Annotated in this window: 51 protein-coding genes, 1 tRNA gene and 1 pseudogene (2 of these 53 only partly in view); 27 read left to right on the top strand and 26 right to left on the bottom strand. The window is 68.3% G+C overall.

Translation table 11 applies throughout. The features are described from left to right. The 4 genes in view from ACFTE1_RS11880 to ACFTE1_RS11865 are tightly spaced (at most 10 nt apart) and all read right to left on the bottom strand, a layout consistent with a single transcriptional unit that may run on beyond the window. Positions 1-226, bottom strand: partial view of a helix-turn-helix transcriptional regulator gene (locus tag ACFTE1_RS11880; protein ID WP_380762726.1) — the 5' portion only. It extends 557 nt beyond the left edge of the window; only the first 226 of its 783 coding nucleotides appear in the window; its start codon is at positions 224-226; its stop codon lies off the left edge, out of view. Then, on the bottom strand, positions 114-2,153 hold the full coding sequence (locus ACFTE1_RS11875) for an AAA family ATPase (protein WP_380762723.1): 2,040 nt from the start codon (positions 2,151-2,153) through the stop codon (positions 114-116). Before ACFTE1_RS11875 ends, ACFTE1_RS11880 begins: the two co-directional genes overlap by 113 nt. 10 nt (positions 2,154-2,163) lie before the next feature. Next, the gene (locus ACFTE1_RS11870) at positions 2,164-3,156 is read right to left on the bottom strand and encodes a zinc-binding dehydrogenase (RefSeq protein ID WP_380623028.1); all 993 of its coding nucleotides are present in this window, start codon (positions 3,154-3,156) and stop codon (positions 2,164-2,166) included. A gap of 10 nt (positions 3,157-3,166) precedes the next feature. Continuing rightward, the gene (locus ACFTE1_RS11865; protein ID WP_380623030.1) at positions 3,167-3,739 is read right to left on the bottom strand and encodes an NADPH-dependent FMN reductase; all 573 of its coding nucleotides are present in this window, start codon (positions 3,737-3,739) and stop codon (positions 3,167-3,169) included. Positions 3,740-3,915: 176 nt separating this feature from the next. On the opposite strand from ACFTE1_RS11865, the gene ACFTE1_RS11860 reads away from it, so the two are divergent. Together ACFTE1_RS11860 and ACFTE1_RS11855 are read left to right on the top strand one after the other, a co-directional pair. Further along, entirely contained in the window at positions 3,916-5,289 is a 1,374-nt protein-coding gene (locus ACFTE1_RS11860) for an MFS transporter (protein ID WP_380623032.1), read from the top strand. Between the two features lie 119 nt (positions 5,290-5,408). Beyond that, positions 5,409-6,296 carry an arylamine N-acetyltransferase family protein gene (locus tag ACFTE1_RS11855; RefSeq protein WP_380623034.1) on the top strand — a complete coding sequence of 296 codons (888 nt, stop codon included), beginning with the start codon at positions 5,409-5,411 and terminating at the stop codon, positions 6,294-6,296. 27 nt (positions 6,297-6,323) lie between these two features. Here ACFTE1_RS11855 and ACFTE1_RS11850 read toward each other — a convergent pair whose 3' ends face one another. From ACFTE1_RS11850 to ACFTE1_RS11815, 8 genes are all read right to left on the bottom strand, one after another. Beyond that, positions 6,324-6,920: a hypothetical protein gene (locus ACFTE1_RS11850; RefSeq protein WP_380623036.1), complete on the bottom strand. Its 597-nt coding sequence runs from the start codon at positions 6,918-6,920 to the stop codon at positions 6,324-6,326. A gap of 37 nt (positions 6,921-6,957) precedes the next feature. Beyond that, positions 6,958-7,317, bottom strand: a complete 360-nt coding sequence (locus ACFTE1_RS11845; RefSeq protein WP_380623038.1) for a hypothetical protein — start codon at positions 7,315-7,317, stop codon at positions 6,958-6,960. A 96-nt stretch (positions 7,318-7,413) separates the two neighbouring features. Further along, entirely contained in the window at positions 7,414-8,427 is a 1,014-nt protein-coding gene (locus ACFTE1_RS11840; protein WP_380623040.1) for a 3-hydroxyisobutyryl-CoA hydrolase, read from the bottom strand. 98 nt (positions 8,428-8,525) lie between these two features. Further along, entirely contained in the window at positions 8,526-9,320 is a 795-nt protein-coding gene (locus tag ACFTE1_RS11835; RefSeq protein ID WP_380623042.1) for a LamG domain-containing protein, read from the bottom strand. A gap of 120 nt (positions 9,321-9,440) precedes the next feature. After that, positions 9,441-9,974: an orotate phosphoribosyltransferase gene (pyrE, locus tag ACFTE1_RS11830; RefSeq protein ID WP_380623044.1), complete on the bottom strand. Its 534-nt coding sequence runs from the start codon at positions 9,972-9,974 to the stop codon at positions 9,441-9,443. Between the two features lie 58 nt (positions 9,975-10,032). Then, entirely contained in the window at positions 10,033-11,766 is a 1,734-nt protein-coding gene (locus tag ACFTE1_RS11825; RefSeq protein WP_380623046.1) for a serine/threonine protein kinase, read from the bottom strand. A 292-nt stretch (positions 11,767-12,058) separates the two neighbouring features. After that, the gene (locus ACFTE1_RS11820; RefSeq protein ID WP_380623048.1) at positions 12,059-12,529 is read right to left on the bottom strand and encodes a ribose-5-phosphate isomerase; all 471 of its coding nucleotides are present in this window, start codon (positions 12,527-12,529) and stop codon (positions 12,059-12,061) included. Between the two features lie 5 nt (positions 12,530-12,534). Further along, a complete protein-coding gene (locus ACFTE1_RS11815; RefSeq protein WP_380623050.1) occupies positions 12,535-13,716 on the bottom strand; it encodes a DUF1015 family protein in 1,182 nt (393 codons plus the stop codon). Positions 13,717-13,823: 107 nt separating this feature from the next. Between ACFTE1_RS11815 and pepN the strand changes: the two genes are divergently transcribed. The 3 genes from pepN (at position 13,824) to ACFTE1_RS11800 (ending at position 18,746) form a co-directional block, all read left to right on the top strand. After that, positions 13,824-16,358: an aminopeptidase N gene (gene pepN / locus ACFTE1_RS11810; protein ID WP_380623052.1), complete on the top strand. Its 2,535-nt coding sequence runs from the start codon at positions 13,824-13,826 to the stop codon at positions 16,356-16,358. 112 nt (positions 16,359-16,470) lie between these two features. Beyond that, positions 16,471-17,445, top strand: coding sequence for a hypothetical protein (locus ACFTE1_RS11805; protein WP_380623054.1), 975 nt, complete (start codon positions 16,471-16,473; stop codon positions 17,443-17,445). Positions 17,446-17,462: 17 nt separating this feature from the next. Continuing rightward, entirely contained in the window at positions 17,463-18,746 is a 1,284-nt protein-coding gene (locus tag ACFTE1_RS11800; RefSeq protein WP_380623056.1) for a metallophosphoesterase, read from the top strand. On the opposite strand, the gene ACFTE1_RS11795 is transcribed toward ACFTE1_RS11800, so the two are convergent. Beyond that, positions 18,721-20,871, bottom strand: a complete 2,151-nt coding sequence (locus ACFTE1_RS11795) for a heavy metal translocating P-type ATPase (RefSeq protein WP_380623058.1) — start codon at positions 20,869-20,871, stop codon at positions 18,721-18,723. The genes ACFTE1_RS11800 and ACFTE1_RS11795 overlap by 26 nt on opposite strands. A gap of 172 nt (positions 20,872-21,043) precedes the next feature. On the opposite strand from ACFTE1_RS11795, the gene ACFTE1_RS11790 reads away from it, so the two are divergent. Then, the gene (locus tag ACFTE1_RS11790) at positions 21,044-22,279 is read left to right on the top strand and encodes an ornithine cyclodeaminase (RefSeq protein WP_380623060.1); all 1,236 of its coding nucleotides are present in this window, start codon (positions 21,044-21,046) and stop codon (positions 22,277-22,279) included. Positions 22,280-22,340: 61 nt separating this feature from the next. Here ACFTE1_RS11790 and ACFTE1_RS11785 read toward each other — a convergent pair whose 3' ends face one another. After that, positions 22,341-23,291: an ROK family protein gene (locus ACFTE1_RS11785; protein WP_380623062.1), complete on the bottom strand. Its 951-nt coding sequence runs from the start codon at positions 23,289-23,291 to the stop codon at positions 22,341-22,343. Between the two features lie 359 nt (positions 23,292-23,650). On the opposite strand from ACFTE1_RS11785, the gene ACFTE1_RS11780 reads away from it, so the two are divergent. The 3 genes from ACFTE1_RS11780 (at position 23,651) to ACFTE1_RS11770 (ending at position 27,973) form a co-directional block, all read left to right on the top strand. Beyond that, positions 23,651-25,456 (top strand): AMP-dependent synthetase/ligase, encoded by a 1,806-nt coding sequence (locus ACFTE1_RS11780; RefSeq protein ID WP_380623064.1) that lies wholly within the window; start codon positions 23,651-23,653, stop codon positions 25,454-25,456. 105 nt (positions 25,457-25,561) lie between these two features. Beyond that, positions 25,562-27,232, top strand: coding sequence for a sensor histidine kinase (locus ACFTE1_RS11775; RefSeq protein ID WP_380762719.1), 1,671 nt, complete (start codon positions 25,562-25,564; stop codon positions 27,230-27,232). 66 nt (positions 27,233-27,298) lie between these two features. Then, on the top strand, positions 27,299-27,973 hold the full coding sequence (locus tag ACFTE1_RS11770) for a response regulator transcription factor (RefSeq protein WP_380623130.1): 675 nt from the start codon (positions 27,299-27,301) through the stop codon (positions 27,971-27,973). A gap of 45 nt (positions 27,974-28,018) precedes the next feature. Here ACFTE1_RS11770 and ACFTE1_RS11765 read toward each other — a convergent pair whose 3' ends face one another. Continuing rightward, positions 28,019-29,176: a glycosyltransferase family 4 protein gene (locus tag ACFTE1_RS11765; RefSeq protein WP_380623069.1), complete on the bottom strand. Its 1,158-nt coding sequence runs from the start codon at positions 29,174-29,176 to the stop codon at positions 28,019-28,021. A 221-nt stretch (positions 29,177-29,397) separates the two neighbouring features. Between ACFTE1_RS11765 and ACFTE1_RS11760 the strand changes: the two genes are divergently transcribed. Further along, positions 29,398-30,708 (top strand): NYN domain-containing protein, encoded by a 1,311-nt coding sequence (locus tag ACFTE1_RS11760; protein WP_380623071.1) that lies wholly within the window; start codon positions 29,398-29,400, stop codon positions 30,706-30,708. Between the two features lie 12 nt (positions 30,709-30,720). Here ACFTE1_RS11760 and ACFTE1_RS11755 read toward each other — a convergent pair whose 3' ends face one another. After that, positions 30,721-31,143, bottom strand: coding sequence for an RDD family protein (locus tag ACFTE1_RS11755; protein WP_380623073.1), 423 nt, complete (start codon positions 31,141-31,143; stop codon positions 30,721-30,723). A 188-nt stretch (positions 31,144-31,331) separates the two neighbouring features. Here ACFTE1_RS11755 and glnA point away from each other — a divergent pair, with 188 nt between their 5' ends. The 4 genes from glnA (at position 31,332) to ACFTE1_RS11735 (ending at position 34,807) form a co-directional block, all read left to right on the top strand. Then, positions 31,332-32,756, top strand: a complete 1,425-nt coding sequence (gene glnA, locus ACFTE1_RS11750) for a type I glutamate--ammonia ligase (RefSeq protein ID WP_380623075.1) — start codon at positions 31,332-31,334, stop codon at positions 32,754-32,756. 119 nt (positions 32,757-32,875) lie between these two features. Continuing rightward, a complete protein-coding gene (locus ACFTE1_RS11745) occupies positions 32,876-33,562 on the top strand; it encodes an AzlC family ABC transporter permease (RefSeq protein ID WP_380623077.1) in 687 nt (228 codons plus the stop codon). Further along, positions 33,559-33,864, top strand: a complete 306-nt coding sequence (locus tag ACFTE1_RS11740) for an AzlD domain-containing protein (RefSeq protein ID WP_380623079.1) — start codon at positions 33,559-33,561, stop codon at positions 33,862-33,864. The genes ACFTE1_RS11745 and ACFTE1_RS11740 overlap by 4 nt, the downstream gene beginning before the upstream one ends. Before the next feature lie 19 nt (positions 33,865-33,883). Next, complete coding sequence (locus ACFTE1_RS11735; RefSeq protein WP_380623081.1) at positions 33,884-34,807, top strand: MBL fold metallo-hydrolase; 924 nt, start codon at positions 33,884-33,886, stop codon at positions 34,805-34,807. 10 nt (positions 34,808-34,817) lie between these two features. On the opposite strand, the gene ACFTE1_RS11730 is transcribed toward ACFTE1_RS11735, so the two are convergent. Then, complete coding sequence (locus tag ACFTE1_RS11730; RefSeq protein WP_380623084.1) at positions 34,818-35,726, bottom strand: SDR family oxidoreductase; 909 nt, start codon at positions 35,724-35,726, stop codon at positions 34,818-34,820. Between the two features lie 52 nt (positions 35,727-35,778). On the opposite strand from ACFTE1_RS11730, the gene ACFTE1_RS11725 reads away from it, so the two are divergent. Then, positions 35,779-36,369 (top strand): TetR/AcrR family transcriptional regulator, encoded by a 591-nt coding sequence (locus tag ACFTE1_RS11725; RefSeq protein ID WP_380623086.1) that lies wholly within the window; start codon positions 35,779-35,781, stop codon positions 36,367-36,369. A gap of 92 nt (positions 36,370-36,461) precedes the next feature. Here the strand turns inward: ACFTE1_RS11725 and ACFTE1_RS11720 are convergent, their stop codons facing one another. The 3 genes from ACFTE1_RS11720 to ACFTE1_RS11710 all read right to left on the bottom strand — a co-directional run bounded on the left by ACFTE1_RS11720 (position 36,462) and on the right by ACFTE1_RS11710 (position 38,305). Continuing rightward, on the bottom strand, positions 36,462-36,827 hold the full coding sequence (locus ACFTE1_RS11720) for an ASCH domain-containing protein (RefSeq protein WP_380623088.1): 366 nt from the start codon (positions 36,825-36,827) through the stop codon (positions 36,462-36,464). 193 nt (positions 36,828-37,020) lie between these two features. Then, positions 37,021-37,833, bottom strand: coding sequence for a hypothetical protein (locus ACFTE1_RS11715; protein ID WP_380623090.1), 813 nt, complete (start codon positions 37,831-37,833; stop codon positions 37,021-37,023). 100 nt (positions 37,834-37,933) lie between these two features. Next, positions 37,934-38,305, bottom strand: coding sequence for a hypothetical protein (locus ACFTE1_RS11710; RefSeq protein ID WP_380623092.1), 372 nt, complete (start codon positions 38,303-38,305; stop codon positions 37,934-37,936). Between the two features lie 189 nt (positions 38,306-38,494). Here ACFTE1_RS11710 and ACFTE1_RS11705 point away from each other — a divergent pair, with 189 nt between their 5' ends. The 3 genes from ACFTE1_RS11705 to ACFTE1_RS11695 all read left to right on the top strand — a co-directional run bounded on the left by ACFTE1_RS11705 (position 38,495) and on the right by ACFTE1_RS11695 (position 41,089). Beyond that, on the top strand, positions 38,495-39,055 hold the full coding sequence (locus ACFTE1_RS11705) for a GNAT family N-acetyltransferase (protein WP_380623094.1): 561 nt from the start codon (positions 38,495-38,497) through the stop codon (positions 39,053-39,055). A gap of 360 nt (positions 39,056-39,415) precedes the next feature. After that, positions 39,416-40,054 carry an HD domain-containing protein gene (locus ACFTE1_RS11700; protein WP_380623096.1) on the top strand — a complete coding sequence of 213 codons (639 nt, stop codon included), beginning with the start codon at positions 39,416-39,418 and terminating at the stop codon, positions 40,052-40,054. Positions 40,055-40,129: 75 nt separating this feature from the next. Beyond that, the gene (locus ACFTE1_RS11695; RefSeq protein WP_380623098.1) at positions 40,130-41,089 is read left to right on the top strand and encodes a GlxA family transcriptional regulator; all 960 of its coding nucleotides are present in this window, start codon (positions 40,130-40,132) and stop codon (positions 41,087-41,089) included. Here ACFTE1_RS11695 and ACFTE1_RS11690 read toward each other — a convergent pair. Further along, entirely contained in the window at positions 41,065-41,901 is an 837-nt protein-coding gene (locus ACFTE1_RS11690; protein ID WP_380624886.1) for a transposase family protein, read from the bottom strand. The two genes, ACFTE1_RS11695 and ACFTE1_RS11690, sit on opposite strands and share 25 nt — an antisense overlap. 962 nt (positions 41,902-42,863) lie before the next feature. Between ACFTE1_RS11690 and ACFTE1_RS11685 the strand changes: the two genes are divergently transcribed. Further along, positions 42,864-43,169 (top strand): hypothetical protein, encoded by a 306-nt coding sequence (locus ACFTE1_RS11685; RefSeq protein ID WP_380624888.1) that lies wholly within the window; start codon positions 42,864-42,866, stop codon positions 43,167-43,169. A gap of 907 nt (positions 43,170-44,076) precedes the next feature. Here ACFTE1_RS11685 and ACFTE1_RS11680 read toward each other — a convergent pair. Further along, entirely contained in the window at positions 44,077-44,373 is a 297-nt protein-coding gene (locus tag ACFTE1_RS11680; protein WP_380624890.1) for a hypothetical protein, read from the bottom strand. Positions 44,374-44,685: 312 nt separating this feature from the next. On the opposite strand from ACFTE1_RS11680, the gene ACFTE1_RS11675 reads away from it, so the two are divergent. Then, complete coding sequence (locus ACFTE1_RS11675) at positions 44,686-45,033, top strand: plasmid stabilization protein (RefSeq protein WP_380624892.1); 348 nt, start codon at positions 44,686-44,688, stop codon at positions 45,031-45,033. Between the two features lie 76 nt (positions 45,034-45,109). On the opposite strand, the gene ACFTE1_RS11670 is transcribed toward ACFTE1_RS11675, so the two are convergent. Continuing rightward, the gene (locus ACFTE1_RS11670; protein ID WP_380624894.1) at positions 45,110-45,271 is read right to left on the bottom strand and encodes a hypothetical protein; all 162 of its coding nucleotides are present in this window, start codon (positions 45,269-45,271) and stop codon (positions 45,110-45,112) included. Here ACFTE1_RS11670 and ACFTE1_RS11665 point away from each other — a divergent pair. The 3 genes from ACFTE1_RS11665 (at position 45,264) to ACFTE1_RS11655 (ending at position 51,225) form a co-directional block, all read left to right on the top strand. After that, complete coding sequence (locus ACFTE1_RS11665; protein WP_380624896.1) at positions 45,264-45,791, top strand: DNA polymerase ligase N-terminal domain-containing protein; 528 nt, start codon at positions 45,264-45,266, stop codon at positions 45,789-45,791. The two genes, ACFTE1_RS11670 and ACFTE1_RS11665, sit on opposite strands and share 8 nt — an antisense overlap. 256 nt (positions 45,792-46,047) lie before the next feature. After that, on the top strand, positions 46,048-47,841 hold the full coding sequence (locus ACFTE1_RS11660) for a thiamine pyrophosphate-requiring protein (protein WP_380624898.1): 1,794 nt from the start codon (positions 46,048-46,050) through the stop codon (positions 47,839-47,841). Positions 47,842-48,090: 249 nt separating this feature from the next. Beyond that, entirely contained in the window at positions 48,091-51,225 is a 3,135-nt protein-coding gene (locus ACFTE1_RS11655; RefSeq protein ID WP_380624900.1) for an FAD-binding and (Fe-S)-binding domain-containing protein, read from the top strand. An 84-nt stretch (positions 51,226-51,309) separates the two neighbouring features. On the opposite strand, the pseudogene ACFTE1_RS11650 reads toward ACFTE1_RS11655, so the two are convergent. Then, positions 51,310-51,456: pseudogene (locus ACFTE1_RS11650) on the bottom strand (catalase); the annotation flags it as partial. Positions 51,457-51,699: 243 nt separating this feature from the next. On the opposite strand from ACFTE1_RS11650, the gene ACFTE1_RS11645 reads away from it, so the two are divergent. Further along, a complete protein-coding gene (locus ACFTE1_RS11645; protein WP_380624902.1) occupies positions 51,700-52,119 on the top strand; it encodes a CBS domain-containing protein in 420 nt (139 codons plus the stop codon). A 331-nt stretch (positions 52,120-52,450) separates the two neighbouring features. On the opposite strand, the gene ACFTE1_RS11640 is transcribed toward ACFTE1_RS11645, so the two are convergent. Together ACFTE1_RS11640 and ACFTE1_RS11635 are read right to left on the bottom strand one after the other, a co-directional pair. Beyond that, complete coding sequence (locus ACFTE1_RS11640; RefSeq protein WP_380625067.1) at positions 52,451-53,236, bottom strand: SigB/SigF/SigG family RNA polymerase sigma factor; 786 nt, start codon at positions 53,234-53,236, stop codon at positions 52,451-52,453. A gap of 815 nt (positions 53,237-54,051) precedes the next feature. Further along, positions 54,052-54,128 (bottom strand) — tRNA-Leu (locus ACFTE1_RS11635). Positions 54,129-54,471: 343 nt separating this feature from the next. Here ACFTE1_RS11635 and ACFTE1_RS11630 point away from each other — a divergent pair. The 3 genes from ACFTE1_RS11630 to ACFTE1_RS11620 form a co-directional block, all read left to right on the top strand. After that, on the top strand, positions 54,472-55,134 hold the full coding sequence (locus ACFTE1_RS11630; protein WP_380624905.1) for a TauD/TfdA family dioxygenase: 663 nt from the start codon (positions 54,472-54,474) through the stop codon (positions 55,132-55,134). Positions 55,135-55,293: 159 nt separating this feature from the next. After that, positions 55,294-55,596, top strand: coding sequence for a LuxR C-terminal-related transcriptional regulator (locus tag ACFTE1_RS11625; RefSeq protein ID WP_380624907.1), 303 nt, complete (start codon positions 55,294-55,296; stop codon positions 55,594-55,596). A gap of 268 nt (positions 55,597-55,864) precedes the next feature. After that, positions 55,865-56,527: the 5' portion of a Cmx/CmrA family chloramphenicol efflux MFS transporter gene (locus ACFTE1_RS11620; RefSeq protein ID WP_380624909.1), read on the top strand. The gene runs 519 nt beyond the window's last position; the window shows 663 of its 1,182 coding nt (coding positions 1-663); its start codon is at positions 55,865-55,867; the stop codon falls past the right edge of the window.

The raw sequence follows: 56,527 nt of genomic DNA, 5'->3' as shown, positions 1-56,527 counted from the left end.
TTCCGGTCCGGGCCGCCGCCTCGATGAGCGTGGGGAGGAAGTTGATCGCGTACATGGTCAAGTGCGAGCGGTGGACCTTGCTCAGGAGGGGCAGGGCCTCGTCCCAGCGCTGTTCACAGCCCAGGACGAAAGCCTCCACCGTCGCCGAGGCGTCGGCGGGGATCTCCTCCAGCAGCCTCCGCGCCTCGGCGAAGTCGCCTCTCAGCGCGGCGGTCTGGGTGAGCACGTTGACGGCGGTGCGCTGGAACCACAGTCCGTCGCTGACCTCGGCGGCGAGGACGGTGGCCTCCTGCGCGTGGGCCTCGGCCTCGGCGTAGTACGCGCAGTGGAACTCGATGGCCGCGCGGGTGGCGAGCGCCCAGGCGAGGTAGCCGTTGCCGCCGCTGTCGCGGCAGTCGGCCTCGACCTCCCGGACGTGGTCGTAGGCCCGGGAGGGGTCGCCCGTCAGGAAGCACCACCAGGCGTAGGTGAGCCGGGAATGGGCGGTCTGTTCGCGGGAGAGGGGCTCGTGCAGGCCCATCAGCTCGCGGACGGCGGACACCCCCCTCGGCGAGGGTGACGCCCCCGCTCCGGTTGAGTCCCAGTCCGCCGCGCAGCAGGAGGCGGACCCAGGGCGCGTGTTCCAGGCCGTGCTCCTCGCCCCGTTCGGTGGCGGAGCGGGCCAGCGCGAAGTCGCCGTGCTGGATGGCGGTCTCGACCACGTTGAACAGCGGATAACCGGCGGAGGCGGGGTCGTGCAGCATCTGCTGCTCGAAGGAGCGGAACCAGTGGCGGGCCGAGGCGTCCTTGTCGCCGTTCCAGTTGGCGATGACGGCCTGGACCTGGTGGGCGCGGTGGAGCATCGCGGGGTCGTTGGAGGAGTGGACGACGCTCTCGGAGAGCTTGAGGGCCTGGGCGGACTGGCCGGCCTTGTGGGCGGCCTCGGCGCCCAGGAGCAGTCGCTCCACCTTCGCGGCGGGGTCGGCGCTCAACTCGGCGGCCAGCTCGTAGGTGTCCGCTTCGGCGGCGTGCCCTCCGCGGACGGCGTCCTCGGCGGCCTTGCGCGCCAGGTCGGTCGCGATGGACTCGTCCGGGCCGGGCGCGGCGGAGGCGAGGTGGTAGACGCGGCGGCAGCCGGTCTCGGGGCCCCCGACGGAGTCGGCCAGCGCGCGGTGGGCCCGGGCCCGTTCCTTCAGCGGCGCACCGAAATAGGCGGCCGTCCGAATGAGCGGGTGGCTGAAGCCGATCTCGTCCCCGGAGGTCGAAATCAACTCTTTGGCCTCGGCGGGGGCGAGGTCCTCGAGGGTCGTTCCGAAGAGGGCGCCGGCCTTGAGCACGAGGGCGAGGTCTCCGGTGGTCTCGGCGGCGGCGAGGAGGAGGAGCCGCTTGGTGGCCTCGGGCAGGGCGTCGATCCGCTCGGAGAACGACTGCCGCAGGGAGGTGGCGGAATGGCGTGCGGCGGAGGTGAAACCGTCGACGCCGGCCCGTCCCTCCCTGTGGGCGGTGGCCAGTTCGAGCAGGGCGAGGGGGTTGCCGCCGGCGATGCGGACGATGTGGCGGCGCACCGATTCGTTGAGCCCGGGCGACGCGGCGGAGAGGAGTTCGAGGGCGCTCTCGTCGTCGACCGGCCCGACCGGCAGGTCGTCGATGCCGACGGTGGGGAACGGCCGGGCGTCGCCTTCGCGGACGCCCCAGAGGAAGACGACCCTCTCGGCGTACAACCGCCTGGAGGCGAACAGCAGAGCCTGGGCCGAGTCGTCGTCCATCCACTGTGCGTCGTCCACGACGCACAGGATCGGCCTCTCCTCCGACGCCTCGGCCAGCAGCTGGAGGACGGCCATGCCGATGTTGGCCGCCGACCCCGCCTCACCGCCGTCGAGGGCCAGAGCGCGGTGCAGACCCTTGGCCAACGGCTCGGGCAAGAGGTCGTCGATCCTCTTCATCAAGGGCCGCAGCAGGAGGTGGAGCCCGCCGAAGGGCCAGCGGGTCTCCGCCTCGATCCCGATGGCGCGCAGCACGAGGAAACCCTCGGCATGCTCGGACGCCCAGTCGAGCAGGGTGGTCTTCCCGATCCCGGCCGCGCCGCGGACGGACCGGACGGAGCTCTCTCCGTCTCGGGCCGCCCGCAGCAGGTCGTCGAGGACTGTGGTCTCGGGATTTCGGCCGAACAGCATGCCCTCAAGACTAGCTCTCGGCGCGTTCGAGGACTACCTTCCCCGCGGTGAGCCGTTCCTCCAGCGCACGATGGGCCTCGGCGGCGCCGTCCATGGGGAACCGCGAGACCAGAGGACGCCATTCCCCTTGGGCCAGACGGCGAAGCGCTTCCCTCTCCAGTTTCGGGAGGCCTCCGGCCGCGGCGACGGCATGGGGCCCCAGCGACGGGATGAAGCTGACGCCCCGGTCCATCAGGCGCTGAGCGTCGACGGGGACCGCGGAGCCGGACGACCACCCGAAGACGAGGACCCGTCCGCCCGGAACGATCTGCTCGAAGGCGGTGTCGGCCGCTTCGCCGCCGACACCGTCGAGCAGGACGGTCGCCTCCCGGCCCTCCAAGGCCCGCTCCAGACTCGCCGACCAGTCCTCGGCGCGGTAGTCGACGGCCGCGTCGGCGCCGGCGTCGAGGACGCGGCGCGCCTTCTCCGGCCCTCCGGCGAGCCCGACGGTGAAGGCCCCCACCCGCTTGGCCTCCTGGACCAACAGGTTGCCGATCCCTCCGGCCGCGGCGGTCACGATCACCGTGTCGTCGGCGCTCAGGCCGGCGTAGTGGAGCACGATGAGAGTGGTGCGGCCGGTGCCGATCACGGCGAGGGCCTGGGCGAAGCCGGCCCCCTCCGGAATCTCGTGGACGGCGGTCACCTCGCGGACGGCGGAGTCCGCGTATCCGCCGCTGGCGAACCCGAGGTGTGCCACGACCCTCTTGCCGACCCACGCGGGGTCGACGTCCTCGCCGACCGCGTCGACCACTCCGGCCGCCTCGCGGCCGGGCGTCATGGGCAGGTCCGGAAGGCCCCACGGGGTGTGCGCGATGTCGCCCTTGCGGATCGACGTGTCGACGAGGTGGACGCCGGAGGCCCGGACGTCGATGCGGACCTGGTCGGCGGCGGGGGAGAGGTCGGGGACCTCCTCCCACACCAGCTTCTCGGGGCCGCCGAACTCGTATTGGCGAATGGCGTGCACAGTGGTCTCCTCACCAGCGGTACGGGTCGACGGTACGGTTCTGCTTCAGGGGCCGCGCCCACCACTCGACCTGGTCCAGCAGGCGGGTCAGCGCCCCGGCGGTGCCCTCGGCGTCGACCGGCTGCCCCTGCTCGTCGAACTTCTCCCAGTAGTTGACGAAGGTCAGGGTGTCGCGGACGGTCAGCGCGGCCACCTCGGGGAAGACCTGGCGCAGGTGCTCTGCCGCGCGCTGCCCGCCGGCGTTGCCGCCGTAGGAGGCCAGCGCGACCGGCTTGCCGGCCCACTCGTCGCGGTAGAGGTCGATCGCGTTCTTCAACGAGGCGGGGTAGGAGTGGTTGAGCTCGGAGGTCACCACGATGAACGCGTCGGCCTCTTTGAGGCGGGCTCCCAGCTCGCCCACGTGCGGGTAGTTCTCCTCGTCGAAGTCCGAGGGGAGGTTCAGGTCGGCCAGGTCGATCCAGTCGATGCCGAAACGCCCGTCCTGCTTGGCCCGGTCCACGATCCACCGGCTGACCAACGGCCCGCCGGAGCGGCCCTTGCGGGTCGAGCCTGTGATGACCGCGAGTTTCAGGTCGTCGTTCATGGGATTCTCCGTTTCATATTGCCGTGTAACGACCTCAACGCTACGGACCGGTCGACAGGGGCCGCATCTGTCAAACGACCGTAGTCGCCCGGTACGGTCGTCCCCCTCCGGCTACGGTCACCGGACCGGTCTTTCGACAGATGCCCTCAGGCCCGCGGAGGCGGAGCGTGGAGGGCATGAACGCCGCAGACACGCAGCGGGCGCCGGCCCGCAAGACCCAATGGATCCCGCTCGCCGCCCTCGCCGCCGGGATGTTCGCCGTCACCAGCGAGACCACCATGATCTCGGTGGCCCTGCCCGAGATCGCCCGGGAGTTCGCCGTCTCCCCGACCACGGCCGCGTGGGCCCTCCTCGCCTACTCCCTCCCCGTCGGCGCCGTGGCGATCCCCGCCGGGCGCTGGGCCGACCAGTCGGACCCGAGGCGCGTCTTCACCCTGTCCATGGCCGGCATCGCCGCCACCACCGTCCTGGCCGGCCTGGCGCCGACCTGGGAGCTGCTCATCGCCGGACGCCTCCTCCAAGGCCTCACCGGGGGACTGGTCATGGCCGTCTACATGCCCATCGTCCTCGCCTCCTCCCGGCCCGAGACGCGCGCTCGCGTCATGGCCGGCATCACCACCGTCATGACCATCGGCGCCATGGCCGGAACCTCGTTGAGCGGAGGCATCGCCGACGCCTGGGGATGGCGTGCGGTCATCCTCTCCAAGCTCGTCATACTCGTGCCCGTCCTCCTCATGGGCTGGTTCGGCATACCCGGGAACGGAAAGGGCCTGGCGCTGCCCAAACCGGCCCTCCTCGTCGAGCTCGCCGTCCTCGGCGGCGCCCTGAGCCTGGGGATCCTCGGCTTCGGGGAGCTGGCCGAACTGCGGATCTCCTCCGCCTTCTACCTGGCCGGCGCCGTGGCGCTCGGAATCGCGTGGACCAGGCTGAAGGGCACCCGGCCGGTCGTCGCGCTGCTGTCGGTCCGCCAGATCGGCCACGGAACCCTAGCCCTGGCGCTGATGAGCACCATCGTCGGCGTCTCGGCGTTCCTGCTGCCCTACTTCATCGACGAGGTCGTGGGCGGCGGGCCCGCCCAGACCGGCATCGTGCTGCTGGCCTTCGTCGCCGGGATGGGAGTCATGACGCCCCTCGCCGGGACCCTCGCCGACAAGTTCGGGGCCGGCCCCGTGACCACGGTCGGAGCCTTCACCTCCCTGGCCTCCATGGCCGCCTTCTACATGCTCGGACCGGACGCCACCTCATTCGACATGATCGCCGCCCTGGGCCTGGTCGGTATCGGGTTCGGCGTCTTCTCCAGCCCCGTCATCACCGCCATCGTCCAGTCCGCGCCCGACGAGGCCGGCGGAACGGTCGGAGGGCTCAACGCCACCGCCCGGACCGTCGGATCCAACCTGGGACCCGCCCTCGCCGCCCTCGGATGGACCATCGGCGGCGCCGGCATGGCCGGATTCCAGGCCGGGCTGACGGTCATCACCGTCGTCATGGCGATCGGCGTGGCCCTGATCCTGGTCGGGCGGATGTGGGACGTCAAACGCGTCGCCGCGTGACCCGACGTCGGGGAGCCACGGCTCCCCGACCCGGACCGGAACCATTCCGGAACCTTTCCGTCACCGCCATCAGGAGACTGGAACCATCGACCCGGAACAACATCGCAAGGAGCGGACCCATGGGCACCAGCGCGCAGAACGACTTCGTCGACCACTACGGGTGGGACGGCGACCTCCTCGACCTCGAGGCCTACTTCGACCGGATCGACTACCGCGGGGGCACCGAGCCGACTCTCGACAACCTCGCCTCCCTCGCCGGGGCGCACCTGCGCGCCGTTCCGTTCGAGAACCTGGACGTCATGCACGGCAAAGAGATTCGCATCGACGTCCCCGGCCTGCAGGACAAGATCGTCCGGCGCCGCAGGGGAGGTTACTGCTATGAGGCCAACGGACTCCTCGGCTCCGTCCTCGAGCGCCTCGGCTACCGGGTCACCGGGCTCAACGCCCGCATCCTGGGCGGGTCGCCCGACCACGTGCTGCGGTCGGCGGCGCACACCGCCCTGCTCATCGACCTCGACGGACGGCGGTGGTTCCTGGACGTGGGCGTGGGGTCGTTCGGCATCGGCCGTCCGCTGGAACTGACCGACGGATTCGAGGCCGAGCAGTACGCGGGGCGCAGGGCCCGCCTGGACCGCACCGACCACGACATGTGGGTCTTCCGCGTCTTCGACGGGCGGGAATGGTCCAACGCGCACAAGTTCGACCTCTCCAGGGCCTACCGCGCCGACTACGTGGACGCCAACTACATCGCCCAGCACCACCCGCGCTCGCCCTTCCACAAGGGGTACGTCCTGAGCCGGCACAAGGAGGACGAGATCCGCGAGATCCAGGGGCTGAAGCTGAAGATCGCCCGCGCCGGCGCGGAGCCGGCGGAGAAGAGGCTCGAGCCCGAGGAGCTGCCGGGCGCGATCGAGGAGCACATCGAGATCGCCCTGACCGGTGAGGAGAGAGAGGCCGTGCTCGCCAAGGCGCGGGACCTCTCCGACGCGGAACTGACCGCCGACTGAGGGCCGCCGAGAGCTCGGGAGGGACGGTCAGACCTGCTGGTGAGCGTGTTTGAAGTTCACTGTGATCCGGCGGGACTTCAACCTCCCGACTATGTCGTTGAAGTCGCCACCGCGCTCCTCCCTTGAATAGCGCCGCAGGTCGATGTACAGGCGGCGCTCGCCTCGGCGCCATCGCGTCCCCGCCCTGCCGAGGCCGTCGAGTTCGGCTCGGTCCCGAAGAGCCACCTCCACGGCGGTGTTGAGCGCGGAGTTGTCCCACAGGAGCTGGACCTTGGCGTTGTTCTTGTACTGGATGACGACGACCTCGCGGATCGAGTCCCACGGAGTGAGCCGGCCGCCCCGGGTGCGGAGACCGTCGGGTTCGTAGACGACGTCGATCGCGTTCTCGCCTCTCCTCCGCGCTCCTCGGAAGCCTTGGACGAACCCGGTCAGTGCGAACAACGCCAGGAGAATGCCGAGGCAGAAGGGGACTGCCGCCACCTCGTCCGAGGGGTCCGCGAAACCCTCCAGGACGAGCCAGGAACCGGCGCCGGAGGCGGCGATGCCGCCGGCGAAGAGGAGCACGCTGCGCTGCAGGCGCGGGAGGTGGAGGTCGGGGGTGGTGGAGAATCGCATGTCGGACATGAGGGGCCTTTCGGCGCCCGCGACGGCGATTCTCCGTTCAGGGGCGCGGATTCGGATCGTTCAGGAAATCTACGGGGCGGGCGTCCTCGGCGATGGTGACTTTATCGATCTCGTCCTCGTCGACATCGACTTCGTCGATCTCATCGACCTCATCGATTTCGTCGTCGAGTGCGGTCTTACCGCGTTCCGCGCTTTGTTCCTCGTCAGGGACGGCGCTCCCCGAAGCGATGGCGATCAGGGCCGCGAGGATCCCCATGAGGCCGAACGCGGCGGGCTCGGAGCCCTCGAGGCTCCCCAGGGAGCCGCCATTGTCCAGGATCGATAGGAATAGAACGGCGAACGCGAAGATGGCGATGGCGACGAAGACGGTGTGGAGTGAACGGCGGATATTTTCCATGGTTCACACGTTAGCTGCGGCCTGCCTGCCGGTCCTCGGCCGAACCGGGCGGGGACCGGCTCCGCGCTCATGGCTTGTGCGGAAAGCGGTCGATCTCTAGGAGAACTGGGCGAGGACGGTCGCCCGGTCGACCTCTTTCAGGGACTTGTGCTGCCAGTGCGGGTCGTTGTCCTTGTCGACCAGCTTCGCCCGCACACCCTCGACGAAATCGGGGTTGGCGGTGAAGCTCTTGCCGAGGACCAGGTCCTGCTTGAGGACGTCGGCCAGGGACATGCCCTTCGCGCGGCGCACGGCCTCCAGCGCTACGGCGACCGACAGCGGCGCCCGGGACTCGACGACCTCGGCGGCGGCCTTCGCCTCTCCGCTCGGGTGACTCTGCAGGGCGGCCAGGATCGCGGCCGGATCGTCCCCGGCGAAGCACTCGTCTATCCACGACAGGTCCAACTCGGGGACGGGCTTCTTCGCCTCTTCAAGGATCGCGTCGGGGGACTCGCCGGCGGCGAGGCGGTCGATGATCGCCGGGATCTCGCCGTGATCGACGACCGCGTCGGCGAAACCCGCCGCCACCGCGGTCGGGCCGTCGACCGGCTCCCCGGTCAGGGCCATGTACGTGCCGAACTCGCCCGGGGCGCTCGACAGCAGCCGCATGCCGCCGACGTCCGGGCTGAACCCGATGGCCGTCTCCGGCATGGCGATGCGCGAGCGGTCCGTGGCGAAGCGGTGGGAGGCGTGGCCGGACACTCCGACGCCCCCGCCCATCGTCACGCCGTCCATGAACGCGACGACGGGCTTGGGGTATTCGCCGATCAGCAGGTTCATGGTGTACTCGTCGGCCCAGAAGTCGACGGCGTCGGCATTGCCGTCGAGGACGCTCTGGCGCATGAACCGGACGTCCCCGCCCGAGCACAGGCCCCGGCCGCCGGCGCCCTCGACGGACACCGCGGACACCGAGTCGTCCTCGGCCCACTCTTCCAGCTGCGCTTGGAGCGAGTGGATCATGTCGTGGGTGAGCGCGTTGATGCTGCGCGGCTTGTTCAGGACGATCCTCCCCAGCGGCCCCGTCCGGGCGTAGAGAACGTCTTCCGTTGCGCGGGAGAAGAAGTCGACCATGAAACCTTCCTTCGGGGCGGAAACCGGGATACCGGTGCGAAGGATACCACTCCAAAATCACCGGTCCCCTAGCTCCCGAACAGTGCCGATCCCCGGGTCTACCAGGGATCGTCCGGATCGCAGATCGAGCCGTCCGGATCCAGGGGCATGGTAGGCCTTCTGGACGAGAGCATCGTGATCGTTTCTTCCTCGACCACCCCCGAATAGGCGCGGGCGCTGTCGATATGCCCGGTTGTCGTCGCGGTGGCGTCTCCGGAGGATCCTATGACGAACGGCCCGGCAGAGAACTGCCGGTTCCCGGGAAGGACGGAGCTGGCAACAGGTGCTCCGTCCACGTACAGTCGAATTTCACGATTCTCGCGGTCGTATACGGCCGCGAGGTGGTACCAAACCTGTTCGTCGACGGGTTCGGGGGATACGGCGCGATGCCGATGAGCGTCGTCCCGGTCATTGTGCGGCATGGAGAAACTCCAGGCCCGGTCGGTAGCAGAGAACGAGAGGTCGAATAGGTCGGAGTCCGTTCCGGCCTGCGAGAGCACCGTTTGATCGGCGGCGGCGGAATCCAGTCGGACCCAGGTCATGGCCGTAAATGACTCGGTCGTATCGATGACGCTGTCCGCGGTCGACCCGTACGAGGTGCCATTCAGGCGATACGAGCCATCGCAGATGAGGAACCTGTCAAAAGTCCATTCAGGTTCGCTCGAGAATGTCAGATCATGGTCGTTCCACGAATCGGCTCCTTGCAGATCCGCTCCGAGGTCCCAATAGGCGAGACGTTCAGGAGCCGACGCATGAGCCGGTGAGGTCGTGGTCAACAGAGCGGACCCGACGAGGCCGAGCGAGAGAAGGAGGGAAGCGGTACGGGGCTTCCGCATGGGGTTTTGCAGGGGCATGAAAGGGGTACTTTCTATGTAGGCCTACTTTTGCCCTCGCCATCATAGAACAAATGTGCTACAGCGAAAAGGCCCTCCGCGCCCCGAACCGGGGTGCGAAAGGCCGGGAAAACCCTGTCGCTACGCCTCTCCGGCGGTCTTCAGCTCGCTCATCGTGAACAGGGCCTTCATGGCCAGGCCGTTGTCGGCCAGGTTCTTCAGCCCGCCCGACTCGCGGTCGATCACGCAGACGCCCTCCTCGACCGTCGCGCCGCGACGCCGCAGCTCGCCCAGGGCGTCCATGACGGCACCCCCGGAGGTCACGACGTCCTCCACGACGAACAGGCGCTTGCCCTCGATGTCGCCGCCCTCGGCCAGGCGGCAGGTGCCGTAGGTCTTGGCCTCCTTGCGGATGAAGTAAGCCGGAACCCCGGTTATCTGGGAGAGCACGACGGCGATCGGAATGCCGCCGGTCTCCAGCCCGGCCAGAGCGTCGACCCCCTCGGAGGGGACGAACTCGGCCAGACGCTCGGCGATGCGCTTGATCAGCTTCGGGTCGGATTCGAACAGGTACTTGTCGAAGTACTCCGTCGCCGTCACGCCCGAGCGGAGCGTGAACTCTCCGGTCAGGTGGGCGGCGTCATAGATGTCGCGAGCCAGATCGTTAGTCGTCATGGCGCCATTTTCGCACGTCGCGGCCCCGAAGAGACCGACGCGTGGAGAATCTGTGACCTCAGAACGGCAGCCAGCCGAAATCGAGGAAGCCCCAGCTGACCTGCTGCAGCCAGCCGATGCCGACCGCGACCATGAAACCGCCGGAGGCCAGGTGGGCCAGGCGGGCGGTGCGCCTATTGGCCCCCATCATGCGGCCCCAGAAGATCCCCCCGAGGGTGCGCAGCAGGAAGAACAGCCCGAGCGCCACGGTGAAGGCCATGACGAAGAAGACGGCGCCCTGCTCGACGGCCGAGTCGCCGTCGAGGATCCAGAGCAGCCACATGATCGCGGCGAAGATCGTCCCGATCACGGTGAACTCCATGCCCCGCCGCATGGACCCGGGCGGTCCGAGGAGCGGGTGCTCCTCCCGCTCGTCGCGTTCGCGGGGAGCCTGCTCCCGGCCCTGGTCCATCTGCTGCGGGGAGGGCCCCTGGCGGTGGTCGGGCTGCTGCGGCCCGGGCTCGCGGCCCTGGCCAGGCTGCCCCTCGGGAACCTGCACCCGCCCGTGCGGGCGCTCGCGCTCGTTGTCGAGCTGCAGCGGCGGCAGGGCGGCGGGATTGACCTTGGTCGCCTCCGGCGGAGACGGGTGGGCGCCGTAGGGGGCCGCGGCGTTCGCCGAGCCGTACACCGCGGCGCCTTGGCCCGCGGCGTGACCGCCGCCCATGGCGGCCGCACCGGCGCCGGCGGCACCGGCCATGCCGGCGGCGCCCATGGCCCCGCCCGGCCGGTTCATGGTCGTCGCGGCGCCCATGGGAACGCCCATGTGCGGCGTCTTCTCAGGCCCGCCGCGCCAGTCCACGCCCAGGTCCGGCACGCGCGAACGGTTCACCATCTCGGCCAGCTCCGCGATCCAGCGCGGCAGCTCGGCGGTGGTGGGCCGGTCGGCGGGACGGTCCGCGAGGGGAGCGTTCAGGTGGTCGCGCAACTGCGGGTTCGACTCCAGGTACGGATGCTGGCGCAGCCGCGCCCAGGGCGTGGCCGGGGCCGACCCGGGGAAGATCGCGTCCTGGGAGTCGGTCCGCGCCGTGGCGCCCGTGATGAGGTAGAAGGCGATCGAACCGAAGCCGTGGACGTCGTAGGACGGCCCGACGCGCCCCTCGTACGCCTCGGGCCCTGCGGTCTCGCGGGTGTAGGAGATCGTCGTCAGGTGCGAGGGCGAGTGGTAGCGGGCGCCGGTGAAGTCGATGATCTTCGCCGAGCGGTCCGGTCCGACGATGATGTTGCCCGGCTTGATGTCCATGTGCAGGATCGGGTGGGCCCCGCCCGGCTCGTGGAGGTCGCGCAGCACCCCGGCGACGGAGTGGAGCACCGAGGGACCGTCGACGCGGCCGACGCGCTGTGCCAGGTAGTCCTTGAGGTCGTGGCCGGGAAGGTACTCCAGCACCTGGTAGGGGACCTGCTCGCCGTGGAGCGGGGCGCCCGGCTGGTGGGGCCTGTGGCCGTAGAAGGCGTCGATGCGCCGGCAGATGTTGGACACGCCGCGCGAGTGCAGGTCCATGAGGACGGCGTCGCCCTTGTCCCAGGACTTGTACTGCTGCTGCGGGTCGATCTCGGGGTTGAGGCGGAAGACCTTGACGCTCACCGGAGCCGACTGGATACCTCCCGACATGCGGACGGCCTGGTAGACATCGGCCTGGCCGCCCGATCCGAGCAGCCGCGTGATGCGGTAGCTCTCGTCCGACCCCTGCATGGGGTCGACCGGACCGCACACCAGGTTGAGGTCCGAGGACTGGGTCGGCGGTTGGATCGTCATCTATCTGGTGTTCCTTCTGTTCGGGAGGGTGACCGCGCCGGAGTGCCCGAGGGCACCGCAGCACGTCCTGCGCAGAACGGCGTGCCGAGGGGCGGCGCGACCGGTCGCCCGCGGACGGGCGCACCCGCCCACGATATCGCTCGGAGCGAAGGGGTGTCCGGGAGGCGCTTTCACTGTGCTCCGCAGGGTACCGAGTATTCCATATTACCTTGTGAGGGCGAACGTGTTGTCCCGCACAAGAACCGCCGGGGGGACGGAGAGGGGCCGGCCGAAGCCGGCCCCGAAAGGGTCGTCAGGCGGGAAGGTCGGGCAGCTCCCGCGTCTTGTCGAACTCGGCCACCTGGTCGATGCGGCGCTGGTGGCGGTCGGCGGCCGAGAACGGCTCGGCCAGGAACGTCTCGGTGAAGCGGACCGCGTCGTCGGTGGAGTGCATCCGGGCGCCGATGCCCATCAGGTTGGCGTCGTTGTGCTGGCGGGCCAGCTTCGCGGTCTCCTCGTTCCACACCAGGGCGCACCGGGCGCCGGGAACCTTGTTGGCCGCGATCTGCTCGCCGTTTCCGGAGCCGCCGATCACGACGCCCAGGGAACCGGGGTCGCCCACCACGGCGGCGGCGGCGTGGAAGCAGAAGGCGGGGTAGTCGTCCTCCGGGTCGAAGGCCGCCGGGCCGATGTCGGTCACCTCGTGGCCCGCCTTCTCCAGGTGGGCGACGAGGTGGTTCTTCAGTTCGTATCCAGCGTGATCTGAGCCGATGTAGATTCGCACGGGTCTTACTCTACGTCCGCCGCGACCAGCCCCGCACGGGCCTTCGGGACGAACCACGTCGACTTGCGGGGCATCACGAGGCGCCGCAGGTTGATGTCGACGAAGTCCTCCACGCCGACCGGAGCGATGATCACCGCGAGGTCGGCCCGGCCCTCGTCGACCTGTCCGACCAGCCATTCGACCGAATAGTCGCCGCCGACGTAGGTGATGCGCGGGTCCTTCGGCTCGAAGCCGAGCAGGCCCTCGAAGACCTCCCTCTCGACCTTGGAGTGGTCCAGGGCGTCGACAGCGGTCCCTCCGTCTGTGGGGAACGCTACCCTCCACGTCCGCCCCGATCCGTAGAAGATCACATGCCCGTGCTCCTCGGGGACGTAGGGCGCGTCGACCTCCTCGACCTCGGCGCCGATCTGGCCGATCTGCACCATCAGCTGCGCCGCCGACCCCGGCAGGCCCGAGACGAGGCGGTTGTAGGGCAGCAGCCGGATCGACTCGGAGGTCGTGATGACCGACAGGAAGCGGCCCAGACCGCCCACCTGGGCGGCCAGGGAACGGTGGTTGCCGTCGGCGACCACCAGGCGGCCCGACCCGGCCGCGGCGACCAGCTCGGCGTCGTCCACCGGCCAGATCTCGTGCAGCCTCCCGGCCTCGTCCCGGTCGGCCAGCGCGGGCTCGCCGGCGGCCTCGACCGCGGCGGCCAGGCGCTCGTGCAGCCCCGGCTCGGTCTGCAGCAGGAGCACGGGGCTCAACTGCACGCCCAGGTGGGCGTTGAGGCGGCTGCGCTCCTCGACCTTGGAGCGGAAGACCTCCTCATTGCGGATCACCAGGCCCTCCTCCTCGGGGGACGAGGAGATCTGCGCGGTGTCGACCATGGCGAAGAGGCCCAGGAAGGGCTCCTGGCCCTCCTCGGTGATCCGGTAGGCCACGGCCACGTCGTCATGGGGTCGGAAGCGCCCGGCCTGCTGGAGCGCCTCCAGCCGCTCCTTCGCGGCGGGAAGGGCCTCGTCGAACGCCAGGCCGGCCTCGCGGGCCTCCGGCGTCCACGTCGGCATCTCCACGGCCAGCACGCTGGCGGGATTCTCGGCGACGAGATCGGTGATGACCGACTCGTCGGGGAACTCGTCGTAGTTCTTGGCGCCCGTGCCCCCAGTGGACAGCCAAGCGCGCCTGACAAAGTGTGCAGCGGTCATGACCACCAGCGTAAGCCAGGGAATTCCCTGACCCTGGAGCGCCGTGCCGCCCGACCCGGTGTGACACACTTTGGAGGATAGATTCGATCACTACCTAGGGAGGCACTGTGGCCCCGACCCACACCCTGACACAGGCCGAGGCGAAGCGCCGTGCGGAGCTTCTGACCGTCGACTCCTACACCGTCGCTTTCGACCTGACCGGTCACGCCGAGGGAGACACCTTCGAAGCCGTGACGACCGTAGTGTTCGACTGCTCCGAACCCGGAGCGGAGACCTTTATCGAGGTGGCCGCGCGCGCCGTCAACAGCGCGACGCTCAACGGCGAGAGCGTCGACGTCTCCGGCTACGACCCCGCCCAGGGGCTCAAGGTCGCCGGCCTGGCCGCGAAGAACGTCCTCATCGTGAACGCCGACATGGAGTACTCCAACGACGGCCAGGGCCTGCACCGCATGACCGACCCCGCCGACGGCGAGACCTACCTCTACAGCCAGTTCGAGGTGGCCGACGCGCAGCGTGCGTTCCCGTGCTTCGACCAGCCCGACCTGAAGGCGGCGTTCACCTTCGTCGTCCGCGCCCCCGAACACTGGCGCGTCTTCTCCAACATGCCCGTCGCCGCGGAGGTCAACGGCGACGACGCCACGAAGGTCACCACCTTCGAACCCAGCGTCCGCATGAGCCCCTACATCACCGCCCTCTGCGCCGGCCCCTACGTAGGAGTCGAGGACACGCACGACGGCATCGCGCTCGGCGCCTGGTGCCGCAAGTCCATGGAGCAGTACTTGGACGCCGAGGGCGTCTTCGAGATCACCCGCCAGGGCTTCGACCACTTCCACGAGCACTTCGGCGTTCGCTACCCGCTGCCCAAGTACGACCAGATCTTCGCGCCCGAGTACAACTTCGGCGCCATGGAGAACTTCGGCTGCATCACCATCGCCGAGTCGGCCTACCTCTTCCGCAGCCAGGTCACCGACTTCGAGCTCGAGCAGCGCGCCAACGTCATCCTCCACGAGATGGCCCACATGTGGTTCGGCGACCTCGTCACCATGCAGTGGTGGGACGACCTGTGGCTCAACGAGTCCTTCGCCGAGTGGGCCAGCCACTGGGCCAACACCGACGCCACCAAGTACACCGGCGCCTGGACGACCTTCCTGGCCGCCCGCAAGAACTGGGGCTACGCCGCCGACCAGCAGCCCACCACCCACCCCGTCTACGGCGAGATGCCCGACACCGCCGCCATCCAGGCGAACTTCGACGGCATCACCTACGCCAAGGGCGCCAGCATCCTCAAGCAGCTGGTCGCCTACGTCGGCATCGAGCCCTTCCTCAAGGGCCTGCGCGAGTACTTCACCAAGCACAAGTTCTCCAACGCCGTCTTCAACGACCTGCTCAGCGAGCTCGAGGCCGCCAGCGGCCGCGAGCTCGAGGACTTCGCCGACACCTGGCTCAAGACCGCCGGCGTCTCCACCCTGAGCCCGAAGGCCGAGGTCGACGCCGAGGGCGCCTACACCTCGGTCGACGTCGTCCAGACCGCCTCCGAAGAACACCCGACGCTGCGCACCCACCGCATCGCCATCGGCCTCTACGACCTGGCCGACGGCCGCCTCGTGCGCCGCGACCGCCTCGAGGCCGACGTCTCCGGAGCCTCCACCCGCATCGACGCCCTCACCGGCGTCAAGCAGCCGGACCTCCTGCTGCTCAACGACGACGACCTCACCTACGCGAAGCTCCGCCTCGACGAGAAGAGCCTCGCCACCGCCGTCGAGCACACCTCGGACCTCGCCGACAGCCTCCCGCGCGCCCTCATCTGGGCCGCGGCCTGGGACATGCTGCGCGACGCCGAACTGCCCGCGAGCAAGTTCCTGTCCATGGCCGTGGCCTCCCTGCCGAAGGAGGACGACATCAACATCGTCACCGTCGAGCAGCGCCACGTCGGCACCGCACTGCGCTACGCCGACCCGGCCAAGCGCGACGAGCTGCGCGGCCAGTGGGTCGCCGCCGCCAAGGGCGCCATGGAGGCCTCCGCCGCCGGCAGCGACATGCAGCGCTCCTGGGCCCGCGCCTACGCCGCGGCCGCCCGCGCCGAGGCCGACATCGCCGTGCTCAAGGGCTGGCTCGCCGGCGAGGGCGTCCCGGAGGGACTGGCCGTCGACGCCGACTTCCGCTGGCACCTCACCACCGTGCTGGCCGCCGAGGGCGCCATCGACGAGGCCGCCGTCGACGCCGAGCTCTCCCAGGACGAGACGGCCGAGGGCAAGCGCCTCGCCACCATCGCCCGCGCGACCATCCCGACCGCCGAGGCCAAGGCCCGCGCCTGGGACCGCCTGGTCGACCCCGAGAGCGAGAACTACGTCCGCCGCGCCACCATGCAGGGCTTCGCCCTGCTGGACCAGGAGGAGCTGACCCGCCCCTACCTGGAGAAGTTCCTGGCCGTCGTTCCGGACATGTGGGAGAAGCTCGGCGCCCAGCAGGCCGTCGAGTTCTCCAAGCTCGGTTTCCCGCTCAACCAGATCGGCGACGAGCAGCTGGCCGTCGTCGACTCCTGGCTGGACGGCGACCGCGACGAGAAGATCAACCGCGGCGTCCGCGAGGGCCGCTCCGAGATCGCCCGCGCGCTCGCCGGGCGCGCACTCGACTCGCAATAGGACGGCCGCTCCGCCGAGCGACCGCCGACGGGCCGCCTCCGGGACTCCGGAGGCGGCCCTCCTTGTTAAGCTTTGGAGGAGGAACTCCAGAGAAACCAGCGAGGAGATCGACTTGTCCTCCCTAACACCCATCGTGGTGGTCAGCGCGGTCCAGGTGGGCCTGTTCGGAGTGGTCCTGCCGCTGCTCATGCTCGGTCCGATCCTCCTGACCGCCACCCGCCCCACCCCGCAGCAGCTGACCTTCGCGGTCCTCATGCTCATTCCCGTCATGCTCATCGGCTCGGGCTTCATGGCCTGGTGGGCCTCCCGGTGGATCGCCTCGGCCGGCGCTCCCTCCCCGACCCTGGTGGGCATCTCCACCATCGCGGCCGTCTGCATTGGCCTGATAGCGCCGCTGAAGACCTACAAGGGGGCGGGGCCGTTCTGGCTGAAACCGGTCCTGGGCCTGCTCAGCGGCGTCCTCACCGGTGCGGTCATGGTCGCCGTCATGGAGGCGGGGCTCTCGGCCCTGGCCGCCGCCGGGGCCGGCCTCCTGGTGCTCATGGCCCTCGTGGCCGTGTTCCGGTTGGTCTCCAAGCCGCTGTCGGAGCGCCGCCGCCGCGGCCAGATCGAGACGGCCGTGCGCCGCTTCCAGGGCCAACTGGTCGACCTGGAGGACGGGGCGTGGACGCTCCTGCAGGCGCGCGGTGACGCCAACACCCTGGCGCTCAACTACAGCGGCTCCATCGAGGGCAAGAAGAACGCCGTCGGCGTCGTCCTCAAGCGCGACATGGAGTGGGTCCCGCAGGCCAAGGAGAACGAGGCGGCCGTGTTCGAGCTGGCCCAGTCTCCCTCCGGCACACCGACGGAGGCCGTCCTCCACCAGAAGCGGCTGGGCGCGCCGGCGTCGGTGACGCTGCGCATCCCCGGCACGACCGTCATGGCCGTGCGCGAGACGGTCCCCGACACGATCTCCTGGGGCGAGTTCATGCCCAAGTTCAAGCTCGTCGAGGTCGACCAGCTGCTGGACCGCCAGGTGCGCCAGGAGTCGGGCTCCGGCGGGAACGGCGGCGAAGACGAGAAGCGTCCGGAGAGCGAGACCCCCTAGTGTGGCAGGTGCTCGCCGTGTTCGGCGTTCTGGCGCTCCTGCTCGGGGGAGCCCACTACTATCTCTGGCACCGCCTGGTGAAGGCGACCACCGCGGAGGGGTCGCGTGCGAGGAGGGCCGGAGCGGTCGTCCTCGCCGTCATGTGCGCCTTCTCCCTCGCCGCTCTGGCGGCGGTCCGAAACGTCCCCGTCTCCTTCCAGGTCAAGGGGATCGTCTCCTGGATCGGCTACACCTGGCTGGTCCTGCTCATGTTCGCCGGCATGGTGCTGGTCGCGGCCGAACCGGTCCGCTGGATCCTCAACCGCCGCATCGCGCGGGCGGAGAGGGAACCCGTGGCCGCGGGCGGGGGAGGATCTTCTGAGGAGGAGGCCGCCGGGGAGGAACCCCGCTCGGACTCCTCGTCCGTCGCCACCGCCACGGAGGCCCCGCCGACCGGCCCGCCCGAGGAGGGCGGCCCGACGGGGCTGACCCGCCGGCGGACCGTCGCCGCGGGCATCGCCGCGACCGCCGCGACGGTCAGCCTGGTGACGACCGGCTACGGGCTCTACGAGGGCATGAGGCCCCCGCGCTACAAACCGCTCGAAGTGCCCCTGGCGCGCCTGCCGCGCAAGGCCGACGGGTTCCGCGTCGCGCTGCTCAGCGACATCCACCTCTCTCCCATGGTGGGGCGCAGCCGCAGCCGGGTGATCGTCGACGCGGTCAACCGGGTCGACGCCGACCTCGTCGCCGTCGTGGGCGACCTGGTGGACGGCACCGTCTCCGAACTCGGCGACGCCGTCGCCCCGCTGGCGGACCTGGACTCGCGCTACGGCACCTTCTTCGTCACCGGCAACCACGAGTACTACTCCGGCGTCGAGAGGTGGATCGAGGAGATCCAGGAGATCGGCATGCGCCCCTTGGAGAACGTCCACGCGGAGCTTCCGCACTTCGACCTCGCCGGTGTCGACGACGTCCAGGCGGAAGAGTTCCCCAACGAGCAGTCCTCCGGCCCGGACTTCGCCGCGGCGCTGGGCGACCGCGACCCGGACCGGGCCGCGGTCCTGCTGGCCCACCAGCCCGTCGTCATCGACCAGGCGGTCGACTGGGGGGTGGACCTGCAGTTGTCGGGCCACACCCACGGCGGCCAGATCTGGCCCGGCACGCTGCTGGCGGGCCTTCCCAATCCGACCGTCGCGGGGCTGGAGAGCTACGGCGACACGCAGCTGTACGTGTCGCGTGGAGCCGGCGCCTGGGGGCCGCAGGTGCGCGTCGGCGCCCCCAGCGAGATCTCCGTGGTCACCTTGCGGAGCCTTCGAGCCTGACCCCGCGCAGAGTCATCGCGTTGACCGCCACCACGATCGTGGAAAGCGACATGGCGACGGCGCCGACGGCCGGGGAGAGCGTGAACCCGACGGGGGCGAGCACTCCCGCCGCCAGCGGCACGGCGACGACGTTGTAGCCGACCGCCCAGGTCAGGTTCTGCACCATCTTGCGGTAGGAGGCCTTGGACAGGCGGATCGTCCTCACCACGCCCCTCGGGTCCGAGGAGGCGAGGACGATGCCCGCCGTCTCCATGGCCACGTCGGTTCCGGCGCCGATGGCGACGCCCACGTCGGCCTGCGCGATGGCGGGCGCGTCGTTGACGCCGTCTCCGACCATGGCGACGCTCTGGCCGCGCTGCTGGAGGCGTTTGACGATAGCGTCCTTGTCCTGCGGCAGGACTTGCGCGAAGACCTCGTCCTCTCCCTCGGCGAACTTCAGTTGCCCGGCCACGGAGTCGGCGACGGCCCGGGAGTCACCGGTGACCATGGCGACGGTCGAGACTCCCTCGTCCTTCAACTGCGCCACCGCCTCCTCCGCTTCGGGGCGCACCGCGTCGGCGAGCGCGAAGGCGGCGGCGACCTGTGCGTCGCCCGAGACCTGCACCAGGTAGAGGACCGCGTGGCCTTGTGACTCCCACTCGGCGAGCAGGTCGTCGAGTTCGGCCGGGGGCTCCAGGTCCTGGTCGGCCAGCAGCGCTGGCCCGCCGACGGCCCAGCGGGTGCGGCCCACGAGCGCTTCGACGCTCTTTCCCGTGACGGCCTTGAACTCCCTCGCCTCGGGGACGTCGCCGTCGAGTCTCTTCCCGTAGGCGACGATGGCCTTGGCCAGCGGGTGCTCCGACTCGCTCTCGACGGCGGCGGCGATCCCGGCGACCTCTTCGCGGCCGGCTCCGGCCGCCGGCTTCATGGCGGTGACGACGTGCCGCCCTTCGGTCAGGGTGCCGGTCTTGTCGAAGAGGACGGCGTCGAGTCCGCGGGACTTCTCCAGTGCCAGGCGGCTCTTGACGAGGATGCCGTTCTTGGCCGCCACGGTGGTGGAGATGGAGATGACCAGCGGGATGGCCAGTCCGAGGGCGTGGGGGCAGGCGATGACGAGCACGGTGACGGTGCGGTTGACCGCGTCGGAGGCGCTGCCGGCGATCGACCAGACGATCGCGGTGAGGGCCGCGGCGGCGGTGGCGATGTAGAAGAGCCACCCCGCGAAGCGGTCGGCGAGTGCCTGGGCGCGGCTTGAGGCGGCCTGAGCCTCGGCGACCATGCGCTGGATGCCGGCGAGGGCGGTGTCCTCGCCGACGGCGGTGACCGTGACGCGGACGGCGGAGTCGGTGGAGACGGTGCCTGCCACGACGTCGTCGCCCTGTTCCCGCACTACGGGGTTGGACTCGCCGGTGACCATGGACTCGTCCATCTCGGCCCGGCCGGAGACGACGCGTCCGTCGGCGGGCACGCGTCCGCCGGGGCGGACGAGGACGGTGTCTCCGACGCGCAGGTCGGAGATCAAGACGGTGGCCGTCTCGCCGCCGGTGACCTTTTCGGCGGTGTCGGGGAGGAGCGCGGCGAGTGTTTTGAGGGCTCCCTGGGCTTGACCGATCGCCTTCATCTCCTGCCAGTGGCCCAGCAGCATGATGACGATCAGTGCGGCCAGCTCCCACCAGAAGTCGAGGTCCAGCAGCCCCAGGCTGGTCGCCAGGGAGGCGAAGAAGGCGACGGTGATGGCCAGGGAGATGAGCATCATCATCCCCGGTTGGCGCGAGCGGACTTCGGCGACGGCCGACTTGAGGAAGGGGAAGCCGCCGTAGAAGAAGAGGAAGGTGCCGAGGACGGGCGGGATGAGCGCCGCGCCGGGGAAGTCGAGCTCGTAGCCGAGCCACCGCATCACCATGGGGCTGGTGACGATGACGGGGATCGACAGGGCCAGCGACCACCAGAACTTCTCCCTGAACATGTCGGGGGAGTGGCCGGCGTGCTTGGAGTGGTCGTGTGCGTCGTGACCGCCGTGGTCCGCTCCGGCCCCTCCTGCGTCGTGTCCCGTGTGGTCTTCGGGGCCGTGATGGCGTTGGTGCGCTTCATGTCCGGTGTGTTCTGCCCGGGTCTTCGCGCCACTGTGGTCGTGTTCGTGTTCCATACCCCCGGAGGGTATCAGAGTATCGACGGGAATCAAGCTTGTTCGCCGAGTCGCGCTCCCCGCCGCCGCCCGCCCCGCGCGGATGAGAGGAATCGGACAGTCCCGCGCGGAATGCCCCGAGGCGCGGAGTTAAGCTACCTGGGCAGGGACGCATCGATACAAAGGACGTACAGTGATCTACACACGCACCGTCGAGCTGCGCGGGCATCTCATAGACCAAGGGATCTTCGCGCGCGTTCTGGACGACATCAACGAGTACAGCGGCGACTACGTGATCGAGCGCCTCGACGTGGGGCAGACCCACACCGAGGAGTCCTACTCGCAGATCCGGGTCACCGCCGAGAGCGAGGCGCAGGTGCAGCGCATCGTCATGCGCCTCCAGACCCACGGGGCCAACCCCCTGGAGCCGGGCTCGGCCTCCTACCGCCCGGCCCCGGCCGACGGCGTGTTCCCCGAGGACTTCTACTCCACCACCAACTTCGACACGCGCGTCCGCGTCGACGGGCGCTCGGTGGACGTGGACAATCCGGAGATGGACTGCGGTATCATCCTCTCCGACGACAAGAACCGCGCCTGGACGCTGCCGGTCTCGGACGTCCGCGAAGGCGAACTGGTCGTCTGCGGGTCCTCCGGCATCGAAGTGCTGCCGTTGAAGGACGACCGCTCGGACCAGGGCGACTTCGAGTTCATGACCTCGATCGCCTCGTCGGAGAAGCCGCAGGCGCTGCAGGTCAAGCAGATCGCCCAGCAGATGCGCGAGGTCAAGGAGCGCGGCGAGAAGATCCTGTGGGTCGGCGGTCCGGCCATCGTCCACACCGGCGCCGCACCGGCGCTGGAGGCCCTCATCGAGGAGGGCTACGTCGACGTCATCTTCGCGGGCAACGCCCTGGCGGCCCACGACATCGAGTCGGCCGTCTACGGGACCTCCCTGGGCGTCGACCTCTCCCACGGGCACGGCGTCCCGCACGGGCACGAGCACCACATCCGGGCCATCAACAAGATCCGCGCCTGCGGGTCCATCGCGGAGGCAGTGGAGTCCGGCGTCCTGCGCCAGGGCATCATGCACTCGATGGTCAAGCAGGGCAAGGAGTTCGTCCTGGTCGGCTCGGTCCGCGACGACGGGCCCCTGCCGGACGTCCACACCGACGTGATCGACGGGCAGCGGGCGATGCGCGCGGCCCTGCCGGGCGTCGGTTTCGCGATCATGGTCGCCACCATGCTGCACTCGATCGCCACGGGCAACCTGCTGCCCGCCAAGGTGCCGCTGGTGAGCGTGGACATCAACCCCGCCACCGTGACCAAGCTGGCCGACCGCGGCTCGGCCCAGGCCACCGGGGTCATCACCGACATCGGCCTCTTCTGCGAGCAGCTGGCCGCCGAGCTGGTCGTCGGCTACAAGCGCGACTGAGGCCGCAAGCGTGAAACAGCGGGGGCTCCCTGGTGGGAGCCCCCGCTGTCACGTCGTGTCCTCAGGCGTCCTCGGCCCGGGCGAGGTCGGCGGCGCCTATGACGCCGGCGTTCTGGCCCATGGAGGCGGGCCGGATGACGGCGTAGGGGGTCTCGCGGCGGGTGGCGAGTCCGTCGTTGCAGTAGCGGCGCACCGGGTCGATGAGGAACGGCCCCGCGTCGACCACTCCGCCGCCCAGCAGGACGACGCCGGGGTCGACGGCCTGGATGATGTCGGCGACCGCGTTGCCGAGGAAGCGGCCGATGAAGTTGAAGCCGCGCAGGGCGGTCCGGTCGCCGCGGCGGGCGGCCTCGGTGACCATGGAGCCGGTGATCCGGTCGGCGTCGCCCCCGGCGAGGTCGAGGAGGATCTCCGCCTCGTGCGGGTTGGACTTCGCGGCCTCCTGCGCGTGGAGGGTCAGGGCGTTGCCGGAAGCGTACTGCTCCAGGCATCCCCAGCGGCCGCAGCCGCAGCGGCGCCCGTCGGGGACGACGCGGGTGTGCCCGAGCTCGCCGGCGGTGCCGTGGGTTCCGCGGACCATCTTGCCGCTGACGACGAGCGCGCCGCCGATGCCGGTTCCGACGGTGTAGAGCACCGCGGTGTCGACCTCCTTGGCCGCGCCGAAGCGGAACTCGGCCCACATGGCGACGTTGGCGTCGTTCTCGATGTAGACGGGGAGGTCGCAGCTCTTCTGGATCATCTCGCGCAGCGGGACGTCGCGCATGCCCATGTTGGGGGAGTAGAGGAGTGTGGAGCGGTCGGAGGAGATCCAGCCGGCGGTGCCCACGCCGACCGAGGTGACCTCGTGCGCCTCGCTCAGCTCGGCGACGCACTCGCACACCGCCTTCACCAGCGCGTCTCCGTCCTGGGAGGGGGTGGGGCGCCGGGTGCTGCGCAGGATCTCGCCGGATTCGTCCACCACCGCCGCGGCGACTTTGGTTCCCCCGATGTCAACGCCGATCGTCAGGCTCACTGGTCTTTCCTTTACTCCTGGGACGGACACGTCCGTTTCATTCTCCTGTATAGCGGCCCACGACGTTGGGAGCACCACGTGGAACTCTACTCGGTGAAGTAACTTTACAGTTCGCCGGGGCCGCGCGAGCGGTTCGAAGTCGGCGATGTTAATAAATAATTATCGATACATTTCGGGTTAATCAGGTGGTAGGGGGGATGTTACTCACGAGTCACAAATATAACGAATTGGTTTAGATTCTTCGGTGACGGCGGGGACCAGCTTGCGGCGTGATCAGCTCCACCGGTAAGTTGGCTCATACTACGAGTTGACGAATGATAACAGCGCCGTTGTTAACGGCCCATGAACGGAGCCAGCCCATGCGCGAATTCTCTGTCCCCGAAGTCGTGGACGTCGCCCCCGAGGACAACACCTGCACCTCGCTGTGGCGGCTCGCGAAGGAGCAGCCGGACTTCGTCCTCTACGAGCGCACCCGCGACGATGGACAGACCTGGACCGCCGTGACGGCGAGAGAGTTCCTCGACGAGGTGATCGGGGTGGCCAAGGGCCTCGCCGAGTCCGGCATCGAGCCCGGCGATCGCGTGGGGCTGCTGTCCAGGACCCGCTACGAGTGGACGCTGCTGGACTACTCGATCTGGGCCGCCGGCGGCATCACAGTCCCCGTCTACGAGAGCTCCTCGGCGAAGCAGGCCGAGTGGATCCTCTCCGACTCCGGGGTCAAGGCCGTGTTCGTGGAGACCGGGCAGCACCGCGACATGGTCACCGGGCTGGTCGAGGGACTCGACACGATCTGGACCATCGACGAGGGGAAGGGCGCCGTCGCCGAGCTGACCGAGCTCGGGGCCGACTCCGAGGCCGACATCGACCGCACTCGCCAGATCCGCAACGCCGACGACCTGGCCACCATCATCTACACCTCCGGCACCACCGGCCGCGCCAAGGGCTGCATGCTCACCCACAAGAACCTTCTGGCCGACATCCGCAACGTCACCGCGGAGCTCCCCGGCGTCCTCTCCGACGGGGCCCGGATGCTCATGTTCCTGCCCCTCGCCCACGTCCTCGCCCGCATCGTGCAGCTGGCCGGTGTCGAGGGCCGCTTCACCATGGGCCACGTCCCCGACCGCAACAAGCTCACCCAGATCATGCCGGTCTTCAAGCCGACCGTCCTGCTCGCCATCCCCCGGGTCTTCGAGAAGGTCTTCAACGGGGCCCGCCAGAAGGCCGTGGACGGAGGCAAGGAGAAGCTCTTCGACAAGGCCGCCGCCTGCGCCAAGGAGTACTCGCGGGCCCTCGAGAGGCCCGGCGGCCCCGGCATCGGGCTGAAGCTGCGCCACAAGCTGTGGGACATGCTCGTCTACTCCAAGCTGCGCGCCGCCGTCGGCGGGGAGTGCACCGCCGCCGTCTCCGGCGGGGCTCCGCTCGGCGCCGAGCTCGGCCACTTCTTCCGCGGCGTCGGCATCACCATCTACGAGGGCTACGGCCTCACCGAGACCTCCCCGGTCCTGAGCCTCAACCTCACCAACGCCATCAAGGTCGGCACCATCGGGCGCCCCACGCCCGGCACCAGCCTCCGGGTGGCCGAGGACGGGGAGCTGCTGGCCAAGGGGCCCCAGATCTTCGAAGGCTACTGGAACAACGACGAGGCGACCTCCGACGCGATCGACCCCGAGGGCTGGTTCCACACCGGCGACCTCGCCGAGATCGACGACGACGGCTTCGTGACGATCACCGGCCGCAAGAAGGAGATCATCGTGACCTCCGGCGGCAAGAACGTCGCCCCCTCCGGTCTGGAGAAGGTCATCGACGCCAACCCGATCGTCGCCTGCTCCACCGTCATCGGCGACGGGCGCCACTACATCGCCGCGCTCGTCACCCTCGACACCGACTCGCTGCCCGACTGGCTGGAGCGCCACGGGCTCGACCGCGAGACGCCGCTGGAGGACATGGTGGACAACGCCGACCTCCTCGCCGACGTCCAGAAGTCGGTCGACCAGGCCAACACCACCGTCTCCAAGGCCGAGGGCATCAAGCGCTTCGCGGTGCTGCCTCACGTCTTCTCCGAGGAGTCGGGCGAACTCACCCCCAAGATGAGTGTGAAAAGGCACGTCGTCGTGAAAAAATATGAAAAGATAATCGACGACCTCTACGCGCAGAATAAGAACTAGGCCGCGCGCCAACGCGTTCCGGGCCGGCGCACCGCGCGCCGGCCCGCGCCGCGACCGGCGGACCGCGGCCGGAGGTCCCGACCGACGGAAGGACCCGGCGAGCGAATGGAAGACCCGAGCCAGAGCGAAGGCACCAGGCACTGGCGATCCCGCGCACTCTGGCTCAGGATCCCCCTGCTGGCGCTGGTGACGGTCCTCGGACTGGTCATCGCCCCGCCCGTCGCCGTCCTGCCCTGGGCCCTCGTCCTCGCCCTGGCCGCGTCGGTCTCCTTCCTCGTGCAGCCCCGGCACCGCCTCGCCCTCCTCGGACGCTTCGCCGAGGTCACCGTCGTCCTCCTCGCCTCCTGGTCGACCCCCGAACCCGGGTGGGTCCTGCCCTACCTCATGGCCCCCATGGCCGCCGCCGCCCTCACCGCGAACCTCGGGCCGCAGCGGATCCAGAAGTGGCCGATCGAGTCGATCCTCCTCTCGGTCTTCGCCGCCGCCGTCCTGGGCGCGCAGGTGCCCTACATCATCCCCGCGCTGCGCGACGAGTACCTGGTCGCCGCCGCCTCCGCCCTGGCCTTCGCCTTCGTCGCCGCACTCGTGGCCAGCTGGCTCGGGCACGTGCACCTCTCCCGCTCCGAGGACGCCGAACGCCCCTACGAGGAGGCCGCCGCGCTGCTCACCCAGCTGCGCGTGGTCGCCCGCCAGCTGCCCGGATCCACCCTCGACCCCGGCGGCATCGCCTCGGAGATCGTCGACTCGGTGGCCGAGGTGGAGGCCGTCGACCGCGTGGCCGTCCTCGCCGCCTCCTCGGGCCGGCGCATGGTCGTGCTCGCCGAGCACAACCCCGAGCGCGCCGACTGGGAGACCTCCCCGCAGATGAACACGATGATGGCCGACGCCTGGGCCGGCCAGAAGCCGCAGACGGGCCAGCTGCCCCTCTCCCGCTCCTCCTCCGGAGCCGTGTCGTCCATGGTGTACCCGCTGGTCGCCGAGGGCCGCACCGTCGCGCTGGTGGCCCTGGAGTCGGACGAGCCGGCCGCCGTCACCCCCGTCCTCATCCCGCAGATCGACGACGCCACCCGCGGGGCGGGGCTGCGCCTGGAGACGGCGCTCCTGTTCGAGGAGGTCCGCTCCATGGCGACCACCGAGGAGCGCCAGAGGCTGGCCCGCGAGATCCACGACGGCATCGCCCAGGAGCTGGCCATGCTCGGCTACGGGATAGACAACGCCATGTCGGACCTGCCCGAGGGCGCCTCCGAGGCCTCCTCCCAGTTGGAGGAGCTGCGTTCCGAGGTCACCCGCCTGGTCACCGAGCTGCGCTTCAGCCTCTTCGAGCTCAGGTCCAACGTCGACCGCAAGGGCGGCCTGACCTCCGCCATCGCCGACTACGCTCGAGCTGTTGGCTCCAGCGCGGGCCTGCGGGTACATTTGTCACTGGACGAGGGCGGAGCGCGACTGCCTGCCGGGACAGAGGCGGAACTGCTGCGCATAGCCCAAGAGGCGGTCACCAACGCCAGAAAGCACGCGCGGGCCCAGAACCTGTGGGTCACCTGCGAGGTCGACCCTCCGTACGCCAGGATCGAAGTGACCGACGACGGCCAGGGACTGGGGGGCGACGCGCCCGAGGGCCGCTACGGACTGGCGATCATGTCCGAACGCGCCGAACGGATCCGGGGGTCTCTCGAGATCCGTCCCCGTGAGCCGCACGGGACAACGGTCGCCGTCGTGTTGAACGCCTCAGCCCGGCCCGGAACGGGGAACGCCGATGCCGGGGCCGAGATCCCCTAGAGTGGTAGGGGAAGCAGGCCACCCGCCGGATTCCGCAGTGAGACCGTCAGAAGGAGAATGAGCACGATGAGCGCCGAGGCCGCCCAGGACCCAGCCAGCCAGATTTCAGTCCTCCTCGTGGACGACCACGACCTCATCCGCAAGGGCCTGCGGCACGCCTTCGACAAGGACCCCGACTTCACCGTCATCGGCGAGGCCGACACCATCGCCGACGCCCTCCGCCTGGGCACCCGCATGCAGCCCAACGTCGTCATCATGGACCTGCGCCTGCCCGACGGCTCGGGCCTCGACGCCACTCGCAAGCTCCGCAAGGCCCACCCGCACATGGGCATCGTCGTGCTCACCATGTACGCGGGCGACGACCAGCTCTTCGGCGCCCTTGACGCCGGCGCCAGCGCCTTCGTCCCCAAGAGCGCCCCGGCCGCCGACGTCGTGGCCGCGGCCCGCCACGCCTCCTCCAACCCGACGGCCTTCTCCGCCGCCGACCTCGCCGCGGCCATGCAGCGCCGCCTGACGCCCTCCGGTCCGCAGCTCTCCCCGCGCGAGTCCCAGGTGCTCAAACTGCTCGCCGACGGCCACTCCGTCGCCGGGATCGCCAAGCAGCTCTTCGTCTCCGAGTCGACGGCCAAGACCCACATCTCCAAGCTCTACGAGAAGCTCGGCGCCGGCAACCGCGCCCAGGCTCTCATGACGGCCCTCAAGCTCGGCCTGTTGGAAGCGCCCGACCAGCCCAAGTTCTGAGAACTCCCCGATCGGCGGAGCCGCCCGGAACGAGCGGTCCCCGGTCTAGGCCTGCTTCGCGGCGGCCACCGGGGCGGAGTGCTCCTCGCCGCGCAGGAGCCGCCGGAACCGCTCCGCCTGCACTTCCCAGCTCCACTGGTCCTCCGTCCACTCGCGTCCCCGCGCGCCCAGCTCGGCCGCCTTCGCCGGGTCCGACAGGAGCTCGGTCAGCCGGTTCGCCAGGGCGTGCTCGTCTCCGACGACGAATCCCGTACCGCCGTCCACGACGGCCTCGGGGGCGCCACCCGAATCACCGGCGACCACGGGCCTTCCCGAGGCGGCGGCCTCCAGGAACACCGCACCGAGTCCCTCGACGTCGAACTCGCTCCAGCGGCTGAAGCAGGGCATGGCGAACACGTCGGCCGCGGCGTAGTACTCCGGCAGCCGATCGACCTCCACCCCGCCGGTGAAGACCACGGCGTGCTCCACGCCCGCCTCCGCCGCCAGCGCCCGGAGGGCCGGTTCGCGCGGCCCCTCTCCGACGATCATCAGGCGGGCGCCGGGAACCTCCGCCCGCACCGTGCGCAAGGCCCTGATGAGCCGGTCCTGGCCCTTCCTCGGCACCAGGCGGGACACGCACACCACCAGCGGCCGACCGCCGATATTCCACTCGGCGCGCACCGCGCTCCCGTCCACGGCGGGGCCGAACCGCTCCAGGTCGATACCGAAGGCCAGCCGGCGCAGGCTCGTCCGGTCGCCCACCGCCGGGGACAACCGCTTGAAGGTGTAGTCGCCCAGATAGGTCATGACGTCTATATCGCGCGCGATGCGCTGCAGCATCCCCCGCGCCACCGGCAGGCGGGCCCACCCGGCCTCGTGCCCGTGGGTGAGCGCCACCGCGCGCTCGACCGGCGAGCGGCGCTTCACGTGCCCGGCGATCAGGCCCAGCGGGGCCGCCGCACCGAACCAGAGAGTGTCGCAGCCGTGGTCCCGGGCCAGCTGAGCGGCCCGCTTCCGGACGCGCCGGGTGGGGAGCAGCACCTCGGCCTCGTCGCGCACCACCGTGAAGTCCTGGGCGCGGTCGAACTCCGCCGCGCCATTCCCGGCGGAGGTGTACACGATCAGTTCCCGCGGGTCCAACCGCTCCGCCAACCCGTACACGAACGACTCGATCCCGCCGTACCGCGGCGGGAAGTCATTGGTGACCAGCAGCGTCCTCCCCATGGTGAGAACTACCCCCTCCGTCGGCCGACCACTACCTTATTCGAAACCATACTCCCTGGTACGACACGCCGTGGCGGCGAGTCTCAGGCTACTCGGTACTCTCCCGAACCTGCCTGGTACGGCAATGCCCCACAGTGGCAGACTATAGGCATGGCAGCCTTCACTACGCGACGCGACGAACCGGTGACGGTCGTGCGCCACTCCGCATCCGAGGGCCGCCCATGAGCGAAGAAACCACGGACCCCGCCTCGCCGCTCTTCCTGCCCGAGCCCGCGCGCCGACGCATAGTCGACCTCGCCGCGTCCACCCTGCCGGCCATGGGCCCCGCCGAAGTGCCCCCGCCACTGCGCAAATTCATCAAGTTCAACCAGCCCAAACGCGTCAAACTGGGCTCCACGGCCATCATCCGCGAACTCGAGGTCAACCCCGAGTTCCGCGAAAAGGCCGGCGGCGTCGTCTCCGGCTCCGGAGACGAACTGGTCCGCCGCTTCGTCGACGGCGACCCGCCGGTCCTCACCGAGCCCGCGCTCGCCGCAGCCCTCTCCTATCTCCTCCAACCCGACGGATGGCGCGACACCGCGGCCGCCGCCGTCGCCGCGCTGGAGGCCGAGAACCGCGCCAAACCAGAGCCCCCCGCTCCCGCCCCCGTCCCCGACGGCCAGGTCGAACGCCTGGAGAAGGAGAACACCAGGCTCCGCGACGCCCTCGCCGACCAGCGCAAGGCCGCCGCCGACCTGCACCAGCAGGTCCGGACGCTGCACCAGGCGGTCACCGACCTCACCGGGGAGACGGAGAAGCTCCGCAGCGACGTCGCCGCCGAGAAGGGCCGGATGAAGCAGGTCGGCAAGGAGCGCAAGGCCGAGCGGCGCCGGCACGAGGCCGAGCTGGCCTCCGTGCGGACCGAATTGGCAGAGCTGAAACAGCACGAGCGCGAGGACAAGCGCCTGGGCTCCACCCGCATGTGGCTCCTGCTGGAGACGCTCTCGGGCACCGCCGCCGGCATCCGCCGCGAACTGGGCCTGGACCCCGCCGAGACGCGTCCGGGCGACTATGTCGCGGCGGAGAAGGGCGCCGAACCGGAGACCATCGCCGCTCGCGCCCGGGGCCTCGACTCCCACGATCCGGCGCACCTCGACGAGCTGCTGGACCTGCCCCAGCCGCACCTGATCGTCGACGGGTACAACGTCACGCTCACCGCGTGGAAGGACAGCCTCACGCTCGAACAGCAGCGCGAGCGGCTCGTGCGGGGGCTGGGGCTGCTGGCGGGGCAGAAGAACGCCGAGATCACCGTGGTCTTCGACGGTTCGGACCCCGTCTTCGGGGCGGCGCCCTCCGCCCGGGGGGTGCGCGTGCTCTTCTCCGCGAAGGGCCGGATCGCCGACGACGTCGTGGTGGACCTCGCCCGCGCCGAGCCGGAGGGGCGGCCGGTCGTCGTCGTCTCCAACGACCAAGAGGTCCAGGAGCGCTCCCGCCGCGAGGGGGCCCGGATCATCCCGTCGATGACGCTGGTCAAGAGGATCAGCAGGTACTAAGGTACCGGGCGGTTACGAGTCCTTCACGGCCTGCACCATGACCGAGCCGGCGGCCCGGTCGTGCAGTCCGCGCCCGTACTGGTCGAACAGCGCCGGCACCGCCGGCAGCACCAGCGAGGTCAGGATGGCCCGCAGGAGGGCGCGGCCGAAGCCGATCGGACGGGAGTCCTCCGCCGAGATGCACTCGATGCCCATCCACTTCATCCCGAACGTCCGAGTCGAGGCCGTCAGCATGACGGCCGTGTAGATCCAGAACAGGACCGCCGTGTAGGCCGAGGGGCCGGCCGTGACGCCGCCCAGGGAGATGTTCGGCAGCACGTCCAGTGCCCCGGTGTACTGGAGGATCTTGATCGGAACCAGGCACAGGAGCCAGTCGATCACCACGTGGACGAAGCGGGCGCTGACCGAGGCCAGGGGAGTGGAAGAGGAAGACACGCCCACCAGTCTAAGAGGTGCGGCACGCCTCACCATGGCGCGTCCCGGCCGAGTACGACACGCTACAGGTCGGTCACCCCGCGGATTTAACAAAGTTGAAACAAACCTTTACCCCCGGGAAACGGATTCCGATTAAGCTGTTCGGCAGTACAGCGGTCAAGACTGAAAACCTACCGAGAGGGACGGCCATGTTCACCAGCCCCGAAGAACTCATCGCCTACGTCCGCGAGAACGACGTCGTCTTCATCGACGTCCGCTTCTGCGACCTTCCCGGCGTGATGCAGCACTTCAACATCCCCGCCGCCGGCTTCGACGAGGACGCCATGGCCGAGGGACTGGCCTTCGACGGCTCCTCCATCCGCGGGTTCCAGGAGATCCACGAGTCCGACATGCTCCTCCTGCCCGACGTGACCAGCGCCTACATCGACCCGTTCCGCGCTCAGAAGACCCTGGTCCTCAACTTCTTCATCCACGACCCGTTCACCCGCGAGCCCTACAGCCGCGACCCCCGCAACGTGGCCAAGAAGGCCGAGAAGTACCTCGCCTCCACCGGCATCGCCGACACCGCCTACTTCGGCACCGAGGCCGAGTTCTACATCTTCGACTCGATCCGCTTCGACACCAAGGCCCAGGAGTCCTTCTACCACATCGACTCCGTCGAGGGCGCCTGGAACACCGGCGCGGTCGAAGAGGGCGGCAACCTCGGCTACAAGCCCCGCCACAAGGGCGGCTACTTCCCCGTCGGCCCGGTCGACCACTTCGCCGACCTGCGCGACCAGATGGTCACCAACCTGACCGACGCCGGCCTCTCCATCGAGCGCGCCCACCACGAGGTCGGCACCGCCGGCCAGGCCGAGATCAACTACCGGTTCTCGACCCTCCTGAACTCCGCCGACCAGGTCCAGCTGTTCAAGTACATCGTCAAGAACACCGCGACCCGGGCGAACAAGACCGTCACCTTCATGCCCAAGCCGCTCTTCGGCGACAACGGCTCCGGCATGCACACCCACCAGTCCCTGTGGCTCGGCGGCGAGCCGCTGTTCTACGACGAGTCCGGCTACGGCGGCCTTTCCGACACCGCGCGCTACTACATCGGCGGCCTGCTCAAGCACGCCCCGAGCCTCCTGGCGTTCACCAACCCGTCGATCAACTCCTACCGCCGCCTCGTGCCCGGCTACGAGGCCCCGGTGAACCTGGTCTACTCGCAGCGCAACCGCTCCGCCTGCACGCGCATCCCGGTCACCGGCACCAACGCCAAGGCCAAGCGCGTCGAGTTCCGCGTCCCGGACCCGTCGGCCAACCCGTACCTGGCCCTGTCCGCCATGATGATGGCCGGCCTCGACGGCGTCAAGAACAAGATCGAGCCGCCGGCCCCGGTCGACAAGGACCTCTACGAGCTGGCCCCCGAGGAGGCCGCGGACATCGCCCAGGTGCCCGACTCGCTCGACAAGGTCATCGACAACCTCGAGGCCGACCACGACTACCTCACCGAGGGCGGCGTGTTCACCGAGGACCTGATCGAGTCCTGGATCTCCTACAAGCGCGAGAACGAGATCGACACGTTCCGCCTGCGTCCGACCCCGCACGAGTTCGACCTGTACTACGAGGTCTAGCACCTCCGAACGTCAAGGGCGGCCGCGCGAGCGGCCGCCCTTCTCCGTGCCGGAGTGCGGAATTCCACGGGGCGGAAAAGCGGTGGCCGCCGCCGACCCGCCGTCCCTACCATTGAGCGGTGTTCAGTCGCTCGGTCTTCCAACAGATCATTCCACTGGTGATCGGCTCGGCGATCATAGGCGTCTCCTTCGGCGCCATCGCCACCTCCAGCGGCCTCGCCTGGTACGAGGCGAGCCTGATGAGCCTCACCGTCTTCGCCGGGGCCTCCCAGTTCGCCGTCGTCTCCATCGGCGCCACCGGAAGCGCCGTCCTCGCCGTCGCCGCCGGCCTCGTCCTCAACGCCCGGCACCTGCCCTACGGCCTGGCCGTGGGCGACATCTTCTGGCGCAAGGGCGTCTTCGCCACCCTCCTCGGGCCGGTCTTCCTCATCGACGAATCGACCGCCTACGCGCTCAAGGCCCGCGACGGAGACGAGGCCCGCGTCGGCTTCTGGACGCTGGGCCTGAGCTTCTACCTCTCCTGGAACGTCGGCACGCTCCTCGGCGCCTTCGGGGGCGCGTTCATCGACGACCCCAACGCCTTCGGGCTCGACGCCGCCATGCCCGCCGCGCTGCTGGCCCTCATCCTCACCAACCTCCGCGACAAGGCCACCCTCGTCGCCTCCGTCGTCGGCGCGGCCTTCGCCCTCGCCGCCACGCCCTACCTCCCCGCCGGAGTGCCCGTCCTCCTCGCCCTCGCCGGCGTCGTCGTCGCCTACTTCCTCGAATCCGGCCGCGAACGCACCACCGAGAAGGAGACCGTATGATCCCCGCCATCCTCGCCCTCGCCGCGGGAACCTACGCGCTCAAGGCCTCCGGCGCCGTCCTCCGCGACAGGCTCACCCTCTCCGATCGGGCGGAGAAACTGCTCAAGATCGCCGCCACCGCCGTCATCGCCTCCCTCGTCGTTACCTCGATCGTCTTCTCCGGGAAGGACTTCGCCGGATGGGCCCTGCCGATCGGCGTCATCGTCGGGGGAGTGGCCGCCTGGTTCCGGGCGCCGTTCGCCGTCGTCATCCTGACGGCGGCCTTCGTCACCGCCTCGCTTCGCTTCCTGGGCGTGAGTTGACCTCGGCTAAAATCGTTCCATGAGCACATGGACGGAATTGGCCTCCGGCGTATGGGTCTGGCGGACCTCCGCCCTCGACCTCTCCCTCGGGCTCGTCGTCGGCGACCACTCCTGTCTGGTCATCGACACGGGCGTGGACTCCGAGCACGGCTACGAGTTCGCCCGGGCCGTCCGAGAGATCACGCCCCTGCCCTGGCAGGTGGTCTACACCCACGACCACTACGACCACTGGTTCGGCACCGAGGCCTTCGGCGAGACCAAGGTCTGGGCCGTCGGCGCCGTCGACACCTACCTCTCCCGGGGCCGCCTGGAACGCGAGAAACTCTCCGTCCGCTACCGCAAGGACGGCGAAGCCGACAAGGCCCGCCGACTCGGACGCACCCGGCTCGTCCCGCCCAACTCGCCCCTCGTCGGCACCGTTCCCGTCGACCTCGGCGGACGCACCGTCGTCCTCCGCCAGGCCGGCTTCGCCCACTCCGACAACGACGCCGTCGTCGAGGTCTCCGACGCCTCGGTGCTCTTCGCCGGAGACCTCTTCGAGGCCGGCGCCGACCCCTCCTTCAGCGACGCCCACCCCCAGCAGTGGGCCGCCGTCGCCGACTACCTGCTCTCCTGGAAACCGCAGCACGTCGTGCCCGGCCACGGCGACCCGCAGGACTACTGGTGGGCGCGCCGCCAGGCCCGCGACTTCGCCGAGGCCGCGCGCCTGGCCCACGAGGTGCGGACCGGGCTCATCACCGCTGACGAGGCCGCCGCGCACGCCCCCTTCTCCGAGGCGACCATGCGCACCGTCATCGCCCGGACGGCCGAGTTCCCGTCGGCCCCTCCCGCCCCGGCGCCGGAACCGCAGATCCATCCCGCGCCGCAGCCTCCCCAGGTGCGGCCCCAGTACATCGAGGAGATCTGGATACCGCCCTTCCCCGATCCGCCGGAGCGGAACTGAGGGACCCGGATCAGCGGTACCCGGCGGTGTCGGCCGGCCTTCCCTCGCCCGCGACCTCCACGATGTACCGCCAAGCGTCCGGCCGCGAACCGTCCACGTCCGTGAACCCGTACTCCCTCGCCAAGCCTCCGCTCGACAACGACTCGCCGTTCCACCGCGCCCGGTCCGGGTCGCCGGCCAGTGCCGCCACGGCCCGGCCGACGAAACGCGGGGACTCCGAGATCGCGAAGTGGGGCACCCGTTCGCAGGCGTCGCGCCAGTTCTCCTCGCTCACCCCGAAGCCCTCGAGCATCATCTCCGACCGCAGCCAGCCCGGGGTCAGGGACACCGACGTCGCCCCGTGCTCCTCCATATCCCTTCCGTGCGACCAGCCCATGCGGTTCACCGCCGTTTTCACCAGGTCGTAGAAGGGATTGTTCCGGTAGTGGGCGGCGTTATACTCCGCCGTCCCGTCCGTCATCTCCACCAGGAGCCCGCCGGGGCGCTCGAGGAGCAGCGGGAGCGCGTAGTGGGCCGTGATGAGGTGCGTGTCGATCCCCAGGCGCAGCAGGCGCAGGCCGTTGTCCAGATCGTGCTCCCACACCGGCTTGTCGAACTCGAAGAGCTTCTCCCCGCCCCAGACGTCGTTGACGAGCACGTCCAGACGACCCCGCTCCTCCCGGACCCGGTCGACCAGCGCCCGGACCTGCTCGGGGACGAGGTGGTCGGTCGGCACCGCGATACCGGTCCCACCCGCCTCCTCGACCAGCTCGGCGGTCTCCTCGATCGTCTCGGCCCGCCCGTACTCCGACGCGTGCTCACGCGTGGTGCGGCCGGTGACGTACACCGTCGCCCCCGCCGCGCCGAGCTCGACGGCGATGCCGCGCCCCGCTCCGCGCGTCGCCCCGGCCACCAGAGCGACCTTGCCCTCCAAAGTCATGGTCTTCCCCCTCGCTCGAGTTTATAAACGTCCGTTCGTTTATACTATATGCATGCCACGACCCAAGACCAAGTCCGACGGCGAGGTCCTCGACGTCGCACTCGCCCTCATAGCCGAGCGCGGCCCCGAGTCCTTGACCTTCGCCGCTCTCGCGCGCGAGTCCGGACTCTCCGCCGCCACCCTCGTCCAGCGGTTCGCGAACAAGGCGGCGCTCGCCCAGCGCACTCTGCTGCACGCCTGGGACCGACTGGACGACGCGACTCGGGAGCTGGACGCGACGGCGCCCCCCACGCCCCGGGGAGCGATCGACCTGTTGATCGGGCTCTCCGAGGAGCACCGCGATATCGAGGCCTACGGGAACGGGTTGATGCTGCTTCGGGAGGACGTGCGAGACCCGGTGCTCCGGGAGCGCGGTGCCGCCTGGGAGGTCCTCCTGACGGCCGCGCTCGACAGACGGTTCGTCTCGGTGCCCGGCGCCCCGGCCGGTGTCGGCTACGCTCTGGCCGCCTACTGGCAGGGTTCGCTGACGTGGTGGGCCTTCCGCGCGGACCGTCCCTTGCGGGACTTCCTGTACGAGAAGCTCCACGAGTTCATCGCCATGCTGGGAATGTCCGATACCGGGGAACGGGACTCGTCCCGGTGAACTGACAGAGGGGCCATCATCCGCTCCGGACGCGGGCACTGGCACCTCGGCGTCGCCGGGACGCGGCCGTTCCGGCCGGGAAGGCGGGTCGGCTACCCGGACCGGGCGCCGTTGCCGTCAGTCAGATGGAGGGCGACCACTCCGAGTGCCTCCCGTTCCGGCGGGTACATTTCCCGCAGTCCCACGATCTGGTCGTTGACGGACATGGACGGGTTGATCGACGCGGGGTCCTCGGCCCGGTACGCGTCCGGGAACGACTCGTACACGTTCACCGCTTCGACGGTCATGGGAAGCTCCGTCTCCCCGTTAGCGAACACGACCAGGTCGCCGACCCGGATGCCGCTCCTCTTCTTGTCCAACACCCGTATCTCGACCGTCTTCACTCCTGAGGCCACACGGTCGATATAGGGGCGGTCGAGCCGCATGGTGTGCACTCGCGGTCCTGGCTTCGCGCTCACGGTCGTCCCCTCTCAAGCCGACGTCGTCCGGAGGACTCATGGCCAGCCTAGTGGTTGTACACTACTTCGTCGCGCCCGACGCCGATTTTCACCGGCGCGGGTGGCTGAGCATCGCTCGCATGGGAGGCGCGTTCCGGCTGGGGGAGTGGCGGTTCGGGCGCGGCGCCCTGTCGGGTCGCCACAGTGGATCGGCCTATGCGTCGTCCTCGGCCGTGTCGAGAGGAGGCAGGCGGACGGTCTCCAGCCCGGTGTCGGCCTCGACGGCGGCGAGCAGTTCGGACGGTCCGGAGACCTGAGTCCCCCACAGATCCGTGTCCGTCGTCATGAGCCAGGACCGGTCCGACGGCCAGATATTGGAGGGACTGTAGGGCATCCAATGGTGTTCGAGCTCCTCCAACGTGCCGAGCGTCCCCTGGAGGATGTAGAGGTCGTCGAAGTCCCCCGTGTACAGCTGGCAGTAGAAGGCCATCACCACGGTGTCGGAGCCCGCGTGCTCCCTGAGGACCTTCGCCAGAGCTCGGAAAGACTCGATGTCCAGGCTCCCCTCCGTCGGGGGCTCGATGGACGTCGGCCATGACCCGTCCATTTTGGCCGACGGGAACGCCCGGTAACAGGGCGGCAGTCCGGGCGGCGAAATCGGGTCTCCCGTCCTTTCGGCCAGCTCCCTCCACGGAAGGCGCCGCCAGCCTGTACCCGGGTGCTCGGACCACCCCATGCTTCCGCCGGTCACAGTCATCCCGTGTCCGTCTTCGAGCTCGTTCCAGTCGCCGATCACCAGGGGCGGTTCGGCTCCCGAGGCGAGGTCCCGCCGGTGCCGTTCGTGGTGGGATTCCCGGGCCGTGCCGGTCGTTCGCTCGTACATCGCGTTGAGGATCCACAGCCCGTCGTGGTCCGTCGGGCGGGGGTGAAATCCCGTCACCGCTGATCCGGACAGGCTGTTCAACCAATCGGCATGGTCTCGGGCGCCGACGGGGCCCCACCCTTCGACGCTTTTGCGGTCTTCCATCACGTGCTCCAGTCTTCCACCGCGGATTCGGCCGTCCGAACGGGACAGGATTCGTCCCCGGCCTTCACTCCGTCGGGAGTCAGAGGGAGTGCCGTACCCGTCACCAGGCGGGAATCCTGTACAGACACCACGCGGCGGTTCCCATCGACGCCGCCGAACCGACTAGGTAGGCGACGGCGGAGAACGTGCGTCCGATCTGGTGCGCCGTATGCGCGGCGACGACGGGGAGGGCGGTGAAGGCTACGGCCGTCAGACCCAGCACCGCATAGACGGCGAACCACATCGGAGCCCAGCTCCAGGTCTCTCCCCGGAGGGCGCTGTAGGCCAGCACCAGGGTATTGCAGGCCAGGTAGGCGAAGAGCGGAGTGAGGATCCATAGGATCGTCAGGCCGGCCAGTCTATTCCCGGGGCGGTCGATGTTCCGTTTGGTCAAGGCTTGCCGGACGTCGGGGTGCGTCGGAGGGGGAGGCATGGACCCAAGGTATCCACGACCTCCCGTTTCCACCAGGGGACTGTAGTCTATGTTGCGTCACGATTCGATATATACCCTGCGGAATCGCGCGCTCCACCTGATGAAATGAGACCGGTGCGGGCGTTGGCCGCCGGTCGCCCGGATCGGTCCCGCACATGAGCCGCTTTGAGCGGGGTGGACAATGCAGAGATGGTCGTGACTCCGCAGCTTCCTCCCTGGCCTTCCGGGCCGCTCGTGCACAACGCCGTCAAACTCCGTCGCTTGCGCGAGAGCGACGTGTCCATGGCACGCGAACTCTCAATGGATCCTTACGTGCCCGCAATCGGTTCGCTTCCCGCCGAGGCCGACGACGCGGAGGCCCTGGCGTGGGTGCGTCGGCAGTGGGCGAGATACGAAGAGGGGGCCGGGTTCTCCTTCGCGATCGCCGAGGCGGATACCGATACGGCGGTCGGCCATTGCGGACTCTGGCTAAGAGAACTCGAGTACGGACGCGGGACCGCCGGTTACTCGATCGTTCCGTCCGCGCGGGGGCGCGGGTACGCCGCCGACGCGCTGGCCGCTCTAACCGCCTTCGGTTGGACCGTTCCCGGGCTGTTTCGGATCGCGCTGTTCATAGAGCCGTGGAACGCCGGTTCGGTGCGGACGGCCGAGAGGGCCGGTTACTCGCGCGAAGGGCTGCTGCGGAGCCACCAGACGATCGCCGGAACCCGCCGGGACATGCTGCTGTACGCCGCCGTCCGTTCCGATTAGATCGCTTCTCCCTTTCCCGGTACCGGTTCCACCGGATCACCGACGCACTCTCGGTCGGGCGGCGACTGAGACCGCAGACTCTAGTCGTCGACTGTGACGAGGCTTTCGCGTCGCTTCTTGAAGGCCCTGCAACACCATGCCTTCGACCGCCCCGGTGTCGTTTGGAGTCCGTCGTCGTCAGAGGAGCTCTAACCGGAAGACCTCGGAACCTGTGCTACTCGGCATCGGAACCGGAGATGTCCGAATCTGTGGGACAGTGGTCCGGATAGACGGTGCCGGTCGACCGCGTGAACCGCGACAATGGACCGGGACCAGAACCTACTGAGTCTCGCAACGACCTTCAGAATGCGAGGAACCAGCGTGTCCGACACCATCGCAGGACTCACCGTCCCCGATACCGAACTCACCCGGGACGCCACCGCACTCGTGCGTAGTGCCTCCGACGACCTCCTGTTCGACCACTCCCGCCGAGTCTTCTTCTGGGGCATGCTCAAGGCCGGCGCTCGCGGTCTCCAGGTCGATCCCGAGCTCGCCTATGTCGGCGGCATGTTCCACGACCTCGGTCTCACAACGGCCTATCGCACGTCCGACCGGCGTTTCGAAATCGACGGAGCCGAGGCGGCGTACGGTTTTCTTCGCGACCACGGCCGCGGCGAAGAGGAATCTCGCAACGTCTGGCTGGCCATCGCCCTGCACACCACGCCGGAGGTGCCGCACCATCTCGCTCCCGAAGTCGCCGTAGTGACCATGGGCGTGGAGACCGACGTGCTCGGTCTCGACCTCGACCAGATCACCACGGATCAGCGCGACGAGGTCATCGCAGCCCACCCCAGGCCGGACTTCAAGAACGGCATCCTACGCGCTTTCTACCAGGGCATGGCCGATCGGCCGGGTACCACCTTCGGCACCATGAACGACGATGTCCTGGCACACTTCGACCCTGACTTCCGCCGAGAGAACTTCGTCGAGATCATCCAAGGGAACGCCTGGGAAGAGTGAACGGACGCGCGGACGTTCCGCGCGCCATCGTCGGGCCGATAGCCGCCGACCGCGGACCGAAGGAGGAGGTACACGATGCACAACAGAGAGATCGTGTTCGTCCTGTTCGACGGCGTGAAGATGCTCGACGTCACCGGGCCGGCGGAGGTCTTCGCCGAGGCCGGCAAGTTCGGCGCCGATTATGAACTGAGATACGCCTCCGTGTCGGGCGAGCCGGTCCGCACTTCGATCGGGACCCGGTTCGCGGTCGACACGGCCGCGGACCGGGTGGCCGACACTGACACTCTGATCGTCTCCGGCGGCGACGACTTGGTCGACCACCCGATTCCGCGTGGCCTGCTCGACGCGGTTCGCCGGCTGGGGCCCCGCTCGCGCCGGTTGGTCTCCATCTGCACCGGTTCCTTCATCCTGGCCGGTGCGGGCTTGCTCGACGGCCGTCGCGCGACCACCCACTGGCGCCACGCGGACCTGCTCGCCCGGGCTCATCCCGCGATACGGGTGCGGCCCGACGCTCTCTTCGTCGAGGACCGGGGCGTCTACACCTCCGCCGGCGTCTCGGCCGGCATCGACCTGGCGTTGGCGCTCGTCGAAGCCGACCACGGGCCGGACCTCGCCAGGGACGTGGCCCGCAACCTGGTGATGTTCATGCAGCGGCCGGGCGGACAGTCGCAGTTCTCCGAACCGCTCGCGATACGTCCGCCGCGCACTCCGGCCTTGCGCGCAGTCGTGGATCTTGTGGCGGCCGAACCCGCTCGTGCTCACACCACGTCATCCCTGGCCCGCGTGGCCGGTGTCTCTCCAAGGCACCTGACGCGGTTGTTCGCCGCGGAGCTCGGTGTCTCACCGGCGCGATTCGTCGAACGGACTCGACTCGACCATGCGAAGAGGCTCCTCGACGGCGGGCACAGCGTATCCCAGGCGGCGAGGGCCTCGGGTTTCGGCAGCCCGGAGACATTGCGCCGCACCTTCGTCGCACGCTTCGGTATCCCGCCCAGCCAGTATCAGGAGCTTCATGCAAAAGCCTCTTCTGGGTGAATCGCGTACTGTTCGAGTTTCATGACGGTCTGTGAGGTTCGGTAGAGGTAGCGGAGGGGTCGGCGGTAGCCGGTGGCTAGGATTCGCCAGTTGCGCAGGTGGGAGATGCCTCGTTCCACCGCGGCGCGGTGGGATTTGATGCCGCGGTTGAACTCTCGCTCCTCCTCGGTCAGGTTGCGGTAGGCCGGTTTCCGGACTGGAGTGATGGGTACTTTCCCGATGTAGGCCTTGTCGCCGAGCATGCCGGGACCTTCAGGGCTGCAGTGGACCCTGTAGACCTTGTCAAGGCCGGTGTCGGTGAACGCGCGGGAGTCATGGACTGATCCCCGCAGCGGTGGGGAGAGTTCTATGACCCGGCCGTGGAGGGTGGCGATGGCCTGTAGATTCGCTCCGGTGTCGTGGCGTTTGCCGGAATAGAGGCCGTCGAACCACTTCCGCTCCCCGGTGGGGACGAGGAACCCGTCGACGATCAGCGCCTCGGCCAAAGCAGCGGCCCGCAGGCGCGCCATGAGGTCGTCGAGCAGGACCGACACGACCGGTTCCAGCTCCTTGATGTAGCGGGAGACAGTGGATTGGGAGACGAGGAAGTGTTCGCCAACGGCTTCTTGACAGTCGTTGCGGCGCAGGTAGTTCACGGTGACGACCACGGCCATGAACACCGAGAGGGACTTCTGGCGTCCGGTGGCCGGCTGCCACGGCCCGATCGTTCTCTCGACCCCGTGCGCGAGAGATGCCAGTTGCCTGTAGGACAGACCGGTCGTATGGTCAAGAGGAGGCAGCGCCCTGTTCTTGATCGCTTCTGTTGTTTTCATATCCCAGCGATCTCACGACGGGCGCTGCCGTCGCCGCCAGGTTCCCGACTCGCGAGTAGTCAAATCCCCTGCACACGCAGCATGCCACCCACACGAGACAATTGCATGAAGCTCCAGGAGAGATTCGGTACGAGCAGACCGCGATGAACGGATGTCGGCAAGTTTCACTTTCCCGACTACCTCGCAACCGCGCGAGCGCGCTCTCCGGAGATCCCCGCGCCGACTGCGGGACCGCGCTCGCCATTGACGGCCCAATGGCGACTACCGCTTGGAGGACCGCCAATACCTAGGGTCGGCCCGCCATGTCAGGGTGCCCGCCTTGATTCAGCCGACCCCGTCCAGTACTGAGGTGTCCATCTGGCGCCAGGTCGCCGCTTTCGCGCTGTCGCCGGCACCCGGCCCGAATGACTCGGCGATGTCGCCGTTCTCTAGGTCTGTGTGACAGCGTCAGGGCGGCTGCTGCTGGGACGACGGCTAACGCGCAGGATGACTCGGGTCCGTACTGGCTGGTAAATTGATTAATTCGGGGTTCCGGAGGGTGAACTGTGGGAGCGTCGGACGTATGGACGAAACGCAACACCTTGAGATTATTCGCGGGCTTGCACTCGTGGCTGCGGCTGAGGTACAGCGGCTTCCCAAATCCAGCCCAGGCAGATCCCCGACGAGCGAGGAACGCAATGACGAACTCTTTGCCAAAGCTGATGAATTCCTCCACGGGTACATCGAACAAGGTCGCAGATCGAGTGGGGGAGAGTTTGGTGATTCGCCCGGATAGCGCCATTGTCACACCGGACGCGTACGCTCACCGCTAGCACCGGGCTTGGACAGGGCCGAGGGGTACGCCCTCATTTCGCCTCCGTTGGATTCGCGCGGGGTGAGTTTCCCGCCTAGATGTAAGGTTTTTGTGTCTGTCTCGTTTCAGCCCTGAAGCATTGATAGTTGGTGTGGAGAGGAGCAAGACAATGGAGAACACGCATGAATGTGTCCTGAAGTTCGGTGACTTCGAGATTCAAGGACGATTGAAGGATGTGATGTACGTCGTCCATGAATACGAGGGGAACCCGCACCACACCTTTGTGACAGTGATCCTGGAAAGCCCGCCGAGCTTCGAGGAGAAGGACGCAATCGAGACTTCTCATGATTGTCGTCTTGAAATCTCAGGAACTCCGTATGAATATTTCATGCCCCGCTCGAACGACGATGAAATCAGGGGCAGGATTGCTGATCCCGAAGCACTTCAGCTCTATTCAATGCTATTGAGTTCCTAAGCCCTGAATAGTGGGGCAGTTTTTCTGCCCCCAGCTCTGCGGTCCTGACGTGATGGCCGAGTACGCGACCTGTAGCGAACGCCGGCTACATCTGCCATGACTGAGCGGACCGGCTCCAGGCTCGCCTCCAATGAAGCGCCGCCAACGCCGACGAACACGGCATGACGTTCATTCGCCAGGAACCCATCAGCGACGGCACCGGCGACCGCGCCTCGGCCGAGACGCCACTCCAGGTCAACCTCGACGTCTCCGAGATCGGCTGGGTCTTTCGGAACACGCTCGACACGTGGGCTCGCCGCGTCCTTGCCTCACGCGGCCATGACGTGCCTGCCGATGGCTTCGCGGCCACGTCCGGCGGATCCTTTGCCAGTCGTTCGCTTACGACAGCCGCGCCTAGAACCACTATTTCGATCTTGTCCCAGTGGCATCGCGATCGCGTCGTCCCTCCACCGTTGGCCCCTAGGCCTAACCGTGACGACACGCGCGCAAGGTCAACCGCCACGGGGCATTAGGGGGCAATCGGTCGAGACGCGGAAATTATGGCCTTGAACTGCGATAACAAGTATGAAGTCAATTGAACGGCCTAACCTTCCCCGCCTACCGCCCTATCGACGTCGTGTGGGCCACCGCGCCACGCATGAAAGTGTCGAGCCATCGGGGCGCCCATCTGCTTTCGGCCGTGCGGCCCGTCTGGCGGTTCATGGGGCGTTCCACTGTGCGGTTCCGATCACGTCGCTGCCGTCGCCGCCGTCGCTCGTAGTGCGGTCCCAGAGGTGAAACGCCAACCACTGTCCGTCGGTGAACTCACGATGCTCCGGCAGCCTGGAGAGGGGACCTCCTGTCTCGGACTCTTTTGTGTGCTGCACAAGAGAACGAATGGGAGGTCCAGTTCGTCGCCAGACGAGTTCTAGGGCGTGTCCGAACGCGGGGCCTCCACGCCGGCCCCGGCGGGAAAGTCCCCTTCACCGTGGCCCTCTTCGGGTCCCCGCCAGTACAGGACACCGTTGTCAAAGTCGGCGTTTGGGTAGGCGATGACGATTTTCCATCCCTTGTGGCCAGGCGGATCGTCCGGGGGAGTTAGCCCGAGTTCCAGCGCGTACTCGGTCAGTTCGCGCGCGTCCAAGTCATCGACCTTGGACCAGAGGTCCGCCATGACTTCCGGGCTCGCCACTACCGGGCTGTGCGGATCGGCCTCATTTGTCATTCTTAATTTCCTCTCCGGTTCCTTCGGCGCATCTGTGATGCAAGGTATCCGTCTCTGGTACCTACGTATACGTAGGCGAAGACGCCATCGGGGATGATTTGGGGAAAATGCTCATAGCACTTGTTCGATACGGAGCGAACGTGCAGGTCATTTCCGCGTGATGCGGTTAGCCTCTGTGGGTTTTCGAAGCTCTTCTCTGGCGTGCCCACGACGCGCAAGTCGCACTGCGCAACCTCCGCCGGAATCCGTGGAATTCCGGTGTCGAACGGGGAGGCCTGCGACGGTGGTTGGAGAAGCAGGAGGTGTCAGATCATGCCACGTCCGAATCCGCGGAACCAGTGGAGTGAGAAGGAAGAACGCCAGTACGACGCGATCAAGGCGAGCAAAGAGGTGCGAGGCACGAGTAACAAGCGGGCCTCGGAGATCGCCGCTCGTACGGTGAACAAGCAGCGCGCCCAGGCCGGGAAGACCCAAACGGCCAGTAAGTCCTCGATACAGGACATGTCCGCGTACAAGCGCGGCGGCAGGCGCTCGGGCAAGCGCAGCGGGCCGAAGGGCCGCACCAAGGAGCAGCTGTACCAAGATGCCAAGCGGCGGGGCGTCAAGGGCCGTTCCAAGATGAACAAGGCCGAGCTCCAGCGGGCGCTCGGCGACAAGTGACGGCCGGGCCATGTCGAGCAGTGAGCGGCTGAAAGAGTACCGGGAGTAGCGGGACCTGGAGGAATCGGGTGAACCGTCAGGAGCGAGCGGGAACGGCGAACAGCTCGTCGTCCAGCGCCACGATGCCACCTCGCTCCATTTCGACTTCCGCCTCCAGGTCGGCGTCGCGTTGATCTACCGGGCGGTGCCCAAAGGGGCCGTCGACGAACCCGTCCGAGCGGCGCCTCGCGTTGCGCACCGAGAACCATACGCTAGAACACGCCGGCTTCGAGGGAACGATTCCCAAAGGACCGCACGGCGCCGGAACAGTAGTCGTGTGGGACACGGGCACCTACCGGAATCTCACGGAGGATGACGGCGCAGAGTTCCCCGTGGAGGAGACCCTGGACGACGGCCACCTGGTGGTGTGGCTGGATGGAGAGAGGCTTACCGGCGCCTTCGCCCTGACGAAGGTGCGCAGACATCGGAAATGGCTGCTGATCAAGAGGGCCGACCTGCCATCGTGGTGGCGCAATGAGAAGCGCGACTCCGGCACCCCCGAGACCACCGAGGCCCTCGCGGAGCGGGGCGGCGAACGGTTCGTCGTCGACGGGGAACCGTCAACGGCGTCCGGGTCGGCAAGGGTGGCGCTGAGGTGGGTGGTGGGGATGCGGACCGACGAGAGAACGAGCCCGGCTAGAAGCGCGATCCCTCCGATGGCCGTGGTGACCTGGGATCGGAGTGTCGACGAGGCCGGACGGGGGCGGGTGCCCCGATGAGGGGGAACGGTGATCGCCTCGAGCCGCCCGAATGCGCGGACTGTCATCACGATCGTGACCGAATCGCGTACCGTGGGAACCGCGTACCCTATGTGGCGGCGCAACGACCGTGGCCGACGCGTATCGACCGGTGTCCTGCGGGGGCACGAGGTTCGACGCCGTCCCCACCTACCTGTCCATGTGGAGATTGAGCACGCCGTTCCGGGGTATTCGGATCATGCACAGTCAGAGCACAGTGATGGCAGGGAGGCCACTCATGGCGACGGTAGGCGACTACATCCTCCAACGGCTCCGCGACTGGGGCGTCGAACAAGTCTTCGGTTACCCCGGCGACGGCATCAACGGCATCGTCGCGGCTTGTGGCAAAGCCGACAACCGGCCTCGATTCATCCAATCGAGGCATGAGGAGATGTCGGCCTTTCAGGCCGTCGGCTTCGCGAAGTTCTCCGGCCGCCCCGGCGTCTGCCTGGCCACGTCCGGACCCGGTGCGATCCATCTGCTCAACGGTCTCTACGACGCCAAACTCGACCATGTCCCCGTCGTCGCGATCGTGGGCCAGACGGCCCGCAGTGCCATGGGCGGCTACTTCCAGCAGGAGGTCGACCTGTCGGCGTTGTACAAGGACGTCGCTTCCGCCTACCTAGCGGAGGTCAATGTCTCCGAGCAGCTGCCCAACGCTCTTGACCGGGCCTTTCGCGCCGCGGAGTCCTCGCGCGCCCCGACCGCCCTCATCATTCCCGCCGACCTGCAGGAAGAGTCCTACGAGGCACCACGCCACGCGTCCAACCAGGTGCCCTCCGGCCCTCCCGGCCTCCCCCGGCCGGTCGTCGTCCCCTCCGAGGCGGACATCGACCGCGCGGCGGCGGTGCTCAACGACGGCGAGAAGGTCGCCATCCTTGTCGGCCAGGGAGCGCACGGCGCGACCGAAGAGGTCCAGGTCGTCGCCGAGGCCACCGGGGCGGGCGCGGCCAAAGCGCTCTTGGGCAAGGACGTCTTGTCCGACGAGCTTCCGTGGGTCACCGGCTCGATCGGACTGCTCGGCACCAGGCCCACCTACGAGCTCATGCGCGACTGCGACACGCTCCTCATCGTCGGCTCCAACATGCCCTACACGCAGTTCCTTCCGAAGTTCGACCAGGCGAGGGCGGTGCAGATCGACATCGACGCGTCCCTGATCGGCATGCGCTACCCCACCGAGGTCAATCTCGTCGGCGATGCCAAGGCCACGCTCGCGGCGCTGATCCCCAAGCTCGAACACAAGAACGACCGGGGCTGGCGCGAGTCCGTCGAGGGGAATGTCGCCAGATGGTGGGAGACCATCGAGCGGCAGGCGATGCTCGACGCGAAGCCGGTCAATCCGATGCGCGTCGTCCAGGAACTCTCAAGCCGCATCCCCGACAACGCGATCGTCACCGCGGACTCGGGATCCTCTACCAACTGGTACGCCCGCAACCTCAAGATGCGGGGCACCATGCGCGGCTCGCTGTCCGGAACGCTCGCCACGATGGGGCCCGCGGTCCCGTACGGGATCGGAGCCAAGTTCGCCGAGCCCGTACGCCCGGTCGTCGCGCTCGTCGGCGACGGAGCCATGCAGATGAACGGCCTCGCCGAACTGCTCACCATCAAGCGGTACCACTCCGACTGGGAGGACCCGCGACTGGTGGTCTGCGTCTTCAACAATGGCGACCTCAACCAGGTCACGTGGGAGATGCGCGCCATGAGCGGGGCGCCCAAGTTCGAGGAGTCGCAGAACCTTCCCCAGGTCTCCTACGCGGAGATGGCCCGCGCCATCGGTTTGGAGGGGATCGAGGTGAGCGAACCCGGCGACCTGGCCGACGCCTGGGACAGTGCCCTCGCCGCACGGAAACCCGTGGTCCTCGACGTCCACTGCGACCCCGAGGTGCCGCCGATTCCGCCGCACGCCACCTTCGATCAGATCAACGCGACCACCGAGGCCCTGCTCAAAGGTGACCCGAACGCGTGGCATGTGTTCGTGCAGGGAGTGAAGACCAAGGCCCAGGAGATGACCCGGGGGACGATGAGGGCCTAGCGACGAGAACACCCGGCCGGCGATGCACTCGGAACGTCAAGGCATGGGGCGGTGCGGCGATGTCGAAACGTTCGGAAGACCAGGCGCTCATCGGCGACACCTCGACAGCGGCGTTGATCGACCGGGGCGGCTCGATCGAGTGGAGGTGCTCGCCCCGCTGCGATTCCGGCGCGTGCAAGGCGGCGCTCCTCGGGGCCCGAACACGGTTACCGGTCGTTCGCGCCGCTGGAGGGGCTGGGCCGCGGCCTGATGCTCGAAAAATCCGGACGCCGAGCCGTACCGACGCGGCTGACGCGCCGGGACCGACGACGGAAGGAGACTCAAGTGACCGCTACCGCCTACAACGCCTTGGAGGCGGCCCTGCGCGATCGGGTCGACGGCGAGGTCCGATTCGACGCCGGAAGCCGCGGCGCCTACTCCACCGATGCCTCCAACTACCGGCAGGTGCCCATAGGGGTGGTCGTACCGCGCAGTGTGGAGGCGGCGGCCGCTGCGATCGAGGTGTGCCGCGCCCACGATGCTCCCGTGCTCTCCCGCGGCGGCGGCACCAGCCTGGCCGGTGAATGCACCAACACCGCCGTGGTCATCGATTGGAGCAAGTACTGCGACCGCCTCATCTCCGTCGACCCGGACGGCCGCACCTGCGTCGTCGAGCCCGGCATCGTGCTCGACCGGTTGAACGGCCTTCTGGCCGAACACGGTCTCGAATTCGGGCCCCGGCCGTCGACGCACGGCAGTTGCACCATCGGCGGCATGATCGGCAACAACTCGTGCGGCGCAACCGCGCAACGTACCGGCACCACCGCCGAGAACGTCCGACGCTTGGAGATCCTCACCTACGACGGGCTGCGCTGCTGGGTCGGCCCGACTCCGCCTGAGGAGCTGGATCGGATCATCGCCGAGAGCGGCGAGCGCGGCCGACTGTACGGGGGCCTTCGCCGGCTGCGCGACCACTACGGTGACGTCGTGCGCGAGCGGTTCCCGGACATTCCGCGCCGCGTATCGGGTTACAACCTCGACGAGCTGCTGCCCGAACACGGATTCGACGTGGCCCGGCTGCTGGTGGGCAGCGAGGGGACCCTTGCGACAGTACTGCGAGCCGAGCTGGAACTGCTTCCCGTGGTCGAGGAGACCGTCATGCTCGTCCTGGGCTACCCCGACATCGTGGCCGCGGCCGAGTCCGCGCCGACCATTTTGGAACACGCTGATCCGGTGCAGCTCGAAGCGATCGACGACCGCCTCGTCCAGTTCATGCGCGCCAAGAACCTCCACCCCGACTCGATCGAACTGCTGCCCGACGGCGCCGGCTGGTTGATGGTCCAACTCCAAGGCGCCACCCTCGACGAGGCGCGACTGGCGGCTCAGCGGCTGTTGGAAGGGCTCGGACGATCCGCCGACGACCGTACCGTGCGGCTCACCGAGGACCGTGACGACCAGCGGCGGCTGCACGCGGCGCGGGAATCGGGGTTGGGCGCGACGACCCGGGCGTCCGACATGCCCGACACCTGGCCCGGATGGGAGGACTCGGCTGTGCCCGTGGCCCGCCTTGGCGGCTACCTGCGGGACCTGCTCCGCCTGATCCACACGTACGGGCTGGACGCGCCGTCGCTGTACGGACACTTCGGGCACGGCTGCGTCCATGTTCGCCTCCCCTTCCGTTTCGATACGGCCCAAGGCGTGCGCGATTTTCGCTCGTTCACCGAACGGGCCGCCGACCTCGTCGTCTCCTATGGCGGCTCGCTCTCCGGAGAGCACGGTGACGGCCAGGCCCGCGGCGAACTCCTCGGCCGCATGTTCGGCTCTACGATCGTCCAGGCGTTCGAGGAGTTGAAGTCGCTGTTCGATCCCGCCGACCGCATGAACCCCGGCAAGGTGACCAGCCCTCACCGCATCGACGCCGACCTCCGGCTCGGCACCGATTGGCGCCCTCGCGAGACCGACACGCACTTCGGCTTCCCCGACGACGACCACAGTTTCAATCGCGCCCTCATGCGGTGCGTCGGCGTCGGCAAATGCCGCCGCCAGGATGCCTCCGAAGGCGTCATGTGCCCCTCCTACCAGGTCACTCGCGAGGAAGAGCACTCCACACGCGGCCGGGCCAGACTGCTGTTCGAAATGGCGCAGGGCCACCGAGACTCGCCGGTGCGGGACGGGTGGCGTTCCACCGCGGTCCGCAACGCGCTGGACCTGTGCCTGGCCTGCAAGGGTTGCAGATCGGACTGCCCGGTCAACGTCGACATGGCCACGTACAAGGCGGAGTTCCTCTCTCACCACTACGCCGGGCGTGTGCGCCCGATGTCGCACTACAGCCTCGGATGGATGCCGGCACTGGCCAGAGCCGCGCAGCGGCTGCCGCGTGTAGCGAACGCTCTGCTGCACGCCCCCGGCTTCGCCGCCGTCGGCAAATGGCTCGCAGGCGTCGCCGCCCAGCGCGAGCTCCCCCCGTTCGCCACTGAATCGCTGCAGGATTGGTGGGGCCGAACGCGCGGCGGCCAACCCGATCCCGCCGATCCGCACACCGTCGTGCTGTGGCCCGACACGTTCGCCAACCGGTTCCAACCGCACGTGGGCCAGGCCGCCGTGCGGGTCCTCGAATCGGCCGGCTTCCGCGTTGCCATGCCGACCGAGCCGGTGTGCTGCGGGCTCACGTGGATCTCCACCGGCCAGCTGCGAACTGCCAAAGGAGTCCTGCGCCGAACGGCCGACCGGTTGCGCCCGTGGATCGAGGCCGGGACGCCCATAGTGGGCCTCGAACCGTCCTGCACCGCGGTCTTCCGGTCGGACGCGCCTGAACTCCTTCCCGAGCACCGAGACATCCAGCGGCTGCGCGAGCAGAGCCTCACTTTCGCGGAGGCGTTGATACACCACGCGCCGGGCGGCTGGGACCCGCCGCCCCTCGGCCGCGCGGCCATCGTCCAGAAACACTGCCACCACCACGCCATCATGGGCTTCCAGACCGACGCACTGGCGATGCGAAGGGCCGGACTGGACGCCGAAGTGCTCGCCTCCGGCTGCTGCGGGCTCGCCGGCAACTTCGGCTTCGAACGCGGCCACTACCAGGTCTCGATGGACTGCGCCGAACAGGCTCTGCTGCCCGCAGTCCGCCGCAGCGACCCCGACACCCTGGTGATCGCCGACGGCTTCAGCTGCCGCACCCAGATCGAGCAGGCCGGAACCTGCCGCCGCCCCATGCATCTGGCGGAGGCGCTCGACTCGGCGCGGCACAAGCATGGAGACTCCCTGGACGAGCGGGCCGCCGCGCCCCGGCCCCCGTCGGGAAGGACGTCCGGCCGCCTGCTCACGGGTGCCGTCGTAGGGATCGGTGCGGTCGCCGGCGCTGCGGTGGCATGGCGCGCCTTCACACGGACGCGGGGGCACAGCTGATACAGAAGCGACCGAGAACCGTGGAGGCGACCGCCGCCAGCGCGGCAGTGGGGCGAGCGACGGCACGGCGATTCGGCACCCGCGCCGCGCGTGGACCACGCACTCGGGAATGCGCTCGTGGTCGAAGTGGGTCGATTTCTCTCGGACGTGGAAGTCTTCCAGGAGCGTCGGACCGCGCTCGCCCACGGCGAGGGAGTCGTCGGTGTGCAACGCCGCCCCCTGCCGAGTCGTTGGTCATTCGCCGAAACCACGGACTCTGGCCACTCGAGTTGCCCGTCCTAGAGAACTGGGTTGGATTCGCCGCTCGTTCGCGGCGCCTCCGTTCAGATACGTCAGTACGGTCATTGGGCTTTCCATATGCCTGCTCTGTGCCCCTGCGGCTGAACAACGTCGCGGCGGAGGGGGGACGTTTCGCAAAGAACTCAACGGGTAGCCGGTGGATGTCAGGACGATCCGAGCAAGTGAGGACCAGCCATGACAACAGCACGCGATATCATGAGCCACGACGCCATCTGCGTCACCAGCACCGAAACGGCGGCCCAAGCCGCCCAGGCGATGGCCGCCAACGACATAGGGGCGCTGCCGATCTGCGACGCCCGTGGAGGCGTGACCGGAATGGTCACCGACAGAGACCTGACCGTCCACGTGATGGCCGCAGGGTACGACCCTGACACCTACCAAGTGGGAGACCTTCCCCAATCCGGCGAGGTCGTGGCGGCCGCGCCCTCCGATGAGGCCGACAAGGTGCTGGAACGGATGGCCGAGCACAAGGTCCGCCGGATCCCGGTGGTGGACGACGGCGGCGTTTCAGGCCTCGTCTCCCAAGCCGACGCGGCGTTGCACATGCCCGAGACCACTGTCGGAACAGCGGTCGCCGCCGTTTCCGAGCCATAGTCCCGATGGTCGGGCGTCCCTCCACGGACGCCCCTCCACAAAAGGGATTCATTCGTGCGGCAAGGCCGCGCCTCGGCGTGGCCGACGCCGCCGACTCCATGGCCTTCAACGCCGAGGTGGCCGACACGACCAGGAGCCCGTATTTCACCAAGGCGCACCCGAGCGGTTCATGGAATGTCGCATCACCGACGCCGATCTCAGTGAGCGGGAAGCGCGCCAATGTGTCCGCCGATGCGAGTCCCGCGTAGCAGTCAGCCGCCGCGGGACTCTCGACTCAGAGGCGAAAGTCGGCGCGAATCGCCTGAAGACCGGGTGGGCCGTTCCAGAAACCTCAGAGCGACGCCGTGGTCAGAAGGTTCTCTTTGAGGTCGACCAAAGTCCTCTTGAGGAGGCGGGAGACGTGCATCTGTGAGACCCCCACACAGTTGGCTATCTCGGATTGGGTAATATCCCTGAAATATCGGAGCGCGAGGATTCGGCGCTCGCGCGAGGGCAGATCGTGGATCAACGGCACCAAGGACTCACAGTCCTCTATGAGTTCGAAGGCCACGTCCTCTTCACCCATGATCTCGCAGAGCGCAGTCGGTACCTCTTGCCCGGAAGGCGCCCCGTCGAGGGAGACCGCTCGGAACGCATGGCATGCCTTGGCGCCGTCCTCCACGTCATTCTCCGGAATGCCGAGGTGCTCCGCCAGCTCAACCGACGTGGGCGGCCGTCCTAGAACCTGCGCCAGTTCGCCGTTGGCCTGGTTGAGGGCGAGGCGCAGTTCCTGGAGGCGCCGCGGCATGCGCATGGGCCAACTCGTGTCGCGGAAGAACCGGCGCACTTCTCCCATGATGGTGGGCACGGCGAATGCGAGGAAGTCAGAGCACTTGTCAGGGTCGAACCGGTCGACCGCGTGAATCAGGCCGACCGAGGCTACTTGGAGAAGGTCCTCCTTGGCGATGCCTTTTCCAGTGAACCGGCGGGCGATGTGCTCTGCGAGTGGGAGATAACCGATGATGGCCTGCTCCCGCAAGACCACACGGCCGGAATCGCCCTCTTCTCGAACGCTCATCTCGGCGAGCAGAGGCTTCAGGTGGCCGTAGTCCTCAGAACGTCGTTCGCAATTTCTCATTTGTCCACCTCCTGTGTTCACGGAGCTCCGAATCCCCCGAAACGCCATGCCGCAGTCGGCTCGTGAGGTAGAAGGCCGTTCCGGGGAAAGGGGAGCCGGCCCGGCCGCTCAGGGACTCAGATTTCCCATTCGGTTGTTCACTCGGTGTCGGGCCGCCCCCGGTGGGCGTGATGTGGGGACACTTCCAGGTGTCGAAGACACTTCGTCGCTACGGTCCGGTGCAGCGCGAAATCTCCTAACTCGATGGTAAGTCCTCCGGGTACCCAAAGAAGCTTTCCTCACACCTGCTTGCGTGATTGTTGGAGATCGGGCGCTATGGGCATGTAGACGACTGCACTACCACTGGGACAGGTGGGTCCGGCCATGAACGCGAACCCGGCGCAGCGGCAGAGCACTCCCGGACGCACTCAGAGGGTGCGGTCGCCGCCCATGGACACCATGGCCGACTTGTAAAAGGGCAGCGGCCTGAACAGGCGCCGACAGCAGCCGAAACCATATCGCACGCCACATGAAATTCAGGATCCAGACCCCTCGCTCCGGTGCGTGACGCTGCGGTGCCTTCTATTTTGGTTCCTTCGAGGAGCCGCGAAGCTGCTCGTCAGGGACACCTCTGTATCCCAGTTGGCAGAAAAGACTGACTCAAAATCCGTACAGTGTGGGTTCTGTCGCCAAAAGAATCGAACGTATGTTCAATGGGCCTGCCTGCAAGAACATGGAACTTACTGCAGTAATACCGATCTTCGTCAAGTTCTGACAGTGCAGTTGTCCGCGGCCAAAAGCAGCTTGGAGGTTGATCGAGTTCGATCGGAATGATCTGGTGCCCCGGGTGGGACTCGAACCCACACTGTACGGATTTTGAGGCCGTCTTCTCTGCCAATTGGAATACCGGGGCGTCACTGACGAGCAGCTTCGCGGGCTCTCGGTGGAGCCACCATAGATGGTACCGCAGTGTCACGCGCGGGAGTGAGGGGCCTACGGCCGTAGCCTGAGCCACATATTCCGAGGTGGCGGCCCTCGCTCGAAAAAATATCGGACGCCGCGATGAAAAGTGCGACCGGGCGTCGTCTACACAGGGATGGCTTGCCATCGTCCGGCTGTGTCGAGCCGGACATCCTGTCTCCCATCCATAGACAAGGAGAGGTACGTATGGTTCCCCACCCGCGAACTCTTCTGTGCGGCCCGCGACGGCGACCGCACGACCGCATCCCGGCGGAGCACGACAGAAAGGGAACGCCATGCCACGCGGCCCCATGATGACCGGCGAGTTCGTCCATGACCTCGATAAGAAGGGGTTCGGCATCATCCGGACCCGACCGACCGAACGGGCGATGTCCCAGACGGCGAAGACCCTGGGCGACCGATTGCGCATGGCCCGGGCGGAGGTGGACGGCACCGGCTGGCTCGCCTCGTCCGACCTGTTGCGCATCGACCAGCTGGAACGGCCCGAGACGCCGGTCTACGTCGGACTGGGCTGCCTGGCTCCGCCTCGCGGTGGAGGCGCGCTCGCGCTGTACGACGGCCGCTTGGCCGGACGCTCGCTCATCTCCCGCCACGGGGCGCTGCGCGGAACGAGGCTCACCGTCGCGGCCGGGCCGACGCGCTCGCCCCGCAGTAAGCACTCGCTCATGTCCTTCGACCAGAGGCACGGCACGGTGCTCCGCTATCGATCACCGCTCGACGGGGACGTCGTGGACGGTCCTCTCCCCGACGATATGGACGAGACGCGGTTCCATGAGGTGGTCGGCTCGGCGGTTCGCGAGGAGCGGGTTCTGGTGCACAACTGGAACCCGGGCGACTTCCTGGTAATCGACAACCGCGCGATGCTCCACGCGTTCTGCCCGTCGACCGGCGGACGCGGGGAGTTCGTGGGAGTGCGATTCAGCTTCAGGGGCATGTGACGCCGAGCGGATGAGGCCGGTCGTCGCTTGATTGCGGCCGGCCCCCGCCTCGGTGCTGTCGGTGCGTATCGCCGTGCTCGGAAGGGCGTATCCGGGTGCGCTCCTGGATGATGAGACGACCGGCGGCGGGACCGAGAGTTTATGTTAAGTTTCATTAATATGGAGCGGGGCGGCGAGGATCCAGAGGCGGAGACCGGGTTCTCGAAGGACCGCACCCTCCGGCGAGTCCGCGATGCCGCGCTGAGAATCGAAGCCCTCACGGCAAGACAGAGGGAAGTCCTCCACCTTATCGCGGCCGGGGAGAGTAACGCCCAGATCGCTCGCGGCCTTGAGATCGCACAGGCAACGGTGGAGAACCACATCAAAGAGGTGAAGGCCCGCCTCCGCGAGGGATCGCGCCCGATGCTGGCGGTGATAGGCTACCTCGATCTGACGGAAGCGGTTCCAGGGCCCGACGATTGAGGACTCCGGACATCGGAGGAGGTCGTCAGCAGGGTAGCGGAGACCGGCGAAAAATCGAGTGCGCCCGTAGAAGTGCCATGGGTAAGGTGTCGGCATGGTGAATCCAGAATCGGACAAGGTGGGGCTTTCGGTCGCCCCGTCAGCCCCCTTGTCCCAGTGAATTCCTGAAGGCCCCCGCCTACGGCGGCATGCGGTCTCTCTCGAGGGGATGCCGACGGCGGTGACGAGACGTTGACAGCTCGTTCTCTCACTGACGTGGAGTCCTAAAATGCCAATTCCCGTGTACTTTCTCGCCCTGGCGGTCTTCGCCATGGGCACCTCCGAGTTCATGCTCGCCGGAATACTGCCGGACATCGCCGCAGACCTGGACGTCTCCATGGGGACGGCAGGCCTGCTGACCTCGGCGTTCGCCGTGGGCATGGTAGTCGGCGCCCCCGCGATGGCGGCGCTCTCCCGAACCTGGCCGCAGAGGGCCGGCCTGGTCGGGTTCCTCGTCCTCTTCCTAGCAAGCCACGTTGTCGGTGCTATCACCGGCAGTTTCATCGTCCTCTTGGCCACGCGCATCGTCGCGGCATTGGCCAACGCCGGTTTCCTGGCCATAGCGTTGACGGCGGCGTCGGGCATGGTCGCCGCCGACAAGAAGGGCAGGGCCCTGGCGGTGCTGCTGGCGGGAACGACCATAGCCACGGTGGCCGGCGTTCCCGGCGGAGCCCTGCTGGGTGCGGCCCTGGGCTGGCGCGCGACGTTCTGGGCCGTTGCGCTCATTTGCGTGCCGGCGATCATCGCGATCCTCCGCGGAGTCCCGGCCAGGCACGGGGGCGAAGCGGAGCCGACGCCGAACCTGCTGACCGAGTTCAGGGAGCTGCGCCGTCCGCGTCTGATTCTGGCCATGTGCCTCGGCGCCATGGTGAACGCGGCGACCTTCGGCACC

The organism is Salininema proteolyticum (genome assembly GCF_042685645.1).
GTDB lineage: Bacteria > Actinomycetota > Actinomycetes > Mycobacteriales > Micromonosporaceae > Salininema > Salininema proteolyticum.
This window is presented reverse-complemented; position numbering and strand designations above follow the sequence as displayed.

Bases quoted from the DNA above. Each gene is read 5' to 3' on its own strand.
- ACFTE1_RS11875 (WP_380762723.1), bottom strand. From the start codon at position 2,153: ATGCTGTTCGGCCGAAATCCCGAGACCACAGTCCTCGACGACCTGCTG.
- ACFTE1_RS11865 (WP_380623030.1), bottom strand. From the start codon at position 3,739: ATGAACGACGACCTGAAACTCGCGGTCATCACAGGCTCGACCCGCAAG.
- ACFTE1_RS11860 (WP_380623032.1), top strand. From the start codon at position 3,916: ATGAACGCCGCAGACACGCAGCGGGCGCCGGCCCGCAAGACCCAATGG.
- ACFTE1_RS11855 (WP_380623034.1), top strand. From the start codon at position 5,409: ATGGGCACCAGCGCGCAGAACGACTTCGTCGACCACTACGGGTGGGAC.
- ACFTE1_RS11850 (WP_380623036.1), bottom strand. From the start codon at position 6,920: ATGTCCGACATGCGATTCTCCACCACCCCCGACCTCCACCTCCCGCGC.
- ACFTE1_RS11845 (WP_380623038.1), bottom strand. From the start codon at position 7,317: ATGGAAAATATCCGCCGTTCACTCCACACCGTCTTCGTCGCCATCGCC.
- ACFTE1_RS11840 (WP_380623040.1), bottom strand. From the start codon at position 8,427: ATGGTCGACTTCTTCTCCCGCGCAACGGAAGACGTTCTCTACGCCCGG.
- ACFTE1_RS11835 (WP_380623042.1), bottom strand. From the start codon at position 9,320: ATGCCCCTGCAAAACCCCATGCGGAAGCCCCGTACCGCTTCCCTCCTT.
- pyrE (WP_380623044.1), bottom strand. From the start codon at position 9,974: ATGACGACTAACGATCTGGCTCGCGACATCTATGACGCCGCCCACCTG.
- ACFTE1_RS11825 (WP_380623046.1), bottom strand. From the start codon at position 11,766: ATGACGATCCAACCGCCGACCCAGTCCTCGGACCTCAACCTGGTGTGC.
- ACFTE1_RS11815 (WP_380623050.1), bottom strand. From the start codon at position 13,716: ATGACCGCTGCACACTTTGTCAGGCGCGCTTGGCTGTCCACTGGGGGC.
- ACFTE1_RS11795 (WP_380623058.1), bottom strand. From the start codon at position 20,871: ATGGAACACGAACACGACCACAGTGGCGCGAAGACCCGGGCAGAACAC.
- ACFTE1_RS11780 (WP_380623064.1), top strand. From the start codon at position 23,651: ATGCGCGAATTCTCTGTCCCCGAAGTCGTGGACGTCGCCCCCGAGGAC.
- ACFTE1_RS11775 (WP_380762719.1), top strand. From the start codon at position 25,562: ATGGAAGACCCGAGCCAGAGCGAAGGCACCAGGCACTGGCGATCCCGC.
- ACFTE1_RS11770 (WP_380623130.1), top strand. From the start codon at position 27,299: ATGAGCGCCGAGGCCGCCCAGGACCCAGCCAGCCAGATTTCAGTCCTC.
- ACFTE1_RS11765 (WP_380623069.1), bottom strand. From the start codon at position 29,176: ATGGGGAGGACGCTGCTGGTCACCAATGACTTCCCGCCGCGGTACGGC.
- ACFTE1_RS11760 (WP_380623071.1), top strand. From the start codon at position 29,398: ATGAGCGAAGAAACCACGGACCCCGCCTCGCCGCTCTTCCTGCCCGAG.
- glnA (WP_380623075.1), top strand. From the start codon at position 31,332: ATGTTCACCAGCCCCGAAGAACTCATCGCCTACGTCCGCGAGAACGAC.
- ACFTE1_RS11740 (WP_380623079.1), top strand. From the start codon at position 33,559: ATGATCCCCGCCATCCTCGCCCTCGCCGCGGGAACCTACGCGCTCAAG.
- ACFTE1_RS11735 (WP_380623081.1), top strand. From the start codon at position 33,884: ATGAGCACATGGACGGAATTGGCCTCCGGCGTATGGGTCTGGCGGACC.
- ACFTE1_RS11730 (WP_380623084.1), bottom strand. From the start codon at position 35,726: ATGACTTTGGAGGGCAAGGTCGCTCTGGTGGCCGGGGCGACGCGCGGA.
- ACFTE1_RS11725 (WP_380623086.1), top strand. From the start codon at position 35,779: ATGCCACGACCCAAGACCAAGTCCGACGGCGAGGTCCTCGACGTCGCA.
- ACFTE1_RS11715 (WP_380623090.1), bottom strand. From the start codon at position 37,833: ATGGAAGACCGCAAAAGCGTCGAAGGGTGGGGCCCCGTCGGCGCCCGA.
- ACFTE1_RS11710 (WP_380623092.1), bottom strand. From the start codon at position 38,305: ATGCCTCCCCCTCCGACGCACCCCGACGTCCGGCAAGCCTTGACCAAA.
- ACFTE1_RS11705 (WP_380623094.1), top strand. From the start codon at position 38,495: ATGGTCGTGACTCCGCAGCTTCCTCCCTGGCCTTCCGGGCCGCTCGTG.
- ACFTE1_RS11695 (WP_380623098.1), top strand. From the start codon at position 40,130: ATGCACAACAGAGAGATCGTGTTCGTCCTGTTCGACGGCGTGAAGATG.
- ACFTE1_RS11690 (WP_380624886.1), bottom strand. From the start codon at position 41,901: ATGAAAACAACAGAAGCGATCAAGAACAGGGCGCTGCCTCCTCTTGAC.
- ACFTE1_RS11685 (WP_380624888.1), top strand. From the start codon at position 42,864: ATGGAGAACACGCATGAATGTGTCCTGAAGTTCGGTGACTTCGAGATT.
- ACFTE1_RS11680 (WP_380624890.1), bottom strand. From the start codon at position 44,373: ATGACAAATGAGGCCGATCCGCACAGCCCGGTAGTGGCGAGCCCGGAA.
- ACFTE1_RS11675 (WP_380624892.1), top strand. From the start codon at position 44,686: ATGCCACGTCCGAATCCGCGGAACCAGTGGAGTGAGAAGGAAGAACGC.
- ACFTE1_RS11660 (WP_380624898.1), top strand. From the start codon at position 46,048: ATGGCGACGGTAGGCGACTACATCCTCCAACGGCTCCGCGACTGGGGC.
- ACFTE1_RS11655 (WP_380624900.1), top strand. From the start codon at position 48,091: ATGCTCGAAAAATCCGGACGCCGAGCCGTACCGACGCGGCTGACGCGC.
- ACFTE1_RS11645 (WP_380624902.1), top strand. From the start codon at position 51,700: ATGACAACAGCACGCGATATCATGAGCCACGACGCCATCTGCGTCACC.
- ACFTE1_RS11640 (WP_380625067.1), bottom strand. From the start codon at position 53,236: ATGAGAAATTGCGAACGACGTTCTGAGGACTACGGCCACCTGAAGCCT.
- ACFTE1_RS11630 (WP_380624905.1), top strand. From the start codon at position 54,472: ATGCCACGCGGCCCCATGATGACCGGCGAGTTCGTCCATGACCTCGAT.
- ACFTE1_RS11625 (WP_380624907.1), top strand. From the start codon at position 55,294: ATGGAGCGGGGCGGCGAGGATCCAGAGGCGGAGACCGGGTTCTCGAAG.